Annotated in this window: 43 protein-coding genes (1 of these 43 only partly in view); 21 read left to right on the forward strand and 22 right to left on the reverse strand. The window is 65.7% G+C overall.

Translation table 11 applies throughout. From position 1 onward, the window contains the following. Nucleotides 1-399, reverse strand: partial view of a bifunctional 23S rRNA (guanine(2069)-N(7))-methyltransferase RlmK/23S rRNA (guanine(2445)-N(2))-methyltransferase RlmL gene (gene rlmKL, locus C4S71_RS14085; protein ID WP_103969556.1) — the 5' end (the start) only. The gene continues 1,815 nt to the left of window position 1, outside the view; only the first 399 of its 2,214 coding nucleotides appear in the window; the start codon lies at nt 397-399; its stop codon lies off the left edge, out of view. A gap of 276 nt (nt 400-675) precedes the next feature. Here rlmKL and rmf point away from each other — a divergent pair, with 276 nt between their 5' ends. After that, nucleotides 676-882: a ribosome modulation factor gene (gene rmf, locus C4S71_RS14090; RefSeq protein WP_010627829.1), complete on the forward strand. Its 207-nt coding sequence runs from the start codon at nt 676-678 to the stop codon at nt 880-882. A gap of 101 nt (nt 883-983) precedes the next feature. Here the strand turns inward: rmf and C4S71_RS14095 are convergent, their stop codons facing one another. The 5 genes from C4S71_RS14095 to C4S71_RS14115 form a co-directional block, all read right to left on the reverse strand. Then, nucleotides 984-2,024: a quinone-dependent dihydroorotate dehydrogenase gene (locus C4S71_RS14095; RefSeq protein ID WP_103969557.1), complete on the reverse strand. Its 1,041-nt coding sequence runs from the start codon at nt 2,022-2,024 to the stop codon at nt 984-986. A gap of 140 nt (nt 2,025-2,164) precedes the next feature. Further along, nucleotides 2,165-7,006: an NAD-glutamate dehydrogenase gene (locus C4S71_RS14100; RefSeq protein WP_103969558.1), complete on the reverse strand. Its 4,842-nt coding sequence runs from the start codon at nt 7,004-7,006 to the stop codon at nt 2,165-2,167. A gap of 198 nt (nt 7,007-7,204) precedes the next feature. Further along, nucleotides 7,205-8,314: a tRNA (uridine(54)-C5)-methyltransferase TrmA gene (gene trmA, locus C4S71_RS14105; RefSeq protein ID WP_086510831.1), complete on the reverse strand. Its 1,110-nt coding sequence runs from the start codon at nt 8,312-8,314 to the stop codon at nt 7,205-7,207. A 40-nt stretch (nt 8,315-8,354) separates the two neighbouring features. Next, nucleotides 8,355-9,131 (reverse strand): glutamate racemase, encoded by a 777-nt coding sequence (gene murI / locus C4S71_RS14110; protein ID WP_103969580.1) that lies wholly within the window; start codon nt 9,129-9,131, stop codon nt 8,355-8,357. Between the two features lie 97 nt (nt 9,132-9,228). Beyond that, nucleotides 9,229-9,774 (reverse strand): hemerythrin domain-containing protein, encoded by a 546-nt coding sequence (locus C4S71_RS14115; RefSeq protein ID WP_086510849.1) that lies wholly within the window; start codon nt 9,772-9,774, stop codon nt 9,229-9,231. A gap of 203 nt (nt 9,775-9,977) precedes the next feature. Between C4S71_RS14115 and C4S71_RS14120 the strand changes: the two genes are divergently transcribed. After that, on the forward strand, nt 9,978-11,318 hold the full coding sequence (locus C4S71_RS14120; protein ID WP_103969559.1) for a replication-associated recombination protein A: 1,341 nt from the start codon (nt 9,978-9,980) through the stop codon (nt 11,316-11,318). Between the two features lie 73 nt (nt 11,319-11,391). Here C4S71_RS14120 and lolA read toward each other — a convergent pair whose 3' ends face one another. Next, the gene (lolA, locus tag C4S71_RS14125) at nt 11,392-12,021 is read right to left on the reverse strand and encodes an outer membrane lipoprotein periplasmic chaperone LolA (RefSeq protein WP_086510829.1); all 630 of its coding nucleotides are present in this window, start codon (nt 12,019-12,021) and stop codon (nt 11,392-11,394) included. 130 nt (nt 12,022-12,151) lie between these two features. Beyond that, entirely contained in the window at nt 12,152-15,244 is a 3,093-nt protein-coding gene (locus C4S71_RS14130; RefSeq protein ID WP_235014453.1) for a DNA translocase FtsK, read from the reverse strand. Nucleotides 15,245-15,448: 204 nt separating this feature from the next. Between C4S71_RS14130 and aat the strand changes: the two genes are divergently transcribed. The 3 genes from aat (at nt 15,449) to infA (ending at nt 17,343) form a co-directional block, all read left to right on the forward strand. Then, complete coding sequence (gene aat / locus C4S71_RS14135) at nt 15,449-16,192, forward strand: leucyl/phenylalanyl-tRNA--protein transferase (RefSeq protein ID WP_103969560.1); 744 nt, start codon at nt 15,449-15,451, stop codon at nt 16,190-16,192. A 13-nt stretch (nt 16,193-16,205) separates the two neighbouring features. After that, complete coding sequence (locus tag C4S71_RS14140; protein WP_086510826.1) at nt 16,206-16,955, forward strand: arginyltransferase; 750 nt, start codon at nt 16,206-16,208, stop codon at nt 16,953-16,955. Nucleotides 16,956-17,124: 169 nt separating this feature from the next. Then, nucleotides 17,125-17,343: a translation initiation factor IF-1 gene (gene infA / locus C4S71_RS14145; RefSeq protein WP_010627817.1), complete on the forward strand. Its 219-nt coding sequence runs from the start codon at nt 17,125-17,127 to the stop codon at nt 17,341-17,343. A 90-nt stretch (nt 17,344-17,433) separates the two neighbouring features. Here infA and clpA read toward each other — a convergent pair whose 3' ends face one another. The 4 genes from clpA to C4S71_RS14165 form a co-directional block, all read right to left on the reverse strand. Then, nucleotides 17,434-19,710, reverse strand: a complete 2,277-nt coding sequence (gene clpA, locus C4S71_RS14150) for an ATP-dependent Clp protease ATP-binding subunit ClpA (protein ID WP_086510848.1) — start codon at nt 19,708-19,710, stop codon at nt 17,434-17,436. 143 nt (nt 19,711-19,853) lie between these two features. Further along, nucleotides 19,854-20,237: an ATP-dependent Clp protease adapter ClpS gene (gene clpS / locus C4S71_RS14155; protein ID WP_234239802.1), complete on the reverse strand. Its 384-nt coding sequence runs from the start codon at nt 20,235-20,237 to the stop codon at nt 19,854-19,856. 137 nt (nt 20,238-20,374) lie between these two features. Beyond that, a complete protein-coding gene (gene icd / locus C4S71_RS14160; RefSeq protein WP_010627814.1) occupies nt 20,375-21,631 on the reverse strand; it encodes an NADP-dependent isocitrate dehydrogenase in 1,257 nt (418 codons plus the stop codon). A 141-nt stretch (nt 21,632-21,772) separates the two neighbouring features. Beyond that, nucleotides 21,773-24,010, reverse strand: coding sequence for an NADP-dependent isocitrate dehydrogenase (locus C4S71_RS14165; RefSeq protein WP_103969561.1), 2,238 nt, complete (start codon nt 24,008-24,010; stop codon nt 21,773-21,775). 284 nt (nt 24,011-24,294) lie between these two features. Here C4S71_RS14165 and C4S71_RS14170 point away from each other — a divergent pair, with 284 nt between their 5' ends. After that, a complete protein-coding gene (locus C4S71_RS14170; protein WP_103969562.1) occupies nt 24,295-24,909 on the forward strand; it encodes a pseudouridine synthase in 615 nt (204 codons plus the stop codon). Beyond that, complete coding sequence (locus C4S71_RS14175; protein WP_103969563.1) at nt 24,906-25,358, forward strand: NUDIX domain-containing protein; 453 nt, start codon at nt 24,906-24,908, stop codon at nt 25,356-25,358. Before C4S71_RS14170 ends, C4S71_RS14175 begins: the two co-directional genes overlap by 4 nt. Here C4S71_RS14175 and C4S71_RS14180 read toward each other — a convergent pair. From C4S71_RS14180 to C4S71_RS14190, 3 genes are all read right to left on the reverse strand, one after another. Further along, entirely contained in the window at nt 25,355-28,357 is a 3,003-nt protein-coding gene (locus C4S71_RS14180; protein WP_103969564.1) for an efflux RND transporter permease subunit, read from the reverse strand. The two genes, C4S71_RS14175 and C4S71_RS14180, sit on opposite strands and share 4 nt — an antisense overlap. Then, nucleotides 28,354-29,391: an efflux RND transporter periplasmic adaptor subunit gene (locus C4S71_RS14185; RefSeq protein ID WP_160113395.1), complete on the reverse strand. Its 1,038-nt coding sequence runs from the start codon at nt 29,389-29,391 to the stop codon at nt 28,354-28,356. The genes C4S71_RS14180 and C4S71_RS14185 overlap by 4 nt, the downstream gene beginning before the upstream one ends. Before the next feature lie 152 nt (nt 29,392-29,543). Next, nucleotides 29,544-30,149: a TetR/AcrR family transcriptional regulator gene (locus tag C4S71_RS14190; protein WP_086510820.1), complete on the reverse strand. Its 606-nt coding sequence runs from the start codon at nt 30,147-30,149 to the stop codon at nt 29,544-29,546. Between the two features lie 150 nt (nt 30,150-30,299). Between C4S71_RS14190 and mnmA the strand changes: the two genes are divergently transcribed. The 8 genes from mnmA (at nt 30,300) to C4S71_RS14235 (ending at nt 38,644) form a co-directional block, all read left to right on the forward strand. After that, nucleotides 30,300-31,412, forward strand: coding sequence for a tRNA 2-thiouridine(34) synthase MnmA (gene mnmA, locus C4S71_RS14195; RefSeq protein WP_103969566.1), 1,113 nt, complete (start codon nt 30,300-30,302; stop codon nt 31,410-31,412). Next, nucleotides 31,409-32,047 (forward strand): high frequency lysogenization protein HflD, encoded by a 639-nt coding sequence (hflD, locus tag C4S71_RS14200; RefSeq protein WP_086510818.1) that lies wholly within the window; start codon nt 31,409-31,411, stop codon nt 32,045-32,047. Before mnmA ends, hflD begins: the two co-directional genes overlap by 4 nt. A 61-nt stretch (nt 32,048-32,108) precedes the next feature. Next, a complete protein-coding gene (purB, locus tag C4S71_RS14205) occupies nt 32,109-33,473 on the forward strand; it encodes an adenylosuccinate lyase (RefSeq protein WP_103969582.1) in 1,365 nt (454 codons plus the stop codon). Between the two features lie 28 nt (nt 33,474-33,501). Continuing rightward, nucleotides 33,502-34,065, forward strand: a complete 564-nt coding sequence (locus C4S71_RS14210; RefSeq protein ID WP_103969567.1) for a cob(I)yrinic acid a,c-diamide adenosyltransferase — start codon at nt 33,502-33,504, stop codon at nt 34,063-34,065. 238 nt (nt 34,066-34,303) lie between these two features. Then, on the forward strand, nt 34,304-35,473 hold the full coding sequence (locus tag C4S71_RS14220; RefSeq protein ID WP_103969569.1) for a cupin domain-containing protein: 1,170 nt from the start codon (nt 34,304-34,306) through the stop codon (nt 35,471-35,473). 33 nt (nt 35,474-35,506) lie between these two features. Beyond that, nucleotides 35,507-35,938 (forward strand): GNAT family N-acetyltransferase, encoded by a 432-nt coding sequence (locus tag C4S71_RS14225; RefSeq protein WP_103969570.1) that lies wholly within the window; start codon nt 35,507-35,509, stop codon nt 35,936-35,938. Nucleotides 35,939-36,325: 387 nt separating this feature from the next. Continuing rightward, nucleotides 36,326-37,921, forward strand: coding sequence for an isocitrate lyase (locus C4S71_RS14230; protein ID WP_103969583.1), 1,596 nt, complete (start codon nt 36,326-36,328; stop codon nt 37,919-37,921). 255 nt (nt 37,922-38,176) lie between these two features. Continuing rightward, complete coding sequence (locus tag C4S71_RS14235) at nt 38,177-38,644, forward strand: outer membrane lipoprotein (RefSeq protein WP_086510814.1); 468 nt, start codon at nt 38,177-38,179, stop codon at nt 38,642-38,644. Nucleotides 38,645-38,742: 98 nt separating this feature from the next. Here C4S71_RS14235 and C4S71_RS14240 read toward each other — a convergent pair whose 3' ends face one another. Then, a complete protein-coding gene (locus C4S71_RS14240; protein WP_086510813.1) occupies nt 38,743-39,027 on the reverse strand; it encodes a hypothetical protein in 285 nt (94 codons plus the stop codon). Between the two features lie 208 nt (nt 39,028-39,235). Between C4S71_RS14240 and C4S71_RS14245 the strand changes: the two genes are divergently transcribed. Beyond that, nucleotides 39,236-39,718: an FKBP-type peptidyl-prolyl cis-trans isomerase gene (locus tag C4S71_RS14245; protein ID WP_103969571.1), complete on the forward strand. Its 483-nt coding sequence runs from the start codon at nt 39,236-39,238 to the stop codon at nt 39,716-39,718. Between the two features lie 79 nt (nt 39,719-39,797). Here the strand turns inward: C4S71_RS14245 and C4S71_RS14250 are convergent, their stop codons facing one another. Further along, complete coding sequence (locus C4S71_RS14250) at nt 39,798-40,424, reverse strand: CDP-alcohol phosphatidyltransferase family protein (RefSeq protein WP_086510811.1); 627 nt, start codon at nt 40,422-40,424, stop codon at nt 39,798-39,800. Beyond that, nucleotides 40,417-42,636 carry an FAD-dependent oxidoreductase gene (locus C4S71_RS14255; RefSeq protein WP_103969572.1) on the reverse strand — a complete coding sequence of 740 codons (2,220 nt, stop codon included), beginning with the start codon at nt 42,634-42,636 and terminating at the stop codon, nt 40,417-40,419. The genes C4S71_RS14250 and C4S71_RS14255 overlap by 8 nt, the downstream gene beginning before the upstream one ends. Nucleotides 42,637-42,741: 105 nt before the next feature. On the opposite strand from C4S71_RS14255, the gene msrA reads away from it, so the two are divergent. Continuing rightward, entirely contained in the window at nt 42,742-43,359 is a 618-nt protein-coding gene (gene msrA / locus C4S71_RS14260) for a peptide-methionine (S)-S-oxide reductase MsrA (RefSeq protein WP_103969573.1), read from the forward strand. On the opposite strand, the gene C4S71_RS14265 is transcribed toward msrA, so the two are convergent. Continuing rightward, a complete protein-coding gene (locus C4S71_RS14265; RefSeq protein ID WP_103969574.1) occupies nt 43,345-44,547 on the reverse strand; it encodes an MFS transporter in 1,203 nt (400 codons plus the stop codon). The two genes, msrA and C4S71_RS14265, sit on opposite strands and share 15 nt — an antisense overlap. A gap of 133 nt (nt 44,548-44,680) precedes the next feature. On the opposite strand from C4S71_RS14265, the gene C4S71_RS14270 reads away from it, so the two are divergent. Next, nucleotides 44,681-45,568, forward strand: coding sequence for a LysR family transcriptional regulator (locus C4S71_RS14270; protein ID WP_103969575.1), 888 nt, complete (start codon nt 44,681-44,683; stop codon nt 45,566-45,568). A 144-nt stretch (nt 45,569-45,712) separates the two neighbouring features. Here the strand turns inward: C4S71_RS14270 and C4S71_RS14280 are convergent, their stop codons facing one another. Beyond that, nucleotides 45,713-46,249 (reverse strand): C40 family peptidase, encoded by a 537-nt coding sequence (locus tag C4S71_RS14280; protein WP_086510806.1) that lies wholly within the window; start codon nt 46,247-46,249, stop codon nt 45,713-45,715. A 321-nt stretch (nt 46,250-46,570) separates the two neighbouring features. After that, complete coding sequence (locus tag C4S71_RS14285; protein ID WP_103969577.1) at nt 46,571-49,036, reverse strand: DUF1266 domain-containing protein; 2,466 nt, start codon at nt 49,034-49,036, stop codon at nt 46,571-46,573. A 200-nt stretch (nt 49,037-49,236) separates the two neighbouring features. Between C4S71_RS14285 and C4S71_RS14290 the strand changes: the two genes are divergently transcribed. Next, entirely contained in the window at nt 49,237-50,682 is a 1,446-nt protein-coding gene (locus tag C4S71_RS14290) for an NAD-dependent succinate-semialdehyde dehydrogenase (RefSeq protein ID WP_103969578.1), read from the forward strand. A 34-nt stretch (nt 50,683-50,716) separates the two neighbouring features. Further along, on the forward strand, nt 50,717-52,009 hold the full coding sequence (gene gabT / locus C4S71_RS14295; protein ID WP_086510803.1) for a 4-aminobutyrate--2-oxoglutarate transaminase: 1,293 nt from the start codon (nt 50,717-50,719) through the stop codon (nt 52,007-52,009). Nucleotides 52,010-52,178: 169 nt separating this feature from the next. Here gabT and katE read toward each other — a convergent pair whose 3' ends face one another. Next, entirely contained in the window at nt 52,179-54,329 is a 2,151-nt protein-coding gene (gene katE, locus C4S71_RS14300; protein ID WP_103969579.1) for a catalase HPII, read from the reverse strand. A 247-nt stretch (nt 54,330-54,576) separates the two neighbouring features. On the opposite strand from katE, the gene C4S71_RS14305 reads away from it, so the two are divergent. Continuing rightward, nucleotides 54,577-54,813: DUF6444 domain-containing protein (locus tag C4S71_RS14305; protein ID WP_235014456.1), on the forward strand; the 237-nt coding region annotated here is incomplete at its 3' end.

The following is a 54,813-nucleotide window of genomic DNA, read 5'->3' on the forward strand; positions in this document are numbered from 1 at the left end:
CCCCTGTGCCTGCAGTGCATCCACCACGCCGTCCTTGACCGTCTGGGCACCGAAACGGGTATGCCGAATCTGCTCGCTGCGGCCATGGAAATCCACCGCCAGGGTGGCGCCGGGGCGCAGCTGTCGAGACCAGTCGACGCCGGCCACGGCCCGATGCAGCGCCTCGGGGCGCTCGATGCCATCCTCGCGCAGCAGGCACAGCACGATACGGTTGGCCAGCCGCGACCACAGGCAGGCGCGATAGGCCGTGGCCATGTCGGCGTGAAAATGCACGCCGGCCACCGTGCTCCTGTCGACTTCCGCTCCCAGCGCACGCAGCTCGTCGGCCAGCAGCTCTTCCAGCCCCTTGGGGCAGGTGGCGAGCAGAGCCGCTGTTTCCCTTTGCAATGAATCACTCATGCGTCGTTCCCGCCCCCTTCGGCCGGGCATATTCCTTTCGTTACAATTTTGTCTCGGTCTTATGACGAAACATAGGTCGACAATGCCCCCCATGATGGGCTAAGAGTAGTCATTGTAGCTACTGTAAAGACGCATGCGTTCACTCAGCGGGCCTGTGGTCCCGCATGACCTCGCTCTGCCGTCGTTAAGGGACTGAATAACGGCTAGGCGAACGGTGGAACGTCGGGGCGTGCATGTCGTGCGTCCCAAATTGGTACCTTTACAAGAGGTCATCCGATGAAAAGACAGAAACGTGATCGCTACCAACGCGCCTACCTTCATGGCTACAAGGCTGGCATTTCCGGGCGCTCCCGCGACGACTGTCCCAGTCAGGATGTCAACATACGTGAATACTGGATGAGCGGTTGGCGTGAAGGCCGAGGAGACCAATGGGCCGGCATGACCGGTGTCTCCGGCATTCACAAGAACCCCATGGTGCTGTAAGCCTCTTTCTCGACCAACCCGTTATCCCTTCACCGTCGCCGAACGGTGGAGCATGAGCTAAGCCCGTGCCTTGCACGGGCTTTCTTGTGTCGACAGTCCCGCTACTCCCCCACTTTGCCGAAGCGAACAGCGGCCGCTTTCAGCGCCTCGGCGCACTCGGCGATCAGCGTCGGCCCGCGGTAGATGAAGCCCGAATAGAGCTGCACCAGATCGGCTCCCGCCTCGACCTTGGCCACTGCCGCGTCTCCGCTGTCGATCCCGCCCACACCGACGATGGGCAGTACGGGGAGGTGACGGCGCAGCTCACGAATCACCTGGTTGGAGGGCTCGAACACCGGCCGCCCGGAAAGACCGCCCTGTTCGTCGGCATGGGGCAGCCCGGCCACCGCCTCACGCGACACCGTGGTATTGGTGGCGATCACCGCATCGATACCGCTACGGGCGATGCTTGCCGCCACCAGCCCCACCTCCTCGGCGCTCATGTCCGGTGCGATCTTGACCGCCAGCGGCACCTTCCGCCCCGCTTGCCGGTCCAGTCGGTCGCCCGCCTCACGCAGGGTGCCCAGCAACGTGTCGAGGTGCTCGCCGAACTGCAGATTGCGTAGCCCCGGCGTATTGGGCGAGGAGATGTTGACCGTCACGTAATGCGCATGGGCGTGCACCTTCTCCAGGCAGGTCAGGTAGTCCTCCACCGCGCGCTCCACCGGGGTGGTGAGGTTCTTGCCGATGTTGATGCCGATCACGCCGTCGTAGCGCGATGCCTTGACCCGCGCCACCAGGTGGTCCACCCCGGCATTGTTGAAACCCATGCGATTGATGATTGCGCCACCCTCGGGCAGACGAAACAGGCGCGGCTTGGGATTGCCGTCCTGGGGCTTGGGCGTGACGGTGCCGACCTCGACGAAGCCGAAGCCGAGCGCACCCAGCGCATCGAGGTGGTCGGCATTCTTGTCCAGCCCCGCCGCCAGGCCCACCCGATTGGGAAAGCGCAGCCCCATCAGCTCCACCGGGTCGTCGATTCGCTTGCCGCCCAGCATGCCCGACAGCTTCAGGCAGTGGGCCAGATCCAGGGCACGCAGCGCATGGCCGTGGGCGGTTTCTGCGTCGAGGCGAAACAGAATCGAGCGGGCAAGCGCGTACATGAGATCTCCTGGCGGTTGGCAATGGGCGGTTGGCGATAGGCCCGGTTGGAAAGGCGGGCGGATTATAGCAGCGCTATCAAGCCAAGACGACGAACCCCGCCATGGGCGGGGTTCGCAGTACCACGGAGTTGTCGTCTCGCTCAGGTTTCGCCGTTGCTCTCGGCCAGATCGACCAGTTCGCGTACGGCCACGGCAAACAGCGGGAAGCTCGACTGGCTACCGCCGCCACGCACCTCGGCGATCAGCCGGCACCAGCGCTCATGCAGCGAGGCATGCGTGGCCAGCCAGTTGTCGACGCGCTCGTCGGGCTCGCGCCCGTCATCGGTCTTGAGCACGCTCACCGTCAGCGCCAACTGCTGGCGGTCGATGTCGTCGCGGAAGGTCTCGCGGGCCTGGGCCTGCCAGTTGTCACGCACGTTGAGATTGCTCACCTGCTGGATCATCCAGGGCAGTTCGAGACGGTTGCCGATCTCGAAGAAGACCTCGGCAACGCGCTGCGGTTTCTCGTCGGCCTGACGGGCCGCCTGGATGATGCCGAGCGCGCCGTAGAGGCTTCCCGAGGCCGCCACCGTGGCCGCCAGCTCTTCGGGCACGCCGGCCTCGAGCAGCTCACCGCGCTTGTGCTCCCAGCGTTCGCGCTCCTCGCCGCGCAGCAGCTCGCCGATGCTCTCCTGCAACTGAGCCACACGCGGAGCGAAGTACTCGATAGCATCGCGGGTGGAGAGCCCCAGACGCTGACGCAGGAACCAGCGGGTGGTGCGTCGGATCAAGCGGATGAGATCCGTCATCATGTTGTACTGCACCTGGCTCGGCACCTGGTTGTCCAGCGCCTCGATACGCTCCCACAGGCTGGAGAGCTGGAAGCTATCGCGGGCAATGACATAGGCACGGGCGATATCGGCCGGGCTGGCGCCGGTGGAGTCGATCAGCAGCCGCACGAAGACGATACCCATGTGATCGACCAGATCGTTGGCCACCTGAGTGGAGACGATCTCGCGCTTGAGGCGATGGTCGTACATCTCATCGGGGAAGCGTTCGACCAGTACCCGTGGGAAGATACGTTCCACGTACTGCTGGATATAGGGGTCGTCGGGCACGTCGGAGGCCAGCACCTCGCCCTTGAGCACGCTCTTGGAATAGGAGATCAATACCGACAGCTCAGGGTGGGTCATCCCCTGCTCACTGTTGGCGCGCTCCAGCAACTCCTCGTCGGAGGGCAGGAATTCCAGCTCCCGGTCGAGCTGGCCGGCGGCCTCCAGCCCGCTGATGAAGCGCCGGTAGGGGTCGATGCCCTGGCGCGAGAAGATGGCCGAGATATCCAGCGCCTGGGTCTGGCGGTAGTTGTCGAGGATGACCAGATCGGCCACCTCCTCGGTCATGTCGGCGAGCAGCTGGTTACGCTGCTTGTCGGTCATGTCGCCGCGCTTGACCACCTCATCGATGAGGATCTTGATGTTGACCTCATGGTCGGAGCAGTTGACCCCGCCGGCGTTGTCGATGAAGTCGGTATTGACCAGCACGCCCTTGGCGGCGGCCTCCATGCGGCCACGCTGGGTCAGGCCCAGGTTGCCGCCCTCGCCCACCACCCGGCAGTTGAGCTCGCCGCCGTTGATGCGCAGCGCATCGTTGGCCTTGTCGCCGACCATGGCATCGGTCTCGGCGCTGCCCTTGACGTAGGTGCCGATCCCGCCGTTCCACAGCAGATCGATCTGGGACTTGAGCATGGCGCGGATGAAATCGTTGGGCGAGAGACGGTCCTCGGCGATGCCGAAGACCTCTTTCATCTGCGGCGTCACGGCGATCGACTTGGCGCTGCGCTTGAACACGCCGCCGCCCTCGGAGATCAGCGAGGCGTCGAAGTCCTCCCAGCTGGAGCGCGGCAGCTCGAACAGGCGCTTGCGCTCGGCGAAGGTGGCCGCCGCATCGGGATTCGGGTCGACGAAGATGTGAAGATGGTTGAAGGCCCCCACCAGGCGGATCTTGTCGGAGAGCAGCATGCCGTTGCCGAACACGTCGCCGCCCATGTCGCCGATGCCGACCACGGTGAACTCCTCTTCCTGGGTGTTAAGGCCCAGATTGCGGAAGTGGCGCTTCACCGACTCCCAGGCACCGCGGGCAGTGATGCCCATCTTCTTGTGGTCGTAGCCGTTGGCCCCGCCCGAGGCGAAGGCATCGCCCAGCCAGTGGCCGTACTCGACGGAAATCTCGTTGGCGATATCGGAGAAGGTCGCCGTGCCCTTGTCGGCCGCCACCACCAGATAGGCGTCGTCATCGTCGTGACGCACCACGTCCCTGGGCGGCACCACCTCGCCGCCGACCAGGTTGTCGGTCACGTCGAGCAGCGCCCGGATGAAGGTCTTGTAGCAGGCGATGCCCTCCTGCTGGATGGCGTCGCGGTCGCCTCCTTCGGGCAGGCGCTTGCAGACGAAGCCGCCCTTGGCACCCACCGGCACGATGACGGCATTCTTGACCTGCTGGGCCTTGACCAGCCCCAACACCTCGGTGCGGAAGTCCTCATGACGATCCGACCAGCGCAGCCCGCCGCGCGCCACCTTGCCACCGCGCAGATGGACCCCCTCGACCCGCGGTGAGCAGACGAAGATCTCGAAGGCCGGGCGCGGCTTGGGCATGCCGGTGATGCGTGTAGGGTCGAGCTTGTAGGCGATGTAGTCCTTGAAGCCGCCGCCAGCACTGCGCTGGTAGTAATTGGTGCGCAGGGTGGCCTGGATCATCTCCATGAAGCGGCGCAGCAACTGGTCGTCATTGAGGCTGGCCACGCCGTCGAGGTGGCGGTTGATCCGCTCGACGCAGGCTTCCACCTCCTCTTCGCCGGGACGATCCGCGGGGTCGAAGCGCAGCTTGAACAGCGCGACCAGCTCGCGGGTGATCTCGGGATAGTTGGTCAGCGCAGAGGCAATGTAGTCCTGCGACATGCCGAAGCGGATCTGCTTCAGATAGCGGGCATAGGCCCGCAGCATGGCCACTTCCCGCCAGTCCAGATTGGCGGCGATCACCAGGCGGTTGAAACCGTCGTTCTCGGCCTCGCCGACCCAGATGCGCTTGAAGGCCTCGATGAAGGGCTCGCGCATCTTCTGCAGGCTGACCTCGGTGGAGGTATGGTGCTCCAGGTCGAAGTCGTGCAGCCAGTAACGCACGTCGGGAGTGACGATCTCGTAGGGGCGCTCGCCGATCACGCGCAGTCCCAGGTTCTCCATCACCGGCAGCACGTCGGAGAGCGGTATGGTGCGATCGCGCTGGAACAGCTTGAGATTGACGCCGCTGCCCTCCTCCTCCACCAGCCGATAGAGCGTCAGCGCCAGCGGCTCGCCGGCATCGAGATCGGCCAGATGCTGCAGGTCGAACACCGCCGTGCGCGAGCCGAAGTCGTCGCGATAGCTGGCCGGGAAAGCGTCGCGGAAGCGGTCCATCAGCCGGTTGGCCTGCTCCTCGCCGAAGCCTTCGACCAGCGCCTCGTGCAGCTCGTCGCGCCAGCTGCGCGCCAGTTGCGCCACCTTGGCCTCGAGCCGCTTGAGGTTGACCTCTCGCGGCACATCGCCACGGAAGCGCAGGATGAACTGGATACGCGCCAGAATCGATTCCGAGAGGTAGGTGTTGAAGTCACCGAAGGTGGCGTCCAGCTCTTCGCACAGCAGGTTCTGGATGCGCACGCGCAGGTCGGTGGAGAAGACATCGCGCGGCACGAACACCAGGCAGGAGTGGAAGCGCCCGGAGCGGTCGGTGCGAATGAACAGGCGGACGCGGCGCCGTTCGCGAATGTCGAGAATGCCCAGCGCGGTGTGGGCCAGCTCCTGGGTGTCGATCTGGAACAGATCGTCGCGGGGGTAGACCTCGAGGATCTGCAGCAGCTGCTTGCCGTTGTGCCCCTTGGGGTTGAAGCCGGCAATCTCCATCACCGCCTTGAGCTTGCGCCGCAAAAGCGGAATGTTGCGCGGCGACTCGTTGTAGACGCTGGCGGTGAACAGCCCGAGGAAGCGATGCTCGCCGATCACACGGCCCTGCTCGTCATAGCGATCGATGGAGACGTAATCGGGATAGGTGGGGCGATGCACCCGGGCGTGGTGCGAACTCTTGGCAAAGGAGAGCAGCTGCGGCACGAGCACGAAGCGGTTGTTCTCGATCCCCAGCTCGGTGCGGATGCGCTCCTGGTAGCGCGGCAGATCCAGACGGAACACGCCGAGCTCGCTACCCTGCTCCTTGACCAGTCGGTCACCGTCGGCGTCCGACTCGATGGCAAAGGCGTCGTAGCCCAGAAAGGTGAAGTTGTCGCGCACCAGCCACTCGAGAAAGGCGATCGCCTCTTCATGGTCGCCCGGTTCGATCTGCTCGGGACGCCCGGCCTTGAGCTCGGCGACCGCCTCCAGGGCGCGCTCGTGCATGGCGTCGTAGTCGCCCACGGCAATGCGCACGTCGCGCAGCACCTCGTGCAGCGACTGCTCGATGTCGGCCAGTACCTCGGGATTGGAGTGACGATCGATCTCGATGGCGATCAGCGATTCGCGCTGCTCGGGGGCATCGGCATCCCGCGGCGAGCCGACCCGCACCAGGTCGTGGCTCGAGTTGCGCTCCACCGCCAGCACGGCATTGTGGATCGCATGCACGGTGAGCGCCCGCCGGTTGAGCTCGATGCGCACCGAGTCGACCAGAAACGGCATGTCCTCGTGCAGCACGGCAACGAAGGTATGGGAAGACTGCCAGCCGTGCTCCTCGAAATCGGGGTTGAAGACGCGCACCTTGGGCGAGGCGTGATCGAAGTGCTGAATGTAGTGCCATACCGACAGCGTGGCGCCGTAGAGGTCGTCCAGGCGGCGGTCGGCCAGGTCCTCGAGCGGCACGGTGGCGTAAAAATGGCGGGCGAACGCTTCCACCTCTTCGGCCCGCGCCTTCTCGAGTCGGCTGTCCAGGCGCTCGCGCAGCTGCTTGAGAATCTCCTGCCGGCCCACTTCGATCGTCTCGTATTGCATCCCTCACCTCGGCTGCCTGGGGCCGCGTATCGGCCCTGGGAAAGAATCGGCGTGGCCCGGGGCCACGTGTCGGGAAGCTTACTCCAGCCCTGCGCCACACCCTACCGACTTGCCAGCCTTCTCATGGTGCATGTCGCTTGTGCATCGAGACCGAACGTTTTGCCACTTGACAACCACCGATTGCTTCAGAACCGAAAATCAAGCGACGTGTCTTTCCAGCAGCACACCGCATTCACAGTGATGGGTCCAGGGGAACTGATCGAACAGTGCGAAACGGGCAATCCGATGCGTGCGGCTCAGCGACTCCAGGTTCTGCTCCAACGTATCCGGGTTGCATGAAATATAGACGACTCGCGAATATTCGCTCAGTTGCCGACAGCTGGCCTCGTCGAGGCCGGCACGGGGCGGATCCACCAGCACGGTGGAAAAGTCGTACTCCGCCAGCGCCATCTCGGTCACGCGACGCCCGCCCTTATCGCCCTTCAGCGCAGCGGCGAACTCCTCCGCCGACATGCGCCCCACCACGGCATTGTCGATACCGTTGGCCGCCAGGTTCTGCTGCGCGCTGGCAACGGAGGTACGCGAGATCTCGGTGGCCAGCACTCGACGAAAGTTCTCGGCCAGCGCCACCGTGAAGTTGCCGTTGCCGCAGTAGAGCTCCACCAGGTCGCTCGACTGGCTGCCCCGGGTCACGTCCCGGGCCCAGGTCAGCATGGCCCGGCTGACCTCGGCATTGGGCTGGGTGAAGCTGTTCTCCACCTGCTGGTAATGGAAGGTGCGCCCTTCCACCTCCAGCCGCTCCCAGACATGGTCGCGCTCGAGCACCAGGCGCTGCTTGCGCGAGCGGCCGATGATCAGGATGTCGAGCGCCTGCTGCAACCGCCGTGCCTCGCTCTCCCAGGCCTCGTCCAGCGGGCGATGGTAGATCAGGGTGACCAGCGCCTCGCCGGAAAGCGTGGTCAGGAACTCGACCTGGAACAGCCGTCGGCGCAGCACGTCGCTTGCCAGCAGCGCCTCGCGCAGACGCGGCATCAGCTCGTTGATGCGCCCGCTGGCGACGGGATAGTCGTCCAGACGGATCACCCGTTTGTGCTTGGGATCGTTCGGGTCGACCTCGAACATGGCGAAGAACAGGTCGTCGCCCTCGTGCCACAGACGGAATTCGCAGCGCTGCCGATAATGGCTCGGCGGCGAGGCAAAGACCTCCAGCAAGGGCGGCGAGAAGCGCTCGAACTGCCGGCTGATGCGCTCACGCTTGGCCGCCAGCTGCTGGTCGTAGCGTTCGGGATCGACAACGGGAATGGACACGGCATCTCCTGACGTGTTCGGGGTGAAAGGGAAAGGCGATTCAGCCGACGATGAGCAGACGCGGCTCGTCGAAACCGAAGGTGCCCACGGCAAGGGCCAGGCGGGCATCCGGCGCCGTCGCCAGGCTCTCGTCGTGTCCGTTCACGATCTCGAGTTCCTGCGATACCTGGGCGGTTCGCCGTGCGATGGCCTCGCCGGAGTCGACCAGTTGCACCGGCCTGGGGGCGGCGGCCACGATGCGCTCGCCGAGCAGCGGAAAGTGGGTGCAGCCGAGCACGACGGTATCGAGATCGGCGGCCTCCCACAGTGGCGCCGTCACGGCATCGATGACCGCCTGATCCGGCGCTTCGCCGGCCAGGAAGCGTTCGGCCTCGCGTACCAGCGGGTCGGCGGCGACCCGGGTGACGCGACAGTCGGCGGCAAAGGTCGCGATCAGCCGATCGGTATAGGGACGCGCCACGGTAGCGCTGGTGGCCAACAAGCCGAGGTGCCGGCTGCGGCTCTGGGCAGCAGCGGGTTTGATCGCCGGCACGGTTCCCACCACCGGAATCGTCAGGTGTTCGCGCAGCGCATCCAGCGCCAGGGTGCTGGCCGTGTTGCAGGCGACGACCAGGACGGAGCATTCGCTCGCCGCCACGGCGGCCTTGCACACGGCCAGGATCCGCTCCACCAGCCACTCATCGGGGCGGATGCCGTAAGGCAGCATGGCGTTGTCGCAGGCGTAGACCAGGGCGGCACCAGGCAGGTGGTGCCGCAATGGCGGCACCACCGACAGGCCGCCGACGCCGGAATCGAAGATCAGTATCGGGCCAGACATGGCGAAACGACGCGCATTGAAATCGCTCGGCTGCTGCAAAGAGCACTATTCTAGCAGCATGCCGAACGAGCTGAAGCCCTCGTTTCGCCGCCTGACGTCAGGCTGCCGGTTCCTCGGTCTCGCGCAGTTCGGCGTAGAGCTCGGGATAGGCTTCCTGCAGCCGCTCCAGCTTGGCCGCCGCGCCTTCCGGCAACGCCTGGGCCAGCAGCTCCAGATCGCGATCGTCGAAGTGTTGGCGAATCAGCGGGAACAGCAGCTCACGCTCATCGCGCAGATAGGTACGGTGCGCGTCGAGGTAGGCCTTGAGATCGTCGGCAAAACGGTCCATCGGAATGACCGCATCCATCAGAATCATGTCGATATCGCCGGATAGCCGATTGAGGCGCTTGCGCAACGCCTGATAGTCGCTGGAGAGGCGCTCGGTTAACTCCTGGGTTTCGGGCGCCAGGGCCTGAAGCCGCTCCGAGCAAACGCGCTCCAGGGGAACGGTGAACTCTTCCATGTAGTCGAGAATGTAATCGACGACTTCGCGGACCAGCTTGAAGTTGGGCCGTTCACCGACAGCAAGGGACTTCTGTTTGAGCTGAAGGACGTGCAACATGCGCGCCATATTGGCATGATCCTGACGCAGTTGGGTCAGCATGGGCATGTCGAGGCCTCCTCTAACGATGAGCGTATAGTGTTGGAGTCGCGGGACGGAAGCAGGTTCAGTCTCGTCGCCATCGAGATACGGTCTTGTCGCCAACGAGACACGGGGCAAAAGCGGGATGCTGTATCACCCTAGACCCTTTATGCCGATCCCGCACATCGCCCAAGGTCGAATTTGCAAGCACCAAGGAGTATGCCATGGACCTTTTCGGTCAGGCGTCTGACGATTCCGCCCCTCTGGCCTATCGCATGCGCCCGCGCCGCCTCGACGACTACGTGGGCCAGCAGGCCCTGGTGGGTCCGGGCAAGCCGCTGCGGCGCATGGCCGAGACGGGCATCGTGCGCTCGATGATCCTGTGGGGGCCTCCCGGCACCGGCAAGACCACCCTGGCCGAGATCCTGGCCGAACACTCCGGCGCCCACCTGGAGCGGCTCTCCGCGGTGATGGCGGGCGTCAAGGAGATCCGCGCCGCGGTGGATCGCGCGCGCGCCATGCAGGGCCAGGGCCGCCCCACCCTGCTCTTTCTCGACGAGATCCATCGGCTCAACAAGAGCCAGCAGGACGCCCTGCTGCCCCACGTGGAGTCGGGCCTGCTCACGTTGATCGGCGCCACCACCGAGAACCCCTCGTTCGAGGTCAACTCCGCCCTGCTCTCCCGGGCCCGCGTGCATGTGCTCACTGCGCTCGACGAAGAAGAGCTCACGGAAGTGATGCGACGCGCCCTGAACGACACTGAGCGCGGCCTGGGCCAGCGCCGCATCGCCGTGGATGACGAAGTGCTCGGCATGCTGGCCCGCGCCGCGGCCGGCGACGCCCGCCGCGCTCTGGGCATGCTGGAGACCGCCTGCGACTTCACCGTCGCCGAGGGCGACGGCGAACGCCTGCCCCGCGAGGCCCTGAATGCCGCACTAGGCCACCAGGCCAGCGCCTTCGACAAGCAGGGCGATTACTACTACGACCTGCTCTCGGCGATCCACAAGTCGGTGCGCTCCTCGCGCCAGGACGCCGCACTGCTCTACATCGCCCGTTTCATCCAGGGCGGCGGCGACCCGCTCGACGTGATCCGCCGTCTGGCGGCGATTGCCTCGGAGGACGTGGGCAACGCCGACCCTCGCGCGCTGCCGCTGGTGATGGCGGCCTGGGATGCCTACCTGCGCCTGGGCGACTACGAGGGCCAGCGCGCCATCGCTCACGCCGCCATTCACCTCTCCATTGCGCCCAAGAGCAACGCCATCGACCAGGCCTGGAAGCGTGCCAAGGCCTTCGTGGCGGCTCAACCGCGGCTGGAGGTGCCCACCTACCTACGCAACGCCCCGACCAAGCTGATGGAGTCGCTGGGCCACGGCCACGGCTATCGCTACGCCCACAACGAGCCGGAAGGCTACCCGGCGGGCAGTCGGCACGACTGCTGGCCCGAGGACGTGCCACCCGAGGCCTTCTACCAGCCCAGCGAACACGGCCAGGAGAAGCGCTACGCCCAGCTGATGGCCTGGCGCGCCGAGCTGGATGCCCGGGCCGACGAAAACCCCGACGAGTAGCAAGGCGAGCCGAAAAGACGGCCGGAAATGAAAGTGCCGCCTCGAGGGCGGCACTTTGCGTTCTGCTGGCGTATCAGTGGGTGTCGCGGATCACGTCGGCCCCTTCGGGGATCTGGAACGCGAAGCGGCGGTCGTCGATGGCGTGGTTGGTGCGCACGTCGCTGAACTCGATGACGGTCTCCTGGCCGGTGCTGTCGATCATCTGCAGGGCCGCCAGCTGCTCGCCGCGGAAGGTCATCTGCAGCTCTTCGAACAGGGTGTCCGGCGACCTCGGCACCAGACGGAAGCTCTCGCCACCGCCCTCCTGATGGCGCGTGACCTCGTAGCTCTCGGTCAGTTCGCGGGCGCTACCCGACAGCAGCAACGCCGGGGTATGGGTCACCCGCTGGTCGAGCGCCTGCACGGTGACCTGCTCCAGGTCGGGATCGTAGAGATAGACCTCGCTGCCGTCGGAGATCACCTCCTGCTGATAGGGTGCCGCAACCTCCCAGCGGAACTTGCCGGGGCGCGACAACCACATCTGGCCGTTGGCCTGCTGCAGACGCTCGCCGCTGCCGTCGAGGATCAGCTGCTCGAAGCGCGCCTCGAGGGTTTCCAGCGGCTCCAGCAGGCTGGTCAACCGGTCGGCACCTTCGCTGGCCAAGGCGGCGGCCGGCATGACGAGGGTAAGGGCCAGTGCAGTTAGGGTCTTCTTCACACTCATCGTCTCTCTCCCTGGGCGGGTCCTGAATGGATCCTGTCACTCGGACCCGCTGCGCGTCGGCGGGTTGCATCACCGCCGACGCTTTCATGATTTATGCAAGGTTGAGGCTGTCGCCTGTCACCGACGGTAATCAATTGCCTACCGGCGGCGGCGCCAGCACCTCGCGACCGCCGTTGGTGCCCATCGAGGAGACCACGCCGGCCGCTTCCATGGCTTCCACCAGGCGCGCGGCGCGGTTGTAGCCGATCTTGAAGCGCCGCTGCACCGCCGAGATGGAGGCGCGGCGACTCTCGGTGACGAACTGCACCGCTTCGTCGTAGAGCGCGTCCTGCTCGGCATCGCCGCCACCCTCGCCGGCATCGGCTTCGAGCCCGGTCAGGGCATCCGCCGAGACCCCGCCGGCGAGAATCTCGTCGATGTACTCGGGCTCGCCGCGACGCTTCCAGTCCTCGACCACACGGTGCACCTCGTCATCGTCGACGAAGGCGCCGTGCACCCGGGTCGGCAGCCCTGAACCCGCCGGCAGGTAGAGCATGTCACCGTGGCCCAGCAGGTTCTCGGCCCCGCCCTGGTCGAGAATGGTGCGTGAGTCGACCTTGGACGACACCTGGAACGCCATGCGCGTGGGAATGTTGGCCTTGATCAGGCCGGTGACCACGTCTACCGAGGGGCGCTGGGTGGCCAGGATCAGATGGATACCGGCAGCACGGGCCTTCTGCGCCAGACGCGCGATCAGCTCCTCGACCTTCTTGCCGACGATCATGAACATGTCGGCGAATTCGTCGATCACCACCACGATGTAGGGCAGCTTCTCGAGCACCGGGGGCGGCTCGTGCATCTCCCAGGGCTGCGGCTCCCACAGCGGGTCGGCCACCTGGGCACCGGCACGCTCGGCTTCGTCGAGCTTGCCGTTGAAGCCGGCGATGTTGCGCACGCCCATGGCTGCCATCAGCTTGTAGCGCCGCTCCATCTCGGCCACGCACCAGCGCAGCGCGTTGGCAGCCTCCTTCATGTCGGTGACCACCGGGGCCAGCAGGTGCGGGATGCCGTCGTAGACGGAAAGCTCCAGCATCTTTGGGTCGACCATGATCAGGCGCAGTTCCGCGGGCGTGGCCTTGAGCAGCATCGAGATGAGCATGGCGTTGACGCCCACCGACTTGCCCGAGCCGGTGGTACCGGCCACCAGCAGGTGTGGCATCTTGCCCAGGTTGGCCACCACCGGGCCGCCGCCGATGTCCTGACCCAGCGCCAGGGTCAGCGCCGAGGCCTCCTGCTGGTAGCGGTCGGAGTCGATCACCTCGCGCAGGCGGATCATCGCCCGGTGCGGGTTGGGAATCTCGATACCCACCGTGGGCCGACCGGGAATCACCTCCACCACCCGCACGCTCTTGACCATCAGCGAGCGCGCCAGGTCCTTGGCCAGGTTGCTGATCTTCGACACCTTCACGCCGGCGGCAGGCTTGATCTCGAAGCGGGTGATCACCGGCCCCGGCCAGGTGTGCACCACCTCGGCCTTGACGCCATACTCACGCAGCCGCGTCTCGAGCAGTTCGGCCATGTCGGTCAGCTGCTGCTCGGTGTAGTTCTGCTGGTGCGGCTCCGGCGGGGTGAGCAGGCGCAGGCTGGGCAGCTCGCCGTCCGGCTCCGGCATGTCGTCGAGAGTGGGCCGCTGGCTCTGCAGGTGCTCCACCGTCCACAGCGTGGGGCCGTCGGGCTCCGCCGCTGCGGCGCGCGCCTGTTCGGCAGTGGCGATTCTGCCGCCGCTCTCGCCCTCGTCCTGGTCGTCAACCGACGGCACCCCGTCGCTGTCGGACGCCCGTTCGGCCGACTCACGCCAGGCCCTCAGCCCTTCGGCCTGATCGCTGTAGGCAGAGGGACGCTCCGTGGCGCTGAGCGTCTGAGCCGATGGCGCCTTGTCCGCCTGGCCATCGTCGAGATCGCCGTCGTCCTCGTACTCGTCGCCGCCGATATCGTTCCAGTTGAGCCGCGGCTCGTACGCATCGCTCGGCTCTTCCGGCTGCAGATCGCCGAGCCCGGGCTCGCGCCGCGCTTCTTCGCGTGGCGAAGCAGGTTCGGTGGCTGCAGGCTCCGCCGCGGAAGGTGCCGTCTCGGGGTCGGGCGGCTGAAAGCCGGGCGGCGCGGCCTTGGCTGCCGGCGATGGCACGTCGTCGGTTGCGCGTAGCGGCATGGCGGCAGCCGGCAGCGGTTCATCGTCGCGGCTGGCCTTGAGCGCAGCCGCGGCAAGCGGCCCGGCGGCCGCCGTCGCAGCCCCGGTGGCCGCAGCAGGCCGAGGCCCGGCGGCCACCTCGTCGCGGCGGGCCGTGTAGGCGGCATCCGGGCGCTTCGCCGAAGGCGTACGCTCGGGCACGTCCCAGGGAATGTCGGTATCGCCGTCGTCGCCGAAGGTGGGTTCGAGCCCCGGCTCACGCAGCGACGGCACCTCGGCATCGGCTCCGGCGCGGCGACGCTGCCAGAACCGCCAACGCCGAGGCGCCGGTTCGGCTGTCGCCTGGGCATCGTGCTCCGCCTCGTTCTGGTCCTGGTCATCGTCCTCGCGCCAGTGCGGTTCATGCCGCTCGCGCACCAGGCCGAATGGCGAAGCCGCCCAGCGCCACAGGCGCAGGAAGCGATAGCCGAGCTCATCCATCACCATCAACCAGGAGAACCCGGTGAAGAGCGGAAAGCCGCACAGCATGGCCGCCACGGCCAGCAGGCCGGTGCCGCCCGAGTCGACCAGGGGCACCAAGGCGCCCACCAGCCCCTCGCCCAGAATGCCTCCCGAGGCATAGGGCAGCATGCTGTTCGGGCTGTAGAAATGCAGCGCCCCCAGCGTGGTGGTGCCCAGCAGCAGCAGCACCAGGCCGCCCAGGCGCACGGCAACGGCCGTGGCGTCCCATTCGATCTGCACACGGCGGTGGCGAATCAGCCACCAGCCGGCAAAGCCCAGCATGCCCGGCCACCACAGCGCGCTGGCACCGAACAGTGAATACAAAACATCGGCCAGCCAGGCCCCGAAAGGCCCCATCCAGTTGTCGACCTCGGTTTCAGGGCCGCGATGCGACCAGCCGGGATCCGCGGCCTCATAGCTGAACAGCGCCAGCAGCAGGAACACGCAGGCCGCCAGCAGAAGAATGATCGCCCCTTCCCGGGCCACGCCCTGCAGGTGGATTGCCAGGCGTGTGGTCGGCTGCTGGGGGCTCTCTTCCGTTGCGCGCCGCGGCACGCCCTTTTCCTTTGCACTCAACTCGCCAACCCCCTCGCACCGTTACGGCAACGGTGCCTGTCTCGACTTGCATGAAGCAGATTGAATTCAGCCGCCATCATACCGGGAGTACAGGCCTCGGCACAGTGGTCACGCAGGTCGCTTGAGCCAAATCGGCTGCGGCGTCAGACTAGAGGTATTCCTGCTGACGAGGAGCGCCCTTCGATGCTGTCCTGGCTTCCCGCGCGACCCGTGCGCTTTCCTCCCGTTTCGCACGCGTTGCGTGACCCGGAAGGCTTGCTGGCAGCGGGCGGTGAACTCACGCCCGAATGGCTGCTGGCGGCCTACCGGCACGGCATCTTTCCCTGGTACAGCGACGACCAGCCCATTCTGTGGTGGTGTCCCAACCCGCGCATGGTGCTGTTCCCCGATGAACTGCGCATCGCTCGCAGCCTGGGCAAGCGGCTGCGCAACGGCGGCCTGCTGGTCACCTTCGATCGGGCCTTCGAGACCGTCGTCAGGGCCTGCGCCGCGCCCCGCAAAGGCCAGCCGGGCACCTGGATCACCGAGGAGATGCATGCCGCCTACGTGACGCTGCATCGCCTCGGCTATGCCCGCTCGGTGGAGGTGTGGCGCGGAGCCGAATTGGTCGGCGGACTCTACGGCGTGGCTATGGGACCGGTGTTCTTCGGCGAGTCGATGTTCTCGCGCGCCAGCGACGCCTCGAAGGTCGCCCTCGTGCATCTGGTCCGCGCCATGCGCGCCGGCGGCGGACGTCTGATCGACTGCCAGATGCACACCCGCCACCTCGCCAGCCTGGGCGCACGGGACATCGCCCGCACCGAGTTCATCAACTATCTTGAATCATGTCTGGCGACGCCGGAACATAAGGATAGCCAATATCCCCTACCCTGCTGGGGGCTACCCGATGGCCCATCCCGCGTCGAACCCCTGACGGCACTCACTTAAGGAGGCGACCCCCGTGAGCAGCAATGCGCCTCGTCATCCGATAAGGGATCTGCGCTTCTTCCTGACCGTACCGCACGCCTGCAGCTATCTGGAGGGTCATGAAGCCACGACCTTGTTTCTCGACCCCCAGGAGTCGCATGGGCAGGGAATCTACGATTCTCTAGCCCTGCTCGGCTTTCGCCGCAGCGGACGGCACCTCTACCGCCCTCACTGCGAGGGATGCAGCGCCTGCGTCTCGGTACGCATACCGGTCGACGACTTCCAGCCCAGCCGCAGCCAGCGGCGGGTCGCCAGGCGCAACGGGGACTTGACGCTGATCGAACGACCGGCGCTGTTCGACGCCGAGCACTATGCGCTCTACGAGCGCTACATCCAGGTACGCCACTGGGACGGCGACATGTTCCCCCCCAGTCGCGAGCAGTACCGTACCTTCCTGACCCTCGACGAGCCTTACTCTCGGCTGCTCGAGTTCCGTCTGGACGAACGCTTGATCGCCGTGTCGGCCTTCGACCGCCTGGAGCACGGCCTCTCCGCCATCTACACCTTCTTCGACCCGGACCCGGACTACGACCGGCGCTCGCTCGGTACCTTCGCCGTGCTGAGCCTGTTGAACCTGGCCTACCGCGAGGGCTTGCCCCACGTCTATCTGGGCTACTGGATCCGCCAGTGCCGCAAGATGGCCTACAAGGAGGCCTACCGTCCGCTGGAGGCGCTGGAAGGGCGGCACTGGCGGCGCCTGCTACCCATCTCGACCTCACCCTGACACGGCCCGCTTTGCCTTGACGCCCGGCTTGCGGCACAATATCGCGCTATCCTAGGGACGGGCGCGCCGTTCGGTGTGCCCGGCGCCTGTCGTACGGCAGCCGCAACGCCCGGGGCCCAGGGCTGCCACGAAGCATACAGACCCATGTCATCAGCGAGGAACCGCCTATATGGCACGTGAAGACCATATCGAAATGGAAGGCGTCGTCGTCGATACCCTTCCCAACACCACCTTTCGCGTCGAGCTGGAAAACGGCCACGTCGTGACCGCCCACATCTCGGGCAAGATGCGCAAGAACTACATCCGCATTCTCACCGGCGACAAGGTCAAGGTCGAGCTGACCCCCTACGACCTGACCAAGGGCCGCATCGTCTATCGCTCACGCTGAGCGAACGCGGGCCTGGCAGCGACGACGCCCTCGATACGACAACGCCCCGTCCGAAGACAGGGCGCTGTGCGAGGTCGAGCCACCCTGGACTCAGGGCGCGTCGGCCATTTCCGACTCCGTGGAGAGGTGCAGTTCGCCATCCTCCACCGTGACGTGAACCACTCCACCGTGTTCGGATAGCTCCCCGAACAGGATCAGCTCCGCCAGCGGCTTCTTGAGTTTCTCCTGGATCAGCCTCGCCATGGGCCTTGCGCCCATGCTGGGGTCGTAGCCCTTCTCGGCCAGCCAGTCCCGTGCGGCGATGTCCACATCCAGCTGTACCCGCTTCTCGTCGAGCTGCGCCTGCAGCTCCACCAGGAACTTGTCCACCACGCTGCGCACCACTGAGGTGGGCAGAGAGTGGAACTGGATGATGCCGTCCAGGCGGTTACGGAACTCCGGCGAGAAGGTCTTGCGAATCACCTCCATGGCGTCGGTGGAGTGATCCTGGTGCTGGAAGCCGATGGAGCGGCGAGCCTGCTGCTCGGCACCGGCGTTCGAGGTCATGATCACGATCACATGGCGGAAGTCCGCCTCGCGCCCGTTGTTGTCGGTGAGCCGGCCGTGGTCCATCACCTGCAGCAGCAGGTTGAAGACTTCCGGGTGCGCCTTCTCGATCTCGTCGAGCAACAGCACGCAGTGCGGCTGCTTGGTGATCGCCTCGGTGAGCAACCCACCCTGGTCGTAGCCGACGTAGCCCGGAGGGGCACCGATCAGCCGCGACACGGTGTGGCGCTCCATGTACTCCGACATGTCGAAACGCACCAGCTCGATGCCCATGATCCGCGCCAGCTGACGCGCCACTTCGGTCTTGCCCACCCCGGTGGGGCCGGCGAAGAGGAAGCTGCCCACCGGCTTGTCGGGGGACTTGAGACCGGCCCGCGACAGTTTGATGGCGGCAGAGAGGCTGTCGATGGCCTCGTCCTGACCGAACACCAGCATCTTCAGGTCGCGATCCAGGTTCTCGAGCAGCTTGCGATCGGAGCTGGACACGCTCTTGGGCGGAATCCGTGCAATCGACGCCACCACCGCCTCGACCTGATCCACGTCGATGGTATCGACCCGCACCTCGGGCGGCAGCAGGCGCTGGTGGGCACCGGCCTCGTCGATCACGTCGATGGCCTTGTCGGGCAGATGGCGGTCGTTGATGTAGCGGTCCGCCAGGCGCGCCGCACTCTCCAGCGCCGCATCGGTGTACTTGAGCCGATGGTGCTCCTCGAAGCGCGAGCGCAGCCCCTTGAGGATGCGGATGGTGTCGTCCACCGAGGGGGCCATGACGTCGACCTTCTGGAAACGACGTGCCAGCGCCCGATCCTTCTCGAAGATGCCGCGGAACTCCTGGAAGGTGGTGGAGCCGATGCAGCGCAGCTCACCCGAGGAGAGCAGCGGCTTGAGCAGATTGGAGGCGTCCATCACGCCACCGGACGCCGCCCCGGCACCGATCACGGTGTGGATCTCATCGATGAAGAGGATCGAGTTGGGCTGCTTCTTGAGCTCAGCAAGCAAGCTCTTCAGACGCTTCTCGAAGTCGCCGCGGTACTTGGTGCCGGCCAGCAAGGCACCCATGTCGAGGGCGTAGACCACGGCGTCGCCGATGACCTCGGGCACGTCCTCTTCGACAATGCGCTTGGCCAGACCCTCGGCGATGGCGGTCTTGCCCACGCCGGCCTCGCCCACCAGCAGCGGGTTGTTCTTGCGCCGCCGGGCGAGAATCTGGATCACCCGTTCGAGCTCGTGCTCACGCCCGATGAGCGGATCGATCTTGCCCATCCGCGCCTGCTCGTTGAGGTTGGTGGCGTAGCCGGTCAAGGGGTTGGCGCTGGTCTCGCCGCCACCCTCTTCGGCCTCTTCGCTATCGCTGGGCGAAGACGAAGGATTCTGGCCGTGTCCCGCTACCTTGGAAATGCCGTGGGCGATGTAATTCACCGCATCGACCCGGGCCACGTTCTGCTGCTTGAGGAAGTAGACCGCCTGGCTCTCCTGCTCGGAGAAGATGGCCACCAGTACGTTGGCCCCGGTCACTTCGCTCTTGCCTGAGGACTGCACGTGAAACACGGCACGCTGCAGCACGCGTTGAAAGCCCAGGGTCGGCTGGGTCTCGCGGTCGCTCTGGTCCTCGGGAATCAGCGGGGTGGTGGAGTTGATGAAATCCTGCAGGTCGGACCGCAACTTGTCGAGGTTGGCCCCACAGGCTCGCAGCACGTCTGCCGCCGAGGCATTGTCGAGCAGCGCCAGCAGCAGGTGCTCCACGGTCATGAACTCGTGGCGCTTGGAGCGGGCCACGGTAAATGCCGTGTTCAGGGTCAGTTCAAGTTCTTTGCTCAGCATGGCAGTCCCCTTCTCGCCGCTTAGGGCTTGCATCGGATCTTTCGTGGTCCGGCACCTTCAACATCGGGCACAAACGCTGCCGTTGCAAGTCTCTTCACTCAACGACTGCCATTCCTGTCCCGTCTCGAGCAGGCCGGGAGTGGTCAGTCCGCCGCCTCGATGTCGCTGAGCAGCGGGTGCTGACACTCTCTTGCATATTGATTGACCTGATGGCTTTTGGTTTCCGCGATGTCGCGGGTAAATATGCCGCAGGTCGCCTTGCCTTGGGTATGCACCGTGAGCATCACCTGCACGGCGGTCTCGCTGTCCATGTGGAAGAAGCTCTGCAGCACCTCCACCACGAACTCCATGGGGGTGTAGTCGTCGTTGTGCAGCACTACCTTGTACATCGGCGGACGCGCCACCTCGGGGTCGGCAGGCTGCACGGCCAGGTCGCCGTCGTCCTGCTCTTCGGGACGCGGCGGTCGCGTCATGCCTGCCACGACGCCGACCGACTCCCATGCGCTCGGGTCATCAATCTCGAACATAAAAGCCACACACCATCTCGACAAGCCGGTCATCTGGCATCTCAGATTAGACGAGAACAGACCGGCAGGGTTCAGGTTGATACGCAAAAGGCCCCCGTCCGCCAGGCGGACGGGGGCCCGGTGGGTCGACGAGCCGCTTACATGTTGTCCGCGACCGCCTGGCCGAACTCGGAACACTTGAGCAGCTTGGCATTGTCCATCAGGCGATGGAAGTCATAGGTGACCTCGCCCTTGGCAATGGCCTTCTCCATGCCCTTGAGCACCAGATCGGCGGCCTCTACCCAACCCATGTGGCGCAGCATCATCTCGGCGGAGAGGATCACCGAACCGGGGTTGACCTTGTCCTGACCGGCGTACTTCGGCGCCGTGCCGTGGGTGGCCTCGAACATGGCCACGGCGTCGGCCAGGTTGGCGCCCGGCGCGATGCCGATGCCGCCCACTTCCGCCGCCAGGGCGTCGGAGAGGTAGTCGCCGTTGAGGTTCAGGGTGGCGATGACATCGTACTCGGCCGGACGCAGCAGGATCTGCTGCAGCATGGCGTCGGCAATGACGTCCTTGACCACGATGTTCTTGCCGGTCTTGGGGTTCTTGAACTGCATCCACGGACCGCCATCGAGCAGCTCGGCACCGAACTCCTGCTTGGCAACCTCGTAGCCCCAGTCCTTGAAGGAACCCTCGGTGAACTTCATGATGTTGCCCTTGTGCACCAGGGTCAGCGACTCACGGTCGTTGTCAACGGTGTACTGCAGAGCCTGACGCACCAGACGCTTGGTACCCTCCTCGGAGACGGGCTTGACGCCGATGCCGCAGTTCTCGGGGAAACGAATGTTGGTGACACCCATCTCCTCGCGCAGGAACTTGATCACCTTGTCGGCTTCCGGGGTGCCGGCCTTCCACTCGATGCCGGCGTAGATGTCCTCGGAGTTCTCGCGGAAGATCACCATGTCGACGTCGGCGGGCTTCTTGACCGGGCTCGGCACGCCTTCGAACCAGCGCACCGGACGCAGGCAGACGTAGAGGTCGAGCTTCTGACGCAGGGCCACGTTCAGCGAGCGGATGCCACCGCCCACGGGAGTGGTCAGCGGCCCCTTGATGGAGACGACGTACTCCTGGACGGCCTCCAGGGTCTCTTCCGGCAGCCAGGTGTCGGCATCGTAGACCTGAGTGGCCTTCTCGCCGGCGTAGACTTCCATCCAGTGGATCTTGCGCTCGCCGTTGTAGGCCTTCTGCACGGCGGCGTCGATGGCGATCTTCATCGCCGGTGTGACGTCGACGCCAATGCCATCACCCTCGATGAACGGGATGATCGGATTGTTCGGTACGTTCAGGGTGTTGTCGGCGTTGACGGTAATCTTCTCGCCGCCTTCAGGGACGACAATTTTCTGATACCCCATTGAGAACTCCCCTGTCTGGTATGTTCAGTGGAGCGCGGAGTATAGCATCGTCGACCCAACCGGCCCATATGACCTAAGGACCCCCATCCGCGGATGGCGGACGGGGGTCGATGGGCAGAGCCGGAAGGTGCTAGCGGGATATCAGCCCTTGGCCACCAGCGCCAGGGCCTCGTTCAAGGTCTTGCTCGGACGCATGACCGCCTGTGCCAGCGCCGGATCAGCATGGTAGTAGCCACCGATGTCGACCGGCTGGCCCTGCACGCTGTTCAGCTCGTCGAGAATGGTCGCCTCGTTGGCCTCCAGGGTCTCGGCCAGGCGGGCGAACAGCGACTTGAGTTCGGCGTCCTCGTCCTGGGCGGCCAGGGCCCGGGCCCAGTACAGGGCCAGATAGAAGTGGCTGCCCCGGTTGTCCAGCTCACCGACCTTGCGCGAGGGCGACTTGTCGTTCTCGAGGAACTGACCGATGGCCTTGTCCAGCGCGTCTGCCAGCAGCGCGGCACGCTCGTTGCCGAAGCGCTTGGCGAGATGCTCCAGCGAGGCGGTCAACGCCAGGAACTCGCCGAGGCTGTCCCAGCGCAGGTGATTCTCCTCCAGCAGCTGCTGCACGTGCTTGGGCGCAGAGCCGCCGGCGCCGGTCTCGAACATGCCGCCACCGGCCATCAGCGGCACGATGGAGAGCATCTTGGCGCTGGTGCCGAGCTCCATGATCGGGAACAGGTCGGTGAGGTAGTCACGCAGGATGTTGCCGGTCACCGAGATGGTGTCGAGGCCACGGATCACGCGCTCCAGGGTATAGCGCATGGCGCGGACCTGGGACATGATCTGGATGTCGAGACCGCTGGTATCGTGATCCTTGAGGTAGGTCTTGACCTTCTTGATCAGTTCGTTCTCGTGCGGGCGATAGGGGTCGAGCCAGAACACCGCCGGCATGCCGGAATCGCGGCAGCGCTCCACGGCCAGCTTGACCCAGTCGCGGATCGGTTCGTCCTTGACCTGACACATCCGCCAGATATCGCCCTTCTCGACGTTCTGGGACAGCAGCACCTCGCCGGTCTCCAGATCGGTGATGTTGGCGACGCCGTCAGCCGGCACCTCGAAGGTCTTGTCGTGGGAGCCGTACTCCTCCGCCTTCTGCGCCATCAGGCCGACGTTGGGCACGGTGCCCATGGTGGCCGGATCGAAGGCGCCGTGCCATTTGCAGAAGTTGATCATCTCCTGGTAGATGCGCGCGAAGGTGGACTCCGGGATCACCGCCTTGACGTCCTTCATGCGGCCATCGGCACCGTACATCTGGCCGCCGGCGCGGATCATGGCCGGCATGGAGGCATCGACGATCACGTCGCTGGGCGAGTGGAAGTTGGTGATGCCGCGGGCCGAATCCACCATGGCCAGCTCGGGACGCTGGTCGTGGCAGGCGTGCAGGTCGCGGATGACCTCCTCACGCTGGGATTCGGGCAGGGTGTCGAGCTTGTCGTAGAGGTTCACCATGCCGTTGTTGACGTCGACCCCCAGCTCCTCGAACAGCGCACCGTGCTTCTCGAAGGCATCCTTGTAGAAGATCTTGACGCAGTGGCCGAAGACGATCGGGTGCGAGACCTTCATCATGGTCGCCTTGACGTGCAGGGAGAACATCACGCCGGTCTTGCGCGCATCCTCGATCTCACGCTCGTAGAATTCGCACAGCGCCTTCTTGCTCATGAACATGCTGTCGATGATCTCGCCTTCGAGCAGCGCGACCTTGGGCTTGAGCACCAGCGACTCGCCGCTGTTGGTGATCAGCTCCATCTTCACGTTGCGGGCGCGGTCCAGCGTCATCGACTTCTCGCCGTGGTAGAAGTCGCCGCCGTGCATGTGCGATACGTGGGTGCGCGAAGCCTGGCTCCACTCGCCCATGGAGTGCGGATACTTGCGGGCATACTCCTTGACCGCCTTGGGTGCGCGGCGGTCGGAGTTACCCTCGCGCAGCACCGGGTTGACGGCACTGCCCTTGACCTTGTCGTAGCGCGCCTTGATCTCTTTCTCTTCGTCGTTCTTCGGCTCGTCCGGATACTCCGGCAGCTTGTAGCCCTGCCCCTGCAGCTCCTTGATGGCCGCCCTGAGCTGCGGCATGGAGGCACTGATGTTGGGCAGCTTGATGATGTTGGCTTCCGGCGTCTTGGCCAGGGCGCCCAGCTCGGCGAGGTGGTCCTCGACGCGCTGCTCGGCGGTCAGGTAATCGGGAAACTGGGAGAGAATGCGAGCCGCCAGGGAGATGTCCCGGGTTTCCACCTCGACACCGGCGGCGTCGGTGTAGGCGTCGATGATCGGCAACAATGAATAGGTCGCCAACGCAGGCGCTTCGTCGGTGAACGTATAGATAATCTTCGGCGTTTTTGACATGGTGGCTTTGATCTCTCTGGTCGCTGCGGTGGCAATAACTGGAACGGTTGCGCACACTCACGATGCCAGGAACGGGATCCCGGCGTGCTCCACCTACGGTTCTCATCTGGCGGGGGATGCGCTTGGCATCGACCCGGTGGCGAAGTCACGATAGGCCCCGTAACGGCGAGGGCGCTCCCGGCGAGCGTGCGCATTATATCAGCCCGCCCGCCTCGGCGTATGGTCAATAAGGCTGACGCCTTTCCCCCTCCCATCCCGCCCCGCTTGCCGGTAAGCTTTGCCCCATGAGCGCCATCTATCTCCTGCACAAGCCCTACCGCATGCTCTCCCAGTTCACCGATCGCCGCGGCCAGGGGGAAGCGCCGCGTGCGACACTGGCAGACATCCTCGAGGTGCCGGGCATCTACGCCGCAGGACGGCTGGACTATGATTCAGAAGGACTGCTGTTGTTGACCGACGATGGCGCGCTGATCCAGCGCATCAGCGACCCGCGCCACAAGCAGCCCAAGACCTATCGCGTGCAGGTGGAAGGCTGCCCCGACGAGTCGGCACTGGCGGCACTGCGTCAAGGTGTCGCGCTCAGCGACGGCATGACCCGCCCGGCCAAGGTACGGCGACTGACCCACAGCGGCCTGGCGGAGCGCACGCCGCCGCTGGACCCGAAGCGGCATCCGCTGACGACCTGGCTGGAGCTGACCATCAGCGAAGGCCGCAACCGCCAGGTCAGGCGCATGACTGCCCATGTCGGCCACCCCACCCTGCGCCTGGTGCGCGTGGCCATTGGCCCCTGGCGCCTGGACGGGCTGGCACCGGGAGAGTGGCGCCGCGAGACCCTGCACGCCCCGCGCAACACGAGCCGGCGACCGCCGCACCGCAAAGGCAGAGGAGAACAACGATGAGCCGCTGGCAACCGCACGTCACCGTGGCTACCGTCGTGGAGCGCGCCGGTCGTTTTCTGATGGTGGAAGAAGCCCCCCGAGGCAGCAAGGTCACCCTGTTCAATCAGCCCGCCGGCCATCTGGAGCCCGGCGAGCGACTGAAGGAAGCCGCCCTGCGCGAACTGCGCGAGGAGACCGCCTGGCAGGTGGGCATCACCGACTATCTCGGTCTCTACGTCTACCAGGCGCCGAACGGCGAAACCTTCCACAGCCACGGCTTCTTCGGCATGGCGCTGGCCCACCTGGGCAACCCGCTCGATCCTGCCATCGTCGCCGTGCACTGGCTGACCCTCGACGAGGTCGAGGAGCTCGAACGCCAGGGACGCATGCGCAGCCCGCTGGTGCTGCGCCGCATTCGCGATGCCCTGGCGGCACGCTTCTACCCCATGGACACGGTGCACGAGCTCTAGTCTCGTATCAGCAGCCGATACAGCGCCGGGATCACCAGCAGCGTCAGCAGCGTCGAAGCCACCAGCCCGGAGATGATCGCCCAGGCCATCGGCGGCCACAGCGTCGACTGGGTCAGGGTCAGCGGCACCAGGCCGGCCACGGTGGTGGCGGTGGTGAGCAGCACCGGCCGCGTGCGGCGCGCCACCGCCGCGACCACGGCCTCGCTCACCGATTCGCCCTGGCGCCGGTTGGCGTTCATCAGGTCGATCAGCACGATGGCGTTGTTGACCACGATGCCGACCAGCGCCACCACACCCAGAATGGCAGTGAAGCCGAACGGCTGGCCGGTCAGCCACAGTCCCGGCACCACGCCGATGATCGCCAGCGGCAGCGTAGTCAGCACGATCAACAGCTGGCGGAAGGAGTTGAACTGGGCGAGCAGGAAGACCACCAGCAGCAGGCCGCCGAACGGCAGCGTCTGGAACAGCGCGGTATTGGCATCGCCGGCGGATTCCGCCGCCCCGCCGACGCTGTAGCTGACCCCGGGCGGCAGCTCGAGCGCCTCCAGGCGCGGCAGGATGTCGCTCAACACGCCATCGTAGGTCCAGCCATCCGCCACCTCGGCCAGCACCGCCGTCATGCGCTGCAGACCGCGATGCTGGATCACCGCTGGGCGCCAGGCAGGCGTCAGGTTGGCGATCTCGCCCAGCGGCAATGAACGCCCGTCGGCCGCGGTCAGGCGTAGCCCTTCGAGCCCCTCGAGGGAGAAGCGCTCGCCCTCCGGTGCCCGTACCAGCAGCGGTGCGGGGTCGCGACCGGCACGCCAGGCGCTGACCTCGATGCCGCGGCTGGCACCGGCCAGGGCCATGGCCACGTCATGTCGCGAGAGGCCGTACTCGGCGGCACGGGCATCGTCGGTCTCGACCCGCAGGGTGGCCAGCCCCTCACCCAGGCGATGGCGCGCATCCCGAGCCCCCTCGGCTTCGCGCACCACGCTGAGAATCGCACCGGCGGCGTCCGCCAGCGCGGCGCGGTCCTCGCCGAATACCCGAATCTCCACCGGCGCTTCCAGCGGCGGCCCCTGCCCCAGCCTGCGCGCCACCACTTCGGCCTCGGGCAGCCACTCCGGCGCCACGGCTCGCACCCAGGTCATCAGCGCGGTCAGGTCCTCGGCACTTTCGGCCTCCACCACCAGCCGCGCCAGGTGCGACTGGCGCGGCTGCTCGACCAGGTTGTAGTAGAAGCGCGGACCGCTGAAGCCGGCGAAGCGGTGCACCGCCTGCACCGCCGGACGCGCGGCCAGCTCGGCAGCCAGCACCTCGGCCTGATAGGCGGTGTAGTCGAGGTGGGTGCCCTCGGGGAAGTTGAGGTCGACGACGAGCTGGTTGCGATCGGTGTCGGGGAAGAAGTCGTGGTCCAGCAGCGGCAGCATGGCGATGGCAGCCACCAGCAGTATGCCCGCCCCTGCCAGCACCGCCAGCGGCCAGCGCACGGCGACCCGACCGACATGCTGGCCGATGGCCTGCAACCGCTCACGGCGTGCCGCCAGCCGGGGCTTGAGGATACCGGCGGCAAACACCGGAGTGACGAACACGGCATAGACGTAACTCACCGCCAGGGTCAGCATCACCATGATGGGAATGGCACGAGTGAAGTCGGCGGTGTTGCCGCCGGAAAGCAGCAGCGGCACGAAGGCCGCCAGGGTAGTGCCGGTGGCCGCCAGCAAGGGCGTGGCCAGCTCCCGCACCGAGCGGGTCACGGCCTGCATGGCCGAACGCCCCTGGTCGCGGTGGTACTGGATGTTCTCGACCATCACGATGGCGTTGTCCACCAGCATGCCCAGCGCGATCACCATGCCGGCCACGGCGATCTGATGCAGCACGCCGCCGCCCATGGCGTACAGGGCCAGCGAGGAGAAGGTCACCAGCGGCACGATCACCATCACCGCGAGCCCCAGCCGCAGCCCCATCACCACAAACAGCAGCACGCCGAGAATGGCGATCCCCAGCAGCAGCGAGAAGCCCAGCTCCGCCAGCCGACGCTCGACCCAGTGCGGCTGATAGAAGGTCTCCTCGATGGCGAGCGGGGCGTAGACGGGGCGCAGCTCATCCACCAGCTCGCGCAGCTGCTTGCCGAAGCGAACGGCATTGCCGCGGTCGTTGGCGAGCACCACCCCCAGCGCCACCGCCGGGCGTCCGTCGTGCCACATGCGCGCGGTGGCGGGCTCCTGCGGTGCCAGGCTGACGTCGGTGAGCTCACCGAGTGGCACCAGGTCGCCCTGCCGGGTACGGATCGGGGTGGCGGCGAGTTCCTCCAGCGAGCCGAACTCGGTGATCGGGTCGAGCACCAGCGAGCGCCCCGCCATCTCCAGCGTGCCACCGGGAGAGGTCAGGTTGCGCACGGCGAGCTGGTCGCCGAGCGCCCGGGCGTCGAGCCCGGTCATCTCGGCCAGCGTATCGTCCCAGCCGACCACGACCTGTTGGCCCGGGTCGGCGAGCAGGTCGATGCGGGAGACCTCCTTGAGGCGGAACAGGTCGCGGCGCAGGCGCTTGGCCGCCTCGCGCAGCTCGAGCAGATCGTCCGAGCCGGTCACCGAGAGCACGATGCCGTGGGTATCGGAGTCGCGGTCGCTGATCTCCGCCTCGCCCACGCCGTCGGGAAATTGGCGAGCGGCACGGTTCACGGCGATACGCACCTGCTCCCAGGCGGCATCGGTATCATAGACGTGCTCGTGCATCTCGATGGTGACATGAGCCACGCCGAGCCGCGCGGTACCGATGATGTCGTTGATTTCCTCGACCTGGGCCAGCTCCTCTTCGAGAGGGTTGAGCACCAGCCGCTCGACCTGTTCCGGCTCCGCGCCGGGATAGGGCACCAGCACCTGGCCGAAGCGATAGGGGAAGAACGGGTCCTCCTGACGGTCCATCGCCACCCAGGCCACCAGGCCCAGCAGCGCCAGCAGCAGCGTGACGGTCAGGATCAGGCGTTTGTAACGCAGCGAGGCGAGCATCCAGCTCATGGCAACACCCTCACCCGCATGCCCTCTTCCAGGCGCCCCTGCCCTGCCGTCACCACCCGATCACCCGGTGCCAGCCCCTCGCCGTTCACCGACACCCAGCCGCCGGCCAGGCGCCCCGGCGTCACGGGAGCACGTCGAATGGTGTCGTCATCGCCGATGGTCAGCACGTAGGGCGCGCTACCGGCGGGATCGACCACCGCCGCCAGCGGCACCCGCGTGACCGGCCGTGCGGCGATCTCGAGCTGGACCCGCACCGGCTCGCCCAGCGCCAGGGCGGAGTCGGTGGGCAGGGCGACGATGACCGGCGCCATGCTCTCTCCCGCACGCCCGACATGGACGATCTCCCCGTCGATGCGCTGAGTCCCGAACGTCGGCGCGACGCTTGCTGCCTGCCCGCGTTCCAGCCGCGCGGCAAGGTTGGCCGGCACACGGATGGCCACCTCACGCTCGGCCACCCCGGCCAACTGCATGATCGGCTGGCCGGCCGCGACGAAATCGCCGGGCTCGGCGTCCAGATCGGTCACCTCGGCGGCGAAAGGCGCCCGCAGCGTCAACTCCTCGAGCTGCGCCTTGGCCTCGTCGCGCTGTGCCAGGGCCTGCTCGCGGGCCTGGACCAGCGCCTCGCGCTCCGAACGCAGCCGGTCCAACTCTTCTTCGGCGCTGAGGTTGCGCTCACGCAGAGTGCGGGCACGCTCCACGTCGCGCTCCAGCCGGCTGAGGCTGGCGTCCAGCTCACGCACCCTCGCTTCGGCCGCGGCGAACGCCGGTGCCATGGCCGGGTTGTGCAGCGTGGCCAGCAACTCTCCCTGCTCGACTCGTTGGCCACGAACCACGCGGCGCTCGCGCAGTACCCCACCATGCAGAAAGGCCGGGGCCGCCCGCTCGCTGGCCCGTACCACGCCGGGAAAGCGATATCTCACCTCGTCCGGCACCAGTTGCACCGCTTCACCGCGTACGCTGGGCAGCGGCTCCTCGATACGCTCGACCTGCGCCGGTGCCGCGTCGCAACCCGCCAGCACAACCGCCGTCAGCATCAGCGCAACCGCTAGGCTTGCACGCACCACCCTCCCCATCGCTCTTCCCTCCCATCGAACCGTGTTGTCATCGAACCGTGTTGTCATCGAACAGTCGTGATTGGCCCACCCATGAACTGGTCGACCGGTCAGTTATTCACGCAAAAAAACGCTCACTCTCGTGGCGTTACGCCTTCCATGAAAATCTTCAGAAAATCTTCCAGGAACGCCTCGTCGGAGCCCATGCCCGGCCAGTGCTGGTGATGGCACTTGGCCTCGAACCACTGGGTACAGGACATCACGAAGACGGCGATGACATGCGTGGGGTTGATGTCGGCCCGCAGCAGGCCGCGAAGTTGGGCCTGACGCACCCACTCGGCCCCGGCCCCGACGAGCTGGCTGTCGAGCTCGCTGCAGTGGTTGTCTCCCTCCAGGTGCGTCCAGGCGAACAGGCGCACCACGCCGGGGTTTTCGCGCAGAAAATGGAAGTAGGCTTCCACCGAGCTGCGCAGCAGCGCGGCATCCGGCTCGCCGGCCTCCTCCAGCATTGCCATCTGGGCGGTGAAGTAGCGCTCGAAGGCGCGATCCTTGACCGCCTCCCACAGCTGCTCCTTGCTGCCGAAGTGATGGTGGATCAAGCTCTTGGTCACCTCGGCCGCACGCGCCAGCTCGCTGAGCTTCACGGCGGAAAAGCCCTGCTCGACGAACAGCGCTTCCGCCGCCTCGAGGATGCGGGCGCGGGTCAGTTCGGGATCGCGGGTCTGGATTTTTCGATTCATGCGCCGAAGATAGCGCTAACTGGCCGACCGGTCAATTGGCTGCAAATGCACCGACACGCAAAAGCATCATCCCCGCGCCAGGATGAAGACACGACAGAATGTAGGGTATAATCCCCGCCCATTTGCGACCCACTCAACCCGAGAGCGCCCATGACCGCCACCTCAGGCAAGGTGATCGTCGGCATGTCCGGCGGCGTCGACTCCTCCGTTTCCGCCCTGCTGCTGCTGGAGCAGGGCCATCAGGTCGAAGGCCTGTTCATGAAGAACTGGGACGAGGACGACGGCACCGAGTACTGTACCGCCAAGGCCGACCTGGCGGACGCCCAGGCCGTGTGCGAGAAGCTGGGCATCAAGCTGCATACGGCCAACTTTGCTGCCGAGTACTGGGACAACGTGTTCGAGCACTTCCTGGCCGAGTACAAGGCCGGTCGCACGCCGAACCCGGACATCCTGTGCAACCGCGAGATCAAGTTCAAGGTGTTCCTCGAGTACGCCGAGATGCTCGGCGCCGCGAAGATCGCCACCGGCCACTATGTTCGTGGCGGCGTGCGCCACGGCCGGCCACGGCTGCTCAAGGGCATCGACGCCAACAAGGACCAGAGCTATTTCCTGCACGCCGTGCCGGAAGCCGCCATCGCCCGCACGCTGTTCCCGGTAGGCGAACTGGAGAAGCCCGAGGTACGTGCCATCGCCGAACGCCACGGCCTGGCCACCGCACGCAAGAAGGACTCCACCGGTATCTGCTTCATCGGTGAGCGGCGCTTCCGCGACTTCCTGCAGCAGTACCTGCCGGCGCAGCCGGGCGTGATCGAGACGCCCGAGGGCGAAGTGATCGGCGAGCACATGGGGCTGATGTACTACACCCTGGGCCAGCGCCAGGGGCTCGGCATCGGCGGGCTGGCCAACCACCCCGAGGCGCCCTGGTACGTGGCGGGCAAGGATCTCGAGCGCAACGTGCTGGTCGCGGTGCAGGGCAAGCACCATCCCTTGCTGTACACCGATACGCTGGCCACCGAGGCGATGGATTGGGTAGCCGGCGAGCCCCCCGCCGCCGAGGGTCGCTTTACCGCCAAGACCCGCTACCGCCAGAGCGACGTGCCGTGCCACATGCGCACGCTCCCGGATGGCGGCGTCGAAGTGCACTTCATCGATCCCCAGCGCGCCGTCACCCCCGGCCAGTCGCTGGTGCTCTACGACGGCGAGATCTGCCTGGGCGGCGGCGTGATCCGCGACATCTGGAATGCCGAGGAGACCGGCGCATGAACACCACGCCCATTCATCGCGCTCCCGACACCCCCGCTGCGCGCCAGGCGCTGGCACTGGCCGGCGTGTTCCAGGCCGCCAGCCTGGTCGACGAGCTGGCCCGTACCGGCCAGGTCGAGCCGCGCCCCTGGGAAACCCTGATTCGCGCCACGCTCGACACCGACCCGGAAAGCTTCGAGGCAATCTACGGCGGCCACCCCAACAATCTGCGCCGCGGCCTGGAAGTGCTCGAAGCCGTGGTGGGGCGCCGCCAGGCCAATCCGGTGGTGCTGCGCTATGGTTTCTCGCTGCTGCTGCTGATGAGCAAGCTGCGCAACGACAACGCCATGATGAGCACCCTCGGCCAGCACCTCAGCCGTATCCAGGGCCAGGCCGAGCACTTCGGCGCGACCCACGAGAACGTCATCGCCAGCCTTGGCGAGGCCTATCAGGAGACACTCTCGACCCTGAAGACCCGCATCGTGGTACAGGGCGACCCTTCGATACTGCAAAGCCGCATGATGCCCGAGCGGGTACGCGCCATTTTGCTCGCCGGCATCCGCTTCGCCCTGCTCTGGCACCAGCAGGGTGGCCGCCGCTGGCGGCTCGTACTCCAGCGCGGCGCCCTCAAGAACGCCCTGGACCAGTTGGGCTGATACCCGTTTCCCTCACTCCATTTCCTACACGCACCGGATAACGACCATGCAAGCCGCTTCCCTGCCCCTCACCGCTCTTACCGCCCTCTCTCCCGTCGACGGCCGCTATGGCAACAAGGCCGAGAGCCTGCGTGAACACTTCAGCGAGTTCGGCCTGATCCGCGCCCGCGTGATCGTCGAGATCCGCTGGCTGCAGCGCCTCGCCGAGCAGGGCGGCATCGTCGAGGTGCCACCGCTCTCGGCCGAGGCCACGGCCTTCCTCGAGGCGATGATCCGCGACTTCTCGCTGACCGACGCCGAGCGCATCAAGGAGATCGAGCGCACCACCAACCACGACGTCAAGGCGGTGGAGTACTTCATCAAGGAGAAGATCGTCGCGCAGCCGGAGCTGCACGCCATCACCGAGTTCGTGCACTTCGCCTGCACCAGCGAAGACATCAACAATCTCTCCTACGGCGTGATGCTCGCCGACGGCCTGAAGACACTGCTGCCGGTGATGCACCGGGTGGCCGACGAGATCGCCAAGCTGGCCCACGAGCACGCCGCCCTGCCGATGCTCTCGCGCACCCATGGCCAGACGGCCAGCCCCACCACCCTGGGCAAGGAGATGGCCAACGTCGCCTATCGCCTGCGCCGCCAGCTCGCCCAGATCGAGAACGTCGAGATCCTCGGCAAGATCAACGGCGCGGTAGGCAACTACAACGCTCATCTGGCCACCTATCCGGACGTCGACTGGGAGGCCAACGCGCGCACTTTCGTCGAGGGCCTGGGGCTGACCTTCAACCCCTACACCACCCAGATCGAGCCCCACGACTACATTGCCGAGCTGTTCGACGCCGTGTGCCGCTTCAACACCGTACTGATCGACTTCGACCGCGACGTGTGGGGCTACATCTCGCTGGGCTACTTCAAGCAGAAGACGGTCGAGGGCGAGATCGGCTCCTCGACCATGCCGCACAAGGTCAACCCCATCGACTTCGAGAACTCCGAGGGCAACCTGGGCCTGGCCAATGCGGTGCTCGGTCATCTGGCGCAGAAGCTGCCGATCTCGCGCTGGCAGCGCGACCTCACCGACTCCACCGTGCTGCGCAACCTCGGCGTCGGCCTGGCCTACGGCCTGATCGCCTACGAGGCGGCGCTCAAGGGCATCGGCAAGCTCGAGGCCAACCCGGCGCGCCTGGCCGAGGACCTCGACGCCAGTTGGGAGGTGCTCGCCGAGCCGATCCAGACGGTGATGCGTCGCTACGGTATCGAGAAGCCCTACGAGAAACTCAAGGAGCTGACCCGCGGCAAGCGGATCGACAAGGCCGGCTTTGCCGCCTTCATCGATACGCTGGAACTGCCGGCCGAGGTCAAGACCGAGCTCAAGGCGCTGACGCCGGCCACCTACATCGGCAACGCCGAGGACCAGGCCCGCCGGCTGTGAGCCGGCCGGCATCGTACCAGGAGGCGCCATGGTCAAGCTGACCAAGATCTACACCCGCACCGGCGACAAGGGCGACACCGGTCTCGGCGACGGCACCCGCGTGGCCAAGCATGACATGCGGGTGGAAGCCTTCGGCACGGTGGACGAAGCCAACGCCACCCTCGGCCTGGCCCAGCTGCATGCCGAGGGTGAGCTGCATGAACTCCTGGCCCGGCTGCAGAACGACCTGTTCGACGTCGGTGCCGATCTGTGCACGCCGGAGCAGGAGAATCCGCCGTACCCGCCGCTGCGGGTCACGGCTGGCCAGGTGGAGTATCTGGAAGCACGCATCGACGCCTACAACGCCGAGCTCGCCACCCTGCGCTCGTTCATCCTGCCCGGCGGTACGCCGCTTGCCGCCCACCTACACCTGGCCCGCACCGTGGCCCGCCGTGCCGAGCGCGCGGTCACGGCGCTGATGACGGAACAGCCGGTCAATCCCGAGGTGCTGCGCTACCTCAACCGCCTCTCCGACCTGCTGTTCGTCCTGGCGCGGCGAGCCAATGGCAACGGCGAACGCGACGTGCTTTGGGTGCCCGGCGCCAACCGCTAAGCCAAGACTCTGTCCGAAAACTGGCTGCGCTCGGCCATACGGCGTTAAAATTCGGCTCAAAGTACTCATTTACACTCCGTAAACTCCGTCTTCTCGCCGATTTTTGCCTTGTCTGGCCTTCGCTCGCCGATTTTTCAGACAAAGCCTCATTCACATCAATACGCTACCATTACCCTTCAGCTCGCAGGGCCCTCACGCCCTGCGGCTCTTCGTGCCATCTGCCGAGTAGTGAGACACCATGCCAAGCGACGCCCCTCTCAGCCTGCTGGGCGGCCTCACCGCCGCCGAGTTCCTGCGCGACTACTGGCAGCGCAAGCCGCTGCTGATCCGCGGTGCCTTTGTCGACTTCGAAAGCCCCCTGGACCCCGACGAACTGGCCGGGCTTGCCTGCGAGGAGGGCGTCGAAGCCCGGCTGGTGGAAGAGGACGGCCCCGACGGCCCCTGGCAGGTCAGCCACGGCCCCTTCGACGAGGCCGTGTTCGGCGAACTGCCCGAGCGCGACTGGACCCTGCTGGTGCAGGCCGTGGACCATTACGTACCCGAAGTAGCCGAGCTGCTCGAGCACTTCGACTTCCTGCCGCGCTGGCGACTCGACGACATCATGATCAGCTACGCCCCGCCGGGCGGCAGCGTCGGCCCACACGTCGACCAGTACGACGTCTTTCTGATCCAGGGCCTGGGGCGGCGGCGCTGGCAGTTGGGCGGCAGGGTGCCCGACGACGCGCCGATCATCCCCGGCATCGACCTGCGCATTCTCGAGCGTTTCACGGTGGCAGCGGGCGACGACTGGGTGCTGGAGCCCGGCGACATGCTCTACCTGCCGCCGGGCTGGGCGCACCACGGCGTCAGCCAGTCCGACGACTGCATGACCTACTCGGTGGGCTTTCGCGCTCCCTCGGCGGACGAGGCGGTCACCTCCTTCGCCGACTTCATCGGCGAACGGCTGCCGCCCTCGCTGCGCTACGCCGATGCCGGCATGACCCCACCCGCCGACCCGGCGGAGCTCGACGATGCCGCCCTCGAACGCATGCGCCGGCTGATCCTCTCCACCCTGGACGAGCCCAACCAGCTCGCCCAGTGGTTCGGCCGGGTGATGACCCAGCCCAAGTACGTCGACCAACTGGTACCCAGCGACACCCCGACGGACGTCGATGAGCTTGTCGCTCTACTACAGGAAGGCGAGGAGCTGCTGAGAAGCCCCGGCTCACGCTTTGCCTGGCGCGCCCTGGATGACGAAACCGCCACGTTGTTCGCCGACGGCGACGGTATCGCCTGTGCGCTGCCGCTGGCACGCGCCGTGGCCAGCGACGAACCCCTGGATGCCGAGCTGCTGGCCCATGAGGGGGCCGCCGAGCTGCTCGCCGCCCTGTACGATGCCGGCAGCCTGGCCTGGGCCGAGGAAGAGTAAGAGATTGAAAAAAAGCGGAAAAGGAGAGACGCCATGAAGGAGCGGATCGAGATCCGTGAAGGCAGCTGGGCCGAGCTTGGCGAGGTGGCCGGCGAAATCCGTCGTATCGTGTTCATCGAGGAGCAGCAGGTGCCCCGCGAAGAGGAGTGGGACGGCCGCGACGACGCGTGCCGCCACTTCCTCGCACTGCACGACGACTCGCCACTGGGCACCGCCCGGCTGCTGCCCGACGGCCACATCGGTCGGGTCGCCGTGCTGCGCGAAGCACGCGGCCTGGGTATCGGCGCGGCGCTGATGCGGGCTGCCATCGCCTCGGCCCGCCGCCTGGGCCACGCCCAGGTCGAACTGGCCGCCCAGACTCACGCCCTTGCCTTCTATGAAAACCTCGGCTTCACGGCCTACGGCGAGGTTTTCCTCGACGCCGGCATACCGCACCGCAACATGCGCCTTTCCCTGACCGACTGAACACCCTCCCTACCCTTAGAAAGGCGAAATTCGACTACAGGATTCAGGCGTAAAGCCATGGTCTTGTAGTCGAACTACAACCCTACCTGCCCCCAAGTGATGATTGTGAGACTCAGTCTTCATGCGGCATAGTGATATCAAGGCGAAGTTAAAACGACCGTTCGATAACGTTCGCAATGTGTCGAAAACAGTAAGCGTCTTAACGTTCATCTGAGTTCGACCAACGCCGTAGAGACAAGCAGGACGTTCTGGTTGACTCTGACATGACTTCGCAGGTGCAGCATAGTCCGGGAAGTCCGGTCGAATGCCGCCAACTGACGAGGCAGCGAGCGCCGCCGCATGGCAATCGAAGCCGAAGACCCCACCTCAGATCGGAAGGATGGCAACATGTCATACAAAGACGACATCAAGGCACTGGCTCAACTGCGTGAAGCCCAGCAAGGCAAGTGGGCCAGCATCAGCCCCGAGAATGCCGCCCGCATGCGTGCCCAGAACCGCTTCAAGACCGGTCTGGATATTGCCAAGTACACCGCCAAGATCATGCGCGAGGACATGGCCGCCTACGACGCCGACAGCTCACAGTACACCCAGTCGCTGGGCTGCTGGCACGGTTTCATCGGTCAGCAGAAGCTGATTTCGATCAAGAAGCACTTCGGCACCACCAAGCGTCGCTACCTCTACCTCTCCGGCTGGATGGTCGCCGCCCTGCGCTCCGAGTTCGGCCCGCTGCCCGACCAGTCCATGCACGAGAAGACCAGCGTGCCGGGTCTGATCGAAGAGCTCTACACCTTCCTGCGCCAGGCCGACGCCTGGGAGCTCAACCACCTGTTCCGCGATCTCGAAGCGGCCCAGAAGGCCGGCGACAAGGCCAAGGCCGAGGCACTGATCGCCAAGATCGACAACCACGAGACCCACGTGGTGCCGATCATCGCCGACATCGATGCCGGTTTCGGTAACGCCGAGGCCACCTATCTGCTGGCCAAGAAGATGATCGAGGCGGGCGCCTGCTGTATCCAGCTCGAGAACCAGGTTTCCGACGAGAAGCAGTGCGGCCATCAGGACGGCAAGGTCACCGTGCCCCACGAGGACTTCCTGGCCAAGATCAATGCCGTGCGCTACGCCTTCCTCGAACTGGGCGTGGATGACGGCGTGATCGTCGCCCGCACCGACTCCCTGGGCGCCGGCCTGACCCAGAAGATCGCCGTGACCAAGGAGCCGGGCGATCTGGGCGACCAGTACAACAGCTTCCTCGACGGTGACGTGATCGAAAGCGCTACCGACATCGACAACGGCGACGTGGTGATCAAGCAGAACGGCAAGCTGGTCAAGGTCAAGCGTCTGGCTTCCGGCCTGTACCAGTTCAAGCCCGGCACCGGCGAAGACCGCGTGGTACTCGACTGTATCACCAGCCTGCAGAACGGCGCCGACCTGCTGTGGATCGAGACCGAGAAGCCCCACGTCGGCCAGATCAAGGGCATGGTGGACCGCATTCGCCAGGTGGTGCCGGACGCCAAGCTGGTCTACAACAACTCGCCCTCCTTCAACTGGACGCTCAACTTCCGTCAGCAGGTATTCGATGCCTGGGAGAAGGAAGGCAAGGATGTCTCGGCCTACGACCGCGCCAACCTGATGAGCGCCGAGTACGACAGCACCGAGCTTGGCAAGCTGGCGGACGAGTGGACTCAGAACTTCCAGCGCGACGCGGCCCGCGAGGCCGGCATCTTCCACCACCTGATCACGCTGCCGACCTACCACACCGCCGCCCTGTCCACCGACAACCTGGCCAAGGGTTACTTCGGCGCCGAGGGCATGCTGGCCTACGTGGCGGGCGTACAGCGCCGCGAGATCCGTGAAGGCATCGCCACGGTCAAGCATCAGGACATGGCCGGCTCCAACATCGGGGACGACCACAAGGAGTTCTTCCACGGCGAGGCGGCACTCAAGGCCGGCGGCAAGGACAACACCATGAACCAGTTCGGCTGAGCATGGCGATACGGTAGAACGACTGGAACCCTTGGGAGGCCTCGTGCCTCCCTTTTTTCGTCACGCCCTCCGGCGCTGCCGCCCTCAGCTTGCACAATGTTTACCCCTTTTTCTGCCGCTGTGAGCGGCACTTGCAGCACTTGGCTCTGGTCAAATGAAGCATGAGTGGCTAAGCTAGTTAGCAAACAGTGTTTCCCTAAACAATGGCAAAGACGATTCCCCAATGCGCTATCGGCTTGCCTTCAGGAGGTGTACATGAAGCGTCTTCTTCCCGTGCTGGCTATCGGCATGCTGACCCTGGCCGGCTGTGCCAACACCTCAACCATGGGCGGCGATGTCTACCGCGGCACCCAGGCTGGCACCGCCCAGACCGTGACGTTCGGCACCATCACCGCGCTGCGCCAGGTGCAGGTCCAGGCCGACAGCCGTGCGGGCGGCATCATCGGTACCGGCGGCGGTGCCGTGGTCGGTGGTCTGCTCGGTCGTCAGGTGGGCGGCGGTTCCGGCCGGCAGCTGGCCACCGCCGCTGGCGTGATCGGTGGCGCAGTGGCGGGTAGCGCCATCGAAGAGTCGACCAACCGCGTGCGCGCCTGGGAGATGGAGATCCGCCGCGACGACGGTCAGAACGTGGTGATCGTGCAGAAGGCCGACCGTCCGTTCCAGGTCGGGCAGCGGGTACGCATGATCGGCAGCGGTGCCAACGTCACCGTGGCGCCCTACTGACCGTTCGAGACAGCCAGTCTCAGCGCCCTTTCTCAGCGTAAAACGCAACTGGCCCGCGGCGAATGCCGCGGGCCAGTTGCGTTCGATGAGAAGCCATCTCAGTGGAAGTTGGCCCGCCCCATGGCCCAGCACACCAGCTTCCAGCCAATCAAGCCCAGCAGGGCGATCACGATCAGAGTCAGCAGCATGTCGATGGGACGCACCAGCGCGGTGGCACCCAGCACGGCAAGCGCCACGCTCCACACCCAGCGGTTGCCGTCATCGCTCTTGATGACACGTGGCACCACCTTGTTCAAAGCGGCACTGACGGTCGCCTCCCACAGCTTGATGCTGAAGAACAGAATCAGGGCAAAGGCAATCAGCCAGATCACGATTTCGGTCATGGGCACGGCTCCAATCAAAGTTAGAAGTGGGACGGAAATTTTGAGTCACGCTAGGGTAGCCGCGAGGCTCATGCTGCGCAACTCGTCAAAAAGGCGTGAACGGAACTCAGGAGGAGCCGGCCAAAGCTGAAAAAACCGCATCCCCCCTGACAGCTCCGGCATCGCGCGTTACCATGGTCCCTACATGCACTCACCGAAAGGTTCATCAATGCAGATTGCGCAGAATTCAGTCGTCGCGTTTCACTACACCCTGACCAACGATGCAGGTGAAGTGCTGGACAGCTCGGAAGGTCGTCAGCCGCTGACTTATCTCCACGGTGCCGGCAACATCATTCCCGGTCTCGAGAAGCAATTGGAAGGGCGTGAAGCCGGTGAAAAGCTCAATGTGACCGTCTCCCCCGAAGAGGGTTACGGCGAGGTGCAGCCGCAGCTGGTGCAGGAAGTTCCGCGCGATGCCTTCCAGGGCGTCGAGTCCGTCGAGCCGGGAATGCAGTTCCAGGCCCAGACGCAAGGCGGCCCGCTGATGGTCACCGTGACCAAGGTGGAAGGCGATACCGTCACCGTCGACGGCAACCATCCGCTGGCCGGCCAGAAGCTCAACTTCGACGTCGAGATCGCTACCGTACGCGAAGCCAGCCAGGAAGAGATCGAGCACGGCCACGTGCACGGTGAAGGCGGCGTCGAGCACTGAGCCACCGCGTGACGCTCGAGAGTCATCCCGAGGAGGGCAGCCACGCGCTGCCCTCTTTTCTTTGCTGCCGGCCTGGGGGTCACAGCGTCTCTTCGAGCCGCCGCAGGGTGCGGTAGCCACCCCACAGCCGCGTGGCGGTAGTGATCAGGCACGCCACGGCAAACAGCGTGGCCAGCAGGGCGAAATGGTTCGGCCACAGGCAGAAGAGCACGAAAGCCAGAATGGTTTCCGTGCCCTCGGTCAAGCCATGCAGATAGTAGAACGCCTTGCGCTGGAAACGCGGACGCTCGAGCCCGTGCCGGGTGGCCATGATGGCAAAGGCCAGAAACGACGTCCCGGTGCCGATGAAGGCAAACAGCAGGAAGGCGGCGGCCAGCGCATTGGCTGCCGGATCGGCCAGGGCGAACCCCAGCACCACGGCGGCATAGAAGACGAAGTCGAGGCCGATGTCGAGAAAGCCCCCGGCATCGCTCGCCTTGCCCGTGAGCCGTGCCAGGGCGCCATCCACGCCGTCGCCCACCCGATTGAGCAGGATCGCGGCCAGGGCCACGAGGTAGAACTCCAGCGCCAGCAGCGGCAGGCTGAGCATGCCGATGCCAAACGACACCAGCGTCACCCGGTCGGGGCGAACGTTGCAACGCTGCAGCCAGCCTGCCACGACCTGCAGCGGGGCCTGCACCAGCGGCATGGTCCAACGATCAAGCATCCTTCCTCCTCGTCTCCGTCGAGGCCGCCCTCGTCTCGCTTCGATGGACCCCACGCCGCCAGGCGAAGTAGCGTGCCAGCCAGCGCAGCAGCCGCTCGGGCTTGTGCGCGTTCTTCCATAGACCGGCCGTGGCCTTGGCCGCCTCGGACCAGGTGGGGTACGGATGCACCGTGCCCAGCAGCTTGTTCAGCCCGATGCCGTGGGTCATCGCCAGGGTGAACTCGGCCAGCAGCTCGCCGGCCCCCTGCCCCACCACGCTGGCACCGAGAATGCGATCCCGGCCCGGCACCGTCAGTACCTTGACGAATCCTTCGGTGCGTCCCTCGGTGATGGCCCGGTCCAGCTCGGCGAGCGAATAGCGCGTGACCTCGAACTCGACGCCCTGACGGCGCGCCTCGCGTTCGCTGAGGCCGACCCGGGCCACCTCGGGTTCGGTGAAGGTGACCGCCGGCAGCGCTCGATAGCTGACCCGAAAGCGCTTCAGCTCACCGAACAGCGCATTCACCGTGGCATGCCAGGCCTGGTGAGCGCTGGCATGGGTCAGTTGGAACGGCCCGGCCACGTCGCCACAGGCCCAGACATTGGGCAGCACCGTCTGCAGACTTTCGTCCACCGCCAGAGTGCCATCGGCATTCGTCTCCACCCCCAGCGCTTCGAGCCCGAGGCCGGTCACGTTGGCCTGGCGCCCCACCGCTACCAGCAGGCGATCGAACGGCAGCCTATGCATCTCGATCTCGCCCGAGGGGAGGCGACGCTCCACCTCCAGCACATGCGCGTCATCGGCGCCCGGCCCGACGCGCAGCGCACAGGTGTCGAGCCATAGCTCCACGCCTTCGCTGACGAGGCGCTGACGCAGCAGGTCGGCGGCATCGACGTCCTCCCGTGGCAGCAGTTGAGGCCCCATCTCGACCAGGCTCACCCGACTGCCCAGGCGGGCGAAGCTCTGCCCCAGCTCGCAGCCGATGGGGCCGCCGCCCAGCACCACCAGGCGCTCGGGAAGGGCCTCGAGCTGCCACAGATTGTCCGAGGTCAGCACCTCGATGGTCTCGAGGCCAGGCAGCGGCGGCACCTTCGGACTCGCGCCGCTGGCCACGATCACGTGTCGGGTGGTCAGCACACGCTCACCATCGGCTGCGCGGACCCGGACGCGCCAGGGATCGTCGAGCCGCGCCTCTCCCGCCAGTACCTCGACCCCGAGGCCCTCGTAGCGCTCCCGGCTGTCGTGGGGCTCCACGTCGCGGACGGCACGCCGCACGTGCGCCATCACGGCGCCGAAGTCGACCCGGGGTTCGTCGGCCTGGATACCGTAGCGGCCGGCATCGCGCACCTCCGCCGCAGCCCGCGCCGCGCGAATCAGCGCCTTGGACGGCACGCAGCCGGTATTCAGGCAGTCGCCGCCCAGGCGGTCGCGCTCCACCAGCGCCACCCGGGCCTTGACCGCCGCCGCGATATAGCTGGCCACCAGGCCAGCGGAGCCCGCGCCGATCACCACGATGTCGTAATCGAAGCGTGTCGGACGCGCATGACGCAGCGCCAGCCGACGACGCTTGACGATGGCTACCAGGCCCCGCGCCAGCCAGGGGAACAGTCCGATCAGCACGAACGAACCGACCAGCCCGGGCGAGAGGATGTCGGAGAGCGACTGCAGATTGCCGAGTTCACGGCCGGCATTCACGAACACGGCAGTGCCCGGCAGCATGCCCAGCTGGCTGACCCAGTAGAAGGTCCACAAGCGCATGCGGGTGAGCCCCACCACCAGATTGATGACGAAGAAGGGAAACAGGGGGATCAGGCGCAGGGTGAAGAGATAGAAGGCGCCCTCACGTCGAATGCCCGCATTGATGCGCTCGAGCTGCGGTGCGAAGCGCTTCTCCAGCGGCGCCCGGGCCAGGGTGCGGGCGATCAGCGCCGCCAGCGTAGCGCCCAGGGTACTGGCGAAGGAGATGATCAGCAGCCCCCAGCCGAAGCCGAACAGCGCCCCGCCCAGCACCGTCAGCAGCGTTGCCCCGGGCAGCGACAGCGCGGCCATGAGCACGTAAAGCGCGAAGAAGCCACCCACGACCACGACCGGCTCTTCGGCCAGCCAGGCCTGAAAACGGGCCTGCTCGGCTTGCAGGTTGGCCAGGGTCAGCAGCTCGTTGGCGCCGCTGAGAAAAAAGAGCGCTACGATGGTAAGCAGGACGAGAACAAGCACAAGACGGCGGCGCGTCACGGGTGACTCCGGTGCAGTGACTTTAAACAGAGGTTATACGGAACCTCAGTCGCTTGACAGCTTCCAACCTTACACAACGATACGAACCCCAAGAGGCGAACCGTCATGATCGGGATACGAAGCCTGGCCCTGGCTGGCGCAGTGCTGTTGGCGCTGCCCTGGGCAAAGGGCATGGCCAGCAGTGAAACTGCCACCGCCGTGTTCGGCGGCGGCTGCTTCTGGTGCGTCGAGGAGGCCTTCGACAAGGTGGAGGGCGTGACCGCCACGACTTCCGGCTTCAGCGGCGGGAACGTCGAGAACCCCAGCTATCAGCAGGTAGTGGCCGGCAACACCGGTCATGCCGAAGTGGTCTTGGTGGAGTACGACCCCGCGGCGGTCGACTATGCCACGCTGCTGCACGTGTTCTGGCGCAACATCGATCCGTTTGCCGTCGACCGTCAGTTCTGCGACGTGGGCGAGGCCTATCGCAGCGCGATCTTCTACGCCAGCGACGCGGAACGCGAGCTGGCCGAGGCCACCCGCGACGAACTCGCCGTGCGCTTCGAGCGCGACATCGCCACCGAGATCTCCCCCTTCGAGGTCTTCTATCCTGCCGAGGAGTATCACCAGGATTACTATCGCAAGAATCCGGTGCGCTACAACTACTACAAGGCGGCCTGCGGGCGCGAACGCCGCCTGGAGCAGGTGTGGGGCGACGAAGCCGGCGGACTATCGCAACGCTGACAGGCGCTCGAAGCCACGCTCGCCGCGCCACAGCCACAGCGCGATGGCGAACGTCAGGCTGAGCAGCAGCCAGGAACCGATCGCCACGCCGAACCAGCCGCCGCGCTGCCAGAACGGCTCCAGCCACAGGCTGCCAAGACTCGCTCCCAGGTAGTAGAACACCAGGTAGAGCGCCGAGGCGCTGCCCCTCGCCCGCTCCGCCTGACGACTGACCCAGCTCGACGCCATGGAGTGGGCGAGAAAGAAGCCCACCGCATTGACGGTCAAACCGGCAATGATCCAGGCCAGCGAGTCGGCCAGGGTAATGAGGGTTCCGGCCATCAGGATGAGAATGCCCAGCGCCATGCAGGCCGGCTGGCTGAAGTGGCGTGTCAGGCGGCCGGAGAGCGCCGAGCTGAAGGTTCCGCCCAGGTAGGTCAGGAAGATCATGCCCAGCCAGCGGGCGCTGAGCCCGAACGGCTCATCGGCCAGGCGGAAGGTGATGTAGCTGTACTGATTGATGAAGATGAGAAAGTTGATGCCGCCCAGCAGGTAGGCGGCCAGCAGCAGCGGATGGCGCAAATGCCCGCCCAGATCGGCCAGTGCGCCGCTCAGCTCGAAGCGCCGCGGCTTGAACTGGCGCGGTGGCGGCAGCAGCCTCCAGAACAGGGCCACCCCTGTCAGGGTCACCAGCCCCACCGCCAGAAAGCCGGCACTGGCGCCCCCCAGCTCGCCGATGCCACCGCCGATCAGCCGCCCACCGATGCCGCCCAGGGTGTTGGCACCGATGTAGAGCCCCACGGCCGCCATCAACGCCGGCCGGTCGAACTCGTCGCCCATCCAGGCAATGGCCACCGCCGGCAGCCCACCGAGCACGAAGCCCTGAACCAGGCGCAGCGCCAGCAGGGTCTCGAAGTTGGGCGCGAAGGCCAGGCCCAGCGAACAGAGCCCGGTCAGCAGCAGCGTCACCCGCATGATGCCACCGCGGCCAATGGCATCGGACAGGGGGCCGAACACCAGCAGTGCCCCCGCCAGGGCCAGGGTGGCAACCGACATGATCAGACTCACGGCCAGGGTCGAGACGCCATAGGCCTGGCGCAGGTCCGGCAGCAGCGGCTGCGGCGCATAGAGATTGACGAACACCAGAATGGAGCCGAGACAGAGCGCCAGAGTGGCCCGCCACCAAGCGGGGGAACGCGCAGATATCATGCCGGTTTCCTGAGTGGGGAAGCTTGGCGCTCATGATCCGCCATGACATATGATAAGCCAAACAGAATAAAAAGATCGCAGTCATCTGTTATTCTTATCACCGTTCTCATGATCGTGCTTATCAGGAAGCGCCATGGCCCTGCCCTTCGACTTACGCGCCCTGCGGGTCTTCGTCACCGTCGCCGACCGCGCCGGTTTCAGCGCTGCCGCCCGCGAGCTTCACGTGGCACAGTCCGCCATCAGCCAGACGATCGCCAACCTCGAACGCCAGTTGGAGCTGATCCTGTTCCACCGCCACGAGCGGCGTATCACCCTGACGCCGGAAGGGGAGGAGCTGTACGCCCATGCCCGCGAACTGCTCGAACGCGCCGAGAGCACCCACCTGGCCATGCGCGAGCTGCACGGTCTGGTCAAGGGCGAGGTGCGCATCGGTATCCCCTCGATGCTCGGCTCCTACTACTTCCCGCCGCTGCTGATGGGTTTCAAGGCACAGCATCCCGGTATTCGACTCACCGTGGTGGAAGCCGGCGCACGCCGGCTGCAGCGCATGATTGCCGCGGGCGAGCTGGACTTGGGGGTCGTGGTCGATGACGAGCAGAGCCGGCCCATGCAGCGGCAGCATCTGACCCGTGAAGAGATGGTGGTTTGCGTGCCGCGCACCCACGCCTTTGCCAGGCGCCGCAGCGTGATGGCGGAAGAGTTCTTTCAGGAGCCGCTGGTGCTGTTCCAGGACGGCTACTTTCATCGCGAGTTCGTCGAGGCCCTGTCGCGCCAGACAGGGCTCACGGCCAACGTGGCCTTCCAGTCGAACCTGATACCGCTGACCAAGGCCATCGTGCGTCAGGGCTTCGGCATCACCACCTTCCTGCGCCGGGTGGTGGACGAACCCGGACTCGCAGCGGTCTCCTTTGCCAACCCGGCGTGGCTCGACCTGTCACTGGCCTGGGCGCAGGACGCCTACCTGTCGCGAGCGGAGAGCGCCTTCGTGGAGTACGTCATCGCTCACCGCGAGGTCTTGTAAGAGTGAAGCGCCAGCTCTCGGCCATGCTGCGTTAAAAATCGGCGCGAAGTTGTCATTTACCCCAGTAAACTCCGCCTTCTTGCCGATTTTTGCCTTGCCTGGCCATCGCGCTGACGCTTCTTGAGGGGTAGCCAGAGATGCTTCTCAGCCCTCGCCCGGTTCGGTGACGCGCTGTGCCAGCGTAGTCGGTTCCAGGGTCCGGCGCGCCTGCCAGTAATAGCGCTGCCAGTAGCTGTTGCCGAGCTGCGAGAGCCTCACACCCCGGGACGTGGAGGCGTGCAGGAAGTAGCCGTCGCCGACGTAGATGCCCACGTGGTCGTAGCGGCCCGGCGGACGGAAGAAGACCAGGTCGCCGACCTGCAGCTCATCGCGGGAGATCTCGGTGCCCTGACGCACCTGCTCGCCGGTGGAACGCGGCAGTTGCAGGCGGAAGGTTTCGCTGAAGATCGTCTGCACCAACGCCGAGCAGTCGATCCCGTTGCGACCGGTACCACCGATCCGGTAAGGGGTCCCGGCCCAGCGCTCGTGCTGCGCCAGCAGCGCTTCGCGGATCAGCTCGGGCGGCGGGTTGTGCAGGCTGCTGACCCGGAGGATGGGATTGTCCACCGGAGACATCATCGGATTGAAGGAGGACGACATGCCGGGCAACTGTCGTGCAAAGTAGTCGTCGGGCGCCTCCAACGACGTTTTCGATGGGCCAGCACATCCGGACAACAACGCCAACAATACACCGAGTAGAGCGATACGACTCGATCCCGTGGCTACCATCTTGCGAGGTCCTCGTTTCCCTGAGCCGCACGCATGCCCGGGTCGAGCAAGAAGCTCTACCTGACTGCCCGAGAGGATCGCTGTGGTAGTGATGCCTGGCGACGTATCGCCCGTACCACTGCCAAAGCGGCCTTGCGTTGGCTCGCGATTTAGCCGTTTCCAAGCCCCCTCAGCGGGGAGCCGGTTTCAATAAACTTGCTGACTATAAACCACACTTCCCGACCGGAGCGAGCCCTAATGTAGCGTTTTGACATCGCCCGGTAACGTGTCGATATGCATAGGTGCCCAATGGCGCGGTCTCGCCCCGGGAAAGTCCAGGCTAGCCCAGGGGCCCGTCAACGGTGGCGCCCCCGAAAGCCACGCCACCAGGGCCTGGCGGAAGCTGCCCAGGAAGGCCTCCCGCTCGGGGGTCTCCCCCATGAAGAACGAGAACCCGGCGTAGAGCCCGCTGGCATAGGCCGTCCAGCTGCCGTAGTGTGCCGCGGCCAGCCCATGGGCCCGTTCCAGCACACGGCTGAAGGCGTCGTCGTCGAGCCAGCCCAACTGTCTTCCGGCAATGGCCAGATCCACCGCCTGGGCCACGTCCCAGGCGGTCATGTCCAGCTCGTTGCAGCCATCGGTGTTGTCGCGAACCCGCTGCAGACGCAGCAGGTGGTTGCGATCCTCTTCGCTGCAGTCGCCGCTCTCCAGCATGGCGATCTCCGAGGCCAGCCGCTGGCCATTCAAGGTATAGGGGGCGTAGTTGATCTGATATTCCTGCCGATCGCCCGCCTCGAGCAGAAAATCGAGAAACTCGGCGAGTTCGCGCCGTCCATGCAAGCCGTAATGGCCGTCGATCCACTCTCGAATGGATGCCGCCTCACGCTCGCTCTCCACATGCGGCTCGCTCCAGGCGGCATTGTTGAGCGGCCCCACCAACGCCATGGCCGTGAAGCGCGACAACGTGGGGCGAGGCCCCGGCTCATGCCACTGGGAAGAGTGCCAGTCGAGCCAGTGGAACGGGCTGCCCGGGTCCTCCAGGTGCCAGCGAATCTCATGGATCAAAGGGGGATGCTCGCCTTCGGGCAGCAGCGTCTCCCACTGCGCCCAGGCCTCCAGCAGGCGCCGGGCATCGGGATAGAAGCGGCACAGCGTGCCACGCAGCGCCTCGGCCAAGGTCTCCAGCGCCTGGGAATCGAATGCCTCGCTGTCCATGGCCATCTGCAGATAGAAGGCATACTTCTCGGCCATGTGGATGGTCGCCGCATGACGACTGCCCTGCTTCATCGCTTCGAGCATGGCCCGGTCGGCGGAATTGGGACGACCGAACGGCGTCTCGGTATCGGGCAGGATACCGTGGGCGGCATCGGCGGCCAGCTGATTGAGGTGGTGGGCCTGGGCAGGCAGCCAGTAACGAGTGAGCGCTTGCACACCTTCGTCGGGGTGCAGGCCGAGGGTCTCTTCGAGATAGCGCAGCGCATCGCCGCGCCGCTCGGCGGTAATCGCCACGGCGACGCCTTGACGCATGCCGAACTCGGGCTCGCGTACCGCGGCCAGTGCCAGCACCCAGTGCCTGGGTGAGCGCCGCCAGGCCATGATGGAGGCACGCGATGCCTCGCGCTCCGCTTCGCTCATCAGCTGCTGCAACGGCATGCGCCAGGGGCTGACCGGCGAGTTGAACAACAGCCCCCAATCGCGCTGCATGTCGCCCAGCCGGTCGCGCCCTTCGAACAGACTGCAGCCGCGCTGGTAGGCCCGCGCCAGCGCCGACCAGTCGCTGTAGCGGCGCAGCACCAGATCGGCAGCATGCGCGGCCAGCTGCTGGGCCTCGGCGACGCTCAGCCAACCGGCACAGGCGCCGGCCCAAGCCAGATCGACCATGCGCAGCCAGTCCCAGGCAGCCCACTCGAGCGGCTCGCCGTGCTCGATGAAGCCCAGCAACACCCTGCCATAGTCGCGCTCAGCGGGTGCCAGGCCGGCAAGCCACTCCTGGCGCTCGGCGCTCGAGGCCGTCAACAGACGAGCGGCATCGAGATCCCAGCCCTGTCGATGGCCATAGCCCGCTAGCCACAGCAGGGTCTGGATCGCTCCTTCGCGGTTCTCCAGTTGCCAGTAACGCTCCATCCACTCCGTCACACCGGGCCAGTCGATGGCGGCAGGCGGAGCCTCCAGCACCGGAGAGAAGGCCGCCCGCAGACGCCAGATGCCGGCATGCTCCTCGTCGGCCCAGAGCGAGGGGCGCGGCTCCTTGCGCCGTTTGGCCACCCACGCGGTCAAGGCGTCCCAGGTGATGCCATCGCCATCGCGCTCGAGTGCCGCCAGCGCCTCGCAGGCTTCCCAGAAATCGTCGTCACCGCGCACCCAACCCTCGGCGCTCTTGGCGTGACGCAGCGCCTCGAGCCACTCCTCGAGGCTATCGTAGCGACTGACGATCTCCTCGGTCAGACGCATCAACCAGCCGCGCAGGCGTGGCTCGGTCAGCCAACTGGCCGACCCCGCCAGAGCAAGCAGCTCCAGGGCGGCCAGCAGCCGGGCCGGGTCGGCCGTATCGGTGCCGAAGGCCTCGATGAGCCGCCAGCCCAGCTCGCCGCGATCGGCCACGCCCAGTGCCTGCAGTCTGGCACTGGCCGCCTGGGCATCGATCATGTTGGGTTCGGGCTCGAAGGCCCAGTCGCACAGGACCAGCTGCTGAGCCCACCAGGCGAAAAGGGGATCGACCAAGTCTCACCTCGACGTTCAACCAGCATAAGAAGGAGCGGCATCGCCTCTCCCGGGAAACCGGCGCCTAGTGTAGCGGAAAGCGCCGCGCGCGCCGATGATCTTGGCGCGGAAAAAAGCTCATGACGCGTGCTCTCAGGTCTTGGCGAGTCGTTTTAAATAATGCACACTCGACAGACAAGATAATCAACACCGGAGCTTCCATGTCCCTCCCTGCCGACATCTTCAGCGACAAGGCCTTCATCGGCGGCCAGTGGCGCGACGCCGAGCGGCGATTCGACGTGACCAATCCCGCCAACGGGGAAACGCTTGCCAGCGTGCCCGACCTGAGCGCAGACGACGCTCGCGACGCCGTGGCGGCCGCCGAGGCCGCGTGGCCGGCCTGGCGTCGTCAGACCGCCAAGCAGCGCACCGCCCTGCTGCGAGCCTGGTTCGATGCCATCATGGCTCACCAGGAGTCGCTGGCACGTATGATGACCCTGGAACAGGGCAAACCGCTGGCCGAGTCCCGCGGCGAGGTGGCCTATGGCGCTTCCTTCGTGGAATTCTATGCCGAACAGGCCAAGCGCATGGCCGGCGAGACCCTGCCGAGCCACGGTGCCGACAAGCGCATTCTGGTGTTTCGCGAGCCGGTCGGCGTGGTGGCGGCGATCACGCCGTGGAACTTCCCGCTGGCGATGATCACCCGCAAGTGTGCGCCGGCCCTGGCCGCCGGCTGCCCGGTGGTGATCAAGCCTGCCGAGGCCACGCCGCTGACCGCCCTGGCCCTGGCCAGGCTGGCCGAGCAGGTCGGCTTTCCCGCCGGCGTGCTCAACGTGGTCACGGCGAGCCGCCCCGCCGAGATCGGCGAAGTGCTGACCAGCGACCCGAGGGTACGCAAGGTCTCCTTCACCGGCTCCACCGCCGTCGGCAAGCGACTGCTCGCCCAGTGCGCCGGTACGGTGAAGAAGGCTTCCATGGAGCTGGGCGGCAATGCGCCCTTCATCGTCTTCGACGACGCCGATCTGGACGCCGCCGTCGAGGGTGCGGTGGCTTCCAAGTATCGCAACTCCGGCCAGACCTGCGTGTGCACCAACCGTCTGCTGGTACAGAGCGGGGTCTACGAGGCCTTCGTCGAGAAGCTCGCCGCACGCGTGGCTCAGCTCAAGGTGGGCAACGGCCTCGACGAGGGCGTGGTACAGGGGCCGCTGATCAACCAGGCCGCGGTGGACAAGGTGCAGTCCCACATTGCCGACGCCCTGGCCAAGGGCGCCCGCCTGGTCTGCGGTGGCGAGCCCCATGCGCTCGGCGGCACCTTCTTCCAGCCCACCGTGGTCGCCGACGTCACCGATGAGATGCGGGTGGCCCGCGAGGAGACCTTCGGCCCCCTGGCGCCGGTGTTCCGCTTCGACAGCGACGAGCAGGCCATCGCCATGGCCAACGCCACCGAGTTCGGCCTGGCGGCCTACTTCTACGCCCGCGACTATCGCCGGATCTGGCATGTGATGGAGGGTCTCGAATATGGCATGGTGGCCGTCAACGAGGGGATTCTCTCCACCGAGCTGGCGCCCTTCGGCGGCGTCAAGGAGTCGGGCCTGGGTCGCGAAGGCTCACATCACGGCCTGGATGAATTCACTGAACTAAAATACGTCTGTGTCGGCGGCCTTTGATCGCCTGCAACGTCCACGCACGAAGGGAGGCAAGATGAACAACGCACAGCTCAACGAACTCAAGCAGCGCTACGTGGCCAACGGCGCCGCCAGCCCCGCCACCCAGTTCGCCGACCGCGCCGAGAACGCGCTGATCTGGGACGCCGACGGCAACCGAATCATCGACTTTGCCGGCGGCATCGGCGTGCTCAACATCGGCCATCGCCATCCCAAGGTGGTGGAAGCGGTGAAGGCCCAGCTCGACAAAGTGATGCACACCTGCCAGACCGTGATGCCGTATGAGGGCTACGTCAAGGTGGCGGAAAAGCTCAGTCAGGTCACGCCCGTACGTGGCCACGCCAAGGTGATGCTGGCCAATTCCGGCGCTGAGGCGCTGGAGAACGCGGTGAAGATCGCCCGCGCCGCCACCGGCAAGAACAACGTGATCTGCTTCGATGGCGGCTATCACGGCCGCACCTTCATGACCATGGCCATGAACGGCAAGGTCGCCCCCTACGCCAGCGACTTCGGCACCATGCCGGGCAACGTCTTCCGCGCCCCCTACCCGGTGCCCTACCACGGCGTCAGCGAGGACGAGGCGATCCGCGGCCTGAAGATGGCGATCAAGACCGACGCCAACCCCCGCGACACCGCCGCCATCGTGCTCGAACCGGTGCTCGGCGAGGGCGGCTTCTACCCCGCCCCGGCCAGCTTCCTCAAGGCGATCCGCGAAATCTGCGACGAGCACGGCATGTTGATGATCGTCGACGAGGTGCAGTCGGGCTTCGGCCGTACCGGCAAGCTGTTCGCCATCGAGCACAGCGGCGTCGAGCCGGACATCATCACCATGGCCAAGAGCATGGCCGACGGCATGCCGATTTCCGCCGTGGTGGGCACCGACAAGGTCATGGACGCTTCGGGCCCCAACTCGCTGGGCGGCACCTATACCGGCAACCCGCTCTCCTGCGCCGCCACCCTGGCGGTACTCGACGTGTTCGAGGAAGAGAACATCCTCGAGAAAAGCATGGCCCTGGGCGACAAGCTGGCCAAGCGCTTCGCCCAGTGGCAGCGCGACTTCGACTGCGTCGACAACGCCCGCAACATGGGGGCCATGGCCGCCCTCGACCTAGTGACGGACAAGGCCAAGCACACCCCGGACGCCGATCTGGCTGCCGCGCTATGCAAGAAGGCCCGCGAGAAGGGGCTGATCCTGCTCTCCTGTGGCCTCTACGGCAACACCATCCGCTTCCTGATGCCAGTAACCATCGAGGACGAGATCCTCGAAGAGGGCCTGGACATCGTCGAAGCCGCGCTCACGGAACTGGTCGGTAGCAAGGCTACCGCCTGATATACGCTGACGGAAAAGCGCCTGCCGCTGCGGGCAGGCGCTCCTCCTAGGATAGCCGTCATGAGCGAAGACGAGACAAGGCGAAATCTAACGAGAGAGCGGAGTTTACTTTAGTAAATGAGCATCTCGAGGCAGATTTCAACGCCGTATCGTCGAGCGCAATAGGCTATCAGGCAGGCATGTCGTTGGCTTTGGGGTCGCGCGCCCACACCCTGTGCTGCGCCATGGCATCGCGCAGTGCGGTGAAGACGTCATCCAGCGAGGCGCCGGTCAGCACGCCCTCCTCATTCGTCGGGAGGTCCGCGGCATCCAGCAAGAGCTTGCCGTCGCCCACCGCGGCGATTGCCTTGAGGTGCTTGTAGGCTTCCTGCACGTAGTAGCGACCCAGCCCCGAGCGGGCCAGCGCATCCACGCTGTCGCTGCCACCGGGCACGATCACCGCGTCCACCGCCACCGACGGCATGCCGTTGAGCATGGCGTCGGGGGTCACCGGCTTGCCGTCGGCCGCTTTCAGCGGGGCCATGCTGGGGGCGATCACCTTGCCCTCGGCGCCTTCGGCCTCGAGCTTGCGCTTGAGCGCCTCGACCTGGCCGGCATCGACCCCATCGGCGGCCAGGATGGCCACCTTGCGGTACTTGATGTTGCCGGGAAGGCGCGCCATCAGGCTCAGGGCGGGCGACTCCTGCTGTGAACTCCTGCCCAGCTCCTCGGCAGGCGCAGGCTTTGCGCTCGGCGTCTCGATGCCGTGGTTCTCGCCGACCCGGCGGGCCAGCTCGAGATCGATGTTGGGCAGGATCTCTTTGATCACCCGCTCGCGGATCCACGGCCGCTGCACCTTGGAGAGCTCGAAGGTGTAGGCGGCGATGATGTGCTCCTTCTCCACCTCCGTCTGACTGTTCCAGAACAGCGTAGCCTGGGAATAGTGGTCGCCGAACGAGGGGCTGCGAGCGCGCACCTTGTGCGCATCGATGCGCTCGTAGTGGGACTCGAAGCCGCCGTGCTCTGGCCCTGGCGGGGTCTCGCTGGGCCAGCCGCCGTCGATGGAGTTGGGCTCGTAGGAGGCCTGCCCCTTGTTGATGGTCTGGCGGTGCATCGAGTCGCGCTGATTGTTGTGGAACGGGCACACCGGCTGGTTGATCGGGATCTCGTGGAAATTGGGCCCGCCCAGGCGCAGCATCTGGGTGTCGAGATAGGAGAACAGCCGCCCCTGCAGCAGCGGGTCGTTGCTGAAGTCGATACCCGGCACGATATGCGCAGGGTTGAAGGCGACCTGCTCGGTCTCGGCGAAAAAGTTATCCGGATTGCGGTTGAGCACCATCTTGCCGATCGGTATGACCGGCACCTGCTCCTCGGGGATGATCTTGGTCGGATCGAGCAGGTCGAAGTCGAACTTGTGCTCGTCCTCCTCCTCGACCACCTGGATGCCGAACTCGTACTCGAGGAAGTCGCCGTTCTCGATGTCCTCCCACATCATGCGCCGATTGAAGTCGGGGTCGCGGCCCCACAGCTTCTGCGCCTCGTCCCAGATCAGCGAGCAGGTGCCGGCCAGCGGCTTCCAGTGGAACTTGACGAAGCGCGACTTGCCCTGCCTGTCGATCAGGCGGAAAGTGTGCACGCCGAAGCCTTCCATGTTGCGGTAATGCCGCGGGAAGGCGCGGTCGGACATGGTCCACAGCACCATGTGGGTCGACTCGGGCATCAGCGAGACGAAGTCCCAGAAGGTGTCGTGGGCCGACTGCCCCTGGGGAATCTCGTTGTGCGGCTCGGGCTTTACCGCATGCACGAAGTCGGGGAACTTGATCGCATCCTGTATGAAGAATACCGGCATGTTGTTGGCCACCAGATCCCAGTTGCCCTCATCGGTGTAGAACTTGGTGGCGAAGCCGCGCACGTCGCGTACGGTGTCGTTGGAGCCGCGCGCGCCCTGCACGGTGGAGAAGCGCACGAAGACCGGCGTCTTCTTGCCGGGATCCTGGAACAGCCCCGCCTTGGAGTACTGGGCGGCGTTGTCGTAGGGCTGGAAGTAGCCATGGGCCGCTGCACCGCGGGCATGCACGATGCGCTCCGGAATACGCTCGTTGTCGAAGTGGTTGAGCTTCTCACGAAAGATGAAGTCCTCGAGCAGGGTCGGCCCCCGCTCGCCTGCCTTCAACGAGTTGTGGTTGTCGGCGATGCGGGTGCCGTGATTGGTACGCAGGTCGTGCCCGGTGGCATCGCTGCGGTACTTCTCCAGATTCTCGGACTTGCTGTGTTCGCTGGTCTTGAAGTCGGTGTCGTTGGGTTGGCCGCTATTGGACGTGGTGTGGGGGTTGTTCGCCATGCTCGAACTCCTGTAGTGACAGTGGGATCCATCCTCCCTGGCGCACGCTTGCGCTCCGCCTTGGCTCGGCAGTTATGATTTCTCGAACTCCGACTGACAAGGTAGTTCCAGCCCCGCAGGCCGCCAATCGCCACAAACTATGGCAACAAAAGAAGTAACTATTCAGGTGGCTGCGGATGGGATATCGCCAACCAGCTGATTTTTCTGGCATAGTGCACAGCATCATTCGGCACACCTATGCGGTGATATGACCATCAGCGATATCAACGTCGACGAGGCCCTGGAGCGGGTCCGGCAGCAGCTCAAGGAAGACCAGACGGTCTCGCCGTCGCTGCGTGCCGCCATCGATGTGCTGATGCTGCTGGTCAAGCTCATGGCCGATCGCCTGGCCACCAGTAGCCGCAACAGCAGCAAGCCACCGTCCCAGGATCCCAATCGCCAGCGCCGCTCGCGCGCCAAAGGCGAGCGGCGCCCCGGCGGACAG

Origin of the sequence: Billgrantia desiderata, from assembly GCF_900108215.1 — a bacterium.
Classification (GTDB): domain Bacteria; phylum Pseudomonadota; class Gammaproteobacteria; order Pseudomonadales; family Halomonadaceae; genus Halomonas; species Halomonas desiderata.

Excerpts from the sequence above, each read along its gene's own strand:
- C4S71_RS14290 (WP_103969578.1), top strand. The coding sequence starts at position 49,237 with ATGTCCCTCCCTGCCGACATCTTCAGCGACAAGGCCTTCATCGGCGGC.
- lolA (WP_086510829.1), bottom strand. The coding sequence starts at position 12,021 with ATGAGTGTGAAGAAGACCCTAACTGCACTGGCCCTTACCCTCGTCATG.
- mnmA (WP_103969566.1), top strand. The coding sequence starts at position 30,300 with ATGACCGCCACCTCAGGCAAGGTGATCGTCGGCATGTCCGGCGGCGTC.
- katE (WP_103969579.1), bottom strand. The coding sequence starts at position 54,329 with ATGGCGAACAACCCCCACACCACGTCCAATAGCGGCCAACCCAACGAC.
- C4S71_RS14250 (WP_086510811.1), bottom strand. The coding sequence starts at position 40,424 with ATGCTTGATCGTTGGACCATGCCGCTGGTGCAGGCCCCGCTGCAGGTC.
- C4S71_RS14270 (WP_103969575.1), top strand. The coding sequence starts at position 44,681 with ATGGCCCTGCCCTTCGACTTACGCGCCCTGCGGGTCTTCGTCACCGTC.
- gabT (WP_086510803.1), top strand. The coding sequence starts at position 50,717 with ATGAACAACGCACAGCTCAACGAACTCAAGCAGCGCTACGTGGCCAAC.
- C4S71_RS14100 (WP_103969558.1), bottom strand. The coding sequence starts at position 7,006 with ATGCAATACGAGACGATCGAAGTGGGCCGGCAGGAGATTCTCAAGCAG.
- C4S71_RS14175 (WP_103969563.1), top strand. The coding sequence starts at position 24,906 with ATGAGCCGCTGGCAACCGCACGTCACCGTGGCTACCGTCGTGGAGCGC.
- icd (WP_010627814.1), bottom strand. The coding sequence starts at position 21,631 with ATGGGGTATCAGAAAATTGTCGTCCCTGAAGGCGGCGAGAAGATTACC.
- C4S71_RS14235 (WP_086510814.1), top strand. The coding sequence starts at position 38,177 with ATGAAGCGTCTTCTTCCCGTGCTGGCTATCGGCATGCTGACCCTGGCC.
- C4S71_RS14170 (WP_103969562.1), top strand. The coding sequence starts at position 24,295 with ATGAGCGCCATCTATCTCCTGCACAAGCCCTACCGCATGCTCTCCCAG.
- clpA (WP_086510848.1), bottom strand. The coding sequence starts at position 19,710 with ATGCTGAGCAAAGAACTTGAACTGACCCTGAACACGGCATTTACCGTG.
- C4S71_RS14245 (WP_103969571.1), top strand. The coding sequence starts at position 39,236 with ATGCAGATTGCGCAGAATTCAGTCGTCGCGTTTCACTACACCCTGACC.
- C4S71_RS14225 (WP_103969570.1), top strand. The coding sequence starts at position 35,507 with ATGAAGGAGCGGATCGAGATCCGTGAAGGCAGCTGGGCCGAGCTTGGC.
- C4S71_RS14180 (WP_103969564.1), bottom strand. The coding sequence starts at position 28,357 with ATGAGCTGGATGCTCGCCTCGCTGCGTTACAAACGCCTGATCCTGACC.
- C4S71_RS14095 (WP_103969557.1), bottom strand. The coding sequence starts at position 2,024 with ATGTACGCGCTTGCCCGCTCGATTCTGTTTCGCCTCGACGCAGAAACC.
- aat (WP_103969560.1), top strand. The coding sequence starts at position 15,449 with ATGCTGTCCTGGCTTCCCGCGCGACCCGTGCGCTTTCCTCCCGTTTCG.
- C4S71_RS14210 (WP_103969567.1), top strand. The coding sequence starts at position 33,502 with ATGGTCAAGCTGACCAAGATCTACACCCGCACCGGCGACAAGGGCGAC.
- C4S71_RS14185 (WP_160113395.1), bottom strand. The coding sequence starts at position 29,391 with ATGCTGACGGCGGTTGTGCTGGCGGGTTGCGACGCGGCACCGGCGCAG.
- C4S71_RS14220 (WP_103969569.1), top strand. The coding sequence starts at position 34,304 with ATGCCAAGCGACGCCCCTCTCAGCCTGCTGGGCGGCCTCACCGCCGCC.
- C4S71_RS14115 (WP_086510849.1), bottom strand. The coding sequence starts at position 9,774 with ATGCTGACCCAACTGCGTCAGGATCATGCCAATATGGCGCGCATGTTG.
- C4S71_RS14190 (WP_086510820.1), bottom strand. The coding sequence starts at position 30,149 with ATGAATCGAAAAATCCAGACCCGCGATCCCGAACTGACCCGCGCCCGC.
- hflD (WP_086510818.1), top strand. The coding sequence starts at position 31,409 with ATGAACACCACGCCCATTCATCGCGCTCCCGACACCCCCGCTGCGCGC.
- C4S71_RS14165 (WP_103969561.1), bottom strand. The coding sequence starts at position 24,010 with ATGTCAAAAACGCCGAAGATTATCTATACGTTCACCGACGAAGCGCCT.
- murI (WP_103969580.1), bottom strand. The coding sequence starts at position 9,131 with ATGTCTGGCCCGATACTGATCTTCGATTCCGGCGTCGGCGGCCTGTCG.
- C4S71_RS14240 (WP_086510813.1), bottom strand. The coding sequence starts at position 39,027 with ATGACCGAAATCGTGATCTGGCTGATTGCCTTTGCCCTGATTCTGTTC.
- msrA (WP_103969573.1), top strand. The coding sequence starts at position 42,742 with ATGATCGGGATACGAAGCCTGGCCCTGGCTGGCGCAGTGCTGTTGGCG.
- C4S71_RS14265 (WP_103969574.1), bottom strand. The coding sequence starts at position 44,547 with ATGATATCTGCGCGTTCCCCCGCTTGGTGGCGGGCCACTCTGGCGCTC.
- rmf (WP_010627829.1), top strand. The coding sequence starts at position 676 with ATGAAAAGACAGAAACGTGATCGCTACCAACGCGCCTACCTTCATGGC.
- C4S71_RS14120 (WP_103969559.1), top strand. The coding sequence starts at position 9,978 with ATGGACCTTTTCGGTCAGGCGTCTGACGATTCCGCCCCTCTGGCCTAT.
- clpS (WP_234239802.1), bottom strand. The coding sequence starts at position 20,237 with ATGTTCGAGATTGATGACCCGAGCGCATGGGAGTCGGTCGGCGTCGTG.
- infA (WP_010627817.1), top strand. The coding sequence starts at position 17,125 with ATGGCACGTGAAGACCATATCGAAATGGAAGGCGTCGTCGTCGATACC.
- C4S71_RS14230 (WP_103969583.1), top strand. The coding sequence starts at position 36,326 with ATGTCATACAAAGACGACATCAAGGCACTGGCTCAACTGCGTGAAGCC.